We start from the raw sequence: 57,671 nt of genomic DNA on the forward strand, positions 1-57,671 counted from the left end.
TTGCACCGAAGCAATCGTCGTTGGTAAGGAGCGGTTTTCCGAGCGCATCTTTGAAGGGGCCTTCTGGACGTTCAGCTACCGCCACGCCTATTCCGGATCCATTTGTACTGATATACCAATAGTATTTATCGCCTCGTTTTACAACGTGTCCGGCATAAGCATCGCCCGTCTTATCCCATTTAAAATCGGTTATTCGTAAAGGCGTTGGATAGTGCGTCCAATTAACCATATCTTTTGTCGAGAAAACACACCAATCTTTCATACGATATCCGCGTTGGTTTCCCTCGTAGTCGTGCCCTGTATACAGCCATAGCGTACCGCCATCGACCAAGGTCGCTGGATCAGCGGTGTACACATGCGTAAAGAGTGGGTTGCCAGTGGATCGAAATGTGTAGGTATCACCTTTCTCCTCCGGTACGAGTAAGGTATACGGAACGCCAGACCATCGATCATGTAGTGCTCTTGCTTCTGCTTTTGTGATACCGATGACACTGCCATGCCGCGGATGGAATGGCGTTTGGAGGGGTCTCGGTTTTTGGGAAAAAGCATACAGATCATTGCTACGCTGGAATTCGTAGCGACCATCGCTGTATAAATCATACATCAGTGTATACTCCTCTGTATTGTTTAGCTTGAAGACACTCGATCCCTCCACAACGACTGAGGTATCTGCGTATGCATCTATATATTGAAAGTCCTCGACATAAGGACCCCACAATGACTTACTGGTAGCCTGTTGTATGCCGTTCTTAATCTCCCTGCCTTGCTCGTCTTTTGTATTTCCTTTATAAAAAAAATGGTAAATACCGTCTTTAACACAAATATCGCCATCGATACCTCCAAATTTGGGACTGAAAATAAGTTTTGGCACACTTTCGAAACCCGAAAAATCTTCATTGGCATATGCTGCATAGAAGTCCAGATCATTATTGTGATGAAATCTTACCGTAAAATAGACGAGATATTTTCCTACTTGCGCGTCGTAAAGCGTTTGCGGTGCCCAAACCCATTTTACATTAGAGAATTCTTCTGGATACAACTTCGCCAAATCTATAACACAGTGCTTCCAATCCAAAAGATTGGACGAGTGCATCAGAACAATGCCGGGATTGCTTTCCCATCCATTTTTCATGGTATTCATATCGGTGGCTACCAGGTAGTAGTTTCCGGGATGTTCCCCCCGAAGGATATGCGGATCACGTATCCCACCGCTCGATGCGATCTCTTGCGAGGGAATGATAGGTTTATTGCTGTTAAGCGCTGTCCAGTGGATAGCGTCGGCACTGCAAGCAAAGCGCAACTGTTCTTGCGTTTCCTTATCTCCAGCACCCTCAAAGTACGCAAAAAGATAGCCGCACAGATCGTCTGGCTGACGCTGACCAACTGCATGGTAAGGAATAGTATAAAAAAGAATAACAATTAAGTAACTTAATCGGAGCCAATGTATGTTTCTTGTTTTCATCATGAACAATTTTGAGGAATATCGTTTATCATCGGTAAAAGCAAAAGTTCGAGACCTGCCTTCTTCTCAACAAATGTAAAAAATACATTTATTAAAATGATGTTGTCCGGGCAAATTTACTATTGCCATTAGTCGTATTTTTTCGCTGCAGCAAAGCAGATACGATTGGTTAACTTTATCGGATACACACTTTTTAAAACACCGTATATCATGTTTTTATATCAAATTATAGGCGCCATAAGGCGAATCGTAAACCTCAATAGGCAATCTCGCACGAATCGTTTAATTTTCCATTATTGACGGAAACAAAGAGGAGCCAATACGCTATATACAGAAATTCTGCTCGGCCATCTGCATTTGCCGCGCCGAAATAGCTTTGAGGGATATACGATGGTGTTTTTCTTGCGGAGATACCGTATCTTGTCATCGCAAATCGATGGCGATCACGTCCAACTGTTAGCAGTTGCTTGCGTTTGCGTGTTTGACTTTTACCCTTTTATAAATTTTACACTAGAAAATATGGTGAAATACATGTTGTTGGTGGCAATTCCGCTGTTGCATATCCTGCAGATATCTGCACAGGATATGCCCTATATGCCGCACGGTGAAGATTGGAAAAATAAGATTAGCGGGCAGTACGGTCATTTAGAGGGTATTGCCTTATTTGAAGATGGTACATTTTTGCTTTATGGCTATGCCACCTTGGTTTACGGAACATACGTGCGAGAAGCAGCGCATCTTAATTTTACCACCAACAAATCCGATACCCTTTCTGTATTTGCCCACTGCAATCCCGCGTCGCTTGGCAAATCGACCATGGTTTTTAGCGGATTTGAAGAAAGCGATAATTTTGTGCAATTTGATGATGAACAACCAAAGCGGGTGTTTAATGAGAACGCCAATTGCTTCGATAGCCCGTTTGTTTACGTGTCGCCGATAATACCTTCCATGGTGAAAATATTCAGCGTATCGGATCGCGAAGACACCAAAGCCTACACTTGGCTTTTTTCCAATGCTCAGCAGGAGTTCAATGAATTTTTCTTTATGCATAGGCCTCCAAAACCAGAGTATGAAGATTTTTTCGGGCAGTTCTTTAAAGATGAGGATGGAAAACTAAATATCCAACTGTCCAATTACGGTGGTGAAAAGGGTTACAAACGGGCTTTTGATAGTGTCGAAAATGAGGAGTGGAATGAAATCGTAGCCATCAAGCAGCAGGTTTCCCAAGCATATGACTATCAGGGCGATTACTTCGTGAATGCGGCATATGCCACCTTCGCTGAGGTTGATTTGTCACAATATGTCTATCAAGAAAGTAGTAACGCGTACATCAAATCAAATCAGGAAGATTACGGTGCGTATGGCGAGCAAAACCGCTATAACGATGATCGTGTTTTGCGGAAGCTGGAGCGCATATCCCTATCTGCAGGAACTGCGGCTGCTTTATCGGAAGATAACACGCTAGCAGGTAGCCTGTTCTATACGACATGTGAAGAACCCGAAAAATCCTATAAAAGTCCGCAGGCTACGATGGATCGGTACGATCCCGTTTTGCCGGCACCTACCACAATACCTCCGGTGCCAATCACGGATAAAGCTGAACCACGAAAAGCGAGCAGTAGATAGCATGTGGTTCACATGGAGCCGGAACGCTCAGCGAATTTAATATAGATACGATTACATCATTATTTCATTTCTTTTATCACTTGTATCATGATGGCTTTTAAACACGCCTTGTTAATTCTCCTTGCGATACTGGGGTTACCTTATGCTCAAGGACAAGAGGTTCTTCTTCCGGAAGTGTTGGACGTAAAGCAACTATTATTTGACGGTAAATTGCAGCGATTCTTTCTTGTGCAGGAATTTGAGGCTCATTTTCATCAGCCTGATAGTACGGCCTTACTGGTCGATGTGCAGCCATGCAATTATATTTTCGAATATGAAGACGGTAGCAAAGATGCAGACGATGCATATTGGTACAAGGATCGATCTCGTTTTGAGCGAAGTAGGGAGAGGATGGCCGTAGATGAATTTTGGTTTACAAAAGATCATTTCATACTATACAATGGGATCCGACTCGATGCCGCAACAACCTTTTCGGAGCTGGCTGAGCTTTTTCCTAAGGCCGCGAATATGCTGGCTGAGCTCGATGCCTATGGCGGAGAGAAGCTGCAGGTCCTCACTTTTCGAGAAGATGAAAAAAATATTTCTGACGGAAAAATTCGTCTTTTTCTGAAAGATGGAAAGCTTTATTTCATCCAATGGTGGTTTCCCTGTTAGTGGCGTATATCTTTGTTCATCAAAAAGTGAAATTTTAAAAAAATAAGCTACATTAGAAGAAATGTTGATTGGCTTCTGCAGCATAGTGGCTGCAACGAGCGCCATACCTGCAGTCGATAGTATGCAGCCATCCTGGTGCGCATCCATCGGCGAAAGACCGAAAAGCACAGCCTTTACAAAAAAAAATACGACACCTATGGGCTTTGGAAAATTGAAGATTAGCGGATGATAAAAGTATTGATTATAGAGGATGAGCCCGCCGTGCGTGAAGAAATTACGTATTTGGTGCAGCAAGAAGCCGGCCTTGAACTGATCGGCTGGAGCGATAATGTTGGCGATGCATCAACCTTGTTGGAGCAAAATCCGCCCGATATTGTGCTCATGGATATTCAGCTCCGTGATGGTACCGCGTTCGACGTCTTGAATCGACTTAAAAGTATTCCGCAGCATATCATTTTCATTACCGCCTACAATCAATTTGCCATTAAGGCGATCAAATATGGTGCGCTCGATTACCTGTTAAAGCCCATTGACCAGACCGAACTGCAGGAGGCACTCAATCGCTACAGGCGTCGACAAAATGATAACCCGCAATGGATGCAGCAGCTATCCGTTGCGCAGCAGGCCATTGAACAACAGGTACTACCCGAAAGCATTGCCCTAAATTCGATCAACAACATCCGGATTATACCTGTTCAGGATATTTTATACTGCAAAGGGGACGGCCCCTATACCCATTTCCATTTGCGGAACGGAAAAGTTGAGTTGACCTCTAAACCGCTCAAGTATTTTGAGGAATTGCTGCCCTGCCCGTATTTTTTAAGGACCCACCAGTCGTATTTGGTGAATCGAAAGTATATCGCCAGTGTACAGCGATCCGAATGTTTAGTGCTGGAAAACGACATCGAAATCCCGATCTCCCTACGGAGAAAAAACTTTATTATTACACAACTATCCCTAGCGAAGTAATGCATAGATTCCTCTACAGTATTGTCCTATGTGCCTGCTCCATGCAAGCTTGTAACGATTATTCCGTGGTTTCGTCTCAAACTGCCTCATCTTTGAGCGCACGCATTCTGGCCTTGGAAAATACACCTGTAACGTCGTCAAACTATGATTCGCTAAAGAGCGCGTGGGACGCTTATTACCACAACCCATCCTTGCCAAACGACACTGTTTCCTACGCCAAAGTCGCCTATCAATTGGCTAGATTGCACGGCATGCGGGGGGGCGACTCTGCGGCTTTTTTTGTCAAAAAGGCATTAGACTATATCGAACCGACAAAAGGGAATCTAGACGAGAAAGCATTGGTGTACAATGGAATGGGCAATATCTTGAGTTTGCAATCGAAATCGCATCAAGCGGGATATTACTATAATCAAGCCGCCGGAATTGTTCTTTCCGACAGTTTGTTAGGACTTTCTGCCGAAGCTAAATCCGTCATGCTGCTATCTGCCGCGCAAAGCAATAACAGCACCTATCAACTCTCGCTCGCGGAGCGGATGATTCGGCTGGCGATGCCTATTTGCGATTCCCTGCCAGTGGGACACGTCGGCCACCAGCGGGTGCTTGTGCAAATGATCCAGACCCTTCGGGCGCTCAAACAACCAGCAGATAGCATCGCTCCCTATTTGCTTAAACTGGAGGCCCTCCACCGGCGCTATCCGCAGCAATACAATCCGGCATACCTGTACGAGTCGAAGATGTTTTATTTTGAAAAAACCTATCAAACGGATTCGTTATTGCGTTATCAACTTCTCAAGACCAATTTAGATCAGGACATATTCCAAGCGGGCAAAGCGCACCCTACCGATGTCAACAATTTATTTTTGGATTACTGTAATGTAGCTACAACCTATCTCGTATTAAACAACACCGAACTAGCGGGTAAATATCTCGCAAAAGCAGCCGCAATAAAGAAAGAGCATCCCGATAAGCACGTCAGCCAAAACGACGTATACTACCAAAAGGCGGTCGCAACTTTGTGCGAGAAAACAGGACGTTACGATGAGGCCATAGCGCTACTGAATCAAACCATGGATCTAAAGGAAGATATCTATCAAGAGCAAAACACGCAGGCCGTCGCCGAGATGCAAGCGCTGTATCAGCTGCAAGCGAAAGATAAATCCATCCAGACGCTGCATGAAAACATGAAGATCAACGCATTACAACTGCAGCAGAACCGCCTGTGGCTGATTATTTCCGTGTTGACTTTGATCTTGCTGGCCTTGGCAATTTTCCTGCTATACTACAGACAGCAGCAACGCCGAATGCGGTCGGAAAAGGAGAAAGTTGTGTTGCAACAGCAACTGCTGCGCACACAAATGGAACCGCATTTTATCTTTAATACCCTCTCGGCACTCCAAAGTTTTGTACGGTTGGATCAGAAGGAACGTGCCATTAAATACCTCAACCGCTTCAGTAGGTTGCTGCGTACCAGCTTAGAATTGAGTCGGGAGCAGTTTGTGCCATTGGATGAAGAGGTTGAAACGTTGGATAACTACCTAAGCTTGCAACAGATGCGTTTTGACCAAGCATTTACCTATACGATCACGGTGCCAGAAGAGCAGGATTTAACAGCCATTATGGTGCCCCCCATGTTGATACAGCCTTTTGTAGAGAATGCCATTCTCCATGGGATCGATATGGAAACCGGAAGCGCTCATATCGCGATAGCCTTTGTGTTCGATCTGAATGAGGTATTGGAAGTGAAGATTAGCGATAGTGGCAAAAAGGCTGCGATAGGGGTCAGGCCAGATCATCGTTCGTTGTCGAGCACCATAAGCCGCGAGCGATTGAGTTTGCTCGGCAAAAAAGCAAAGCTGAAAACCGTCTCTGCCGCCCATGGGGGAACAGTAGTTTTTTTGAACATTCCGATTAGCGGTCAATCTATCTAAGCAGCACGATGCCGTATTTCTCAAAACTGCTGTGTTTTGTGTTTCTACAACCGTGTCATGCTATGCAGAATACAAGACAAATTTATCGCAAGCCGTTTTCTTCAGATCTTGATCAATGATCCTTATATTTTAATAAGTTGCAGTATTGATAGGTAAAAATGTTTAACTTACGGAAGTTACCGTTTAGTAAGTCGACCGCGGCCAACTGACTATGCCTAGAATATCGATCAGCCCGAGGATCTATTGTTAATCGAAAAAATTAATAGGGAAGAGTACGTGAAAGATTTGTCGTTATTTTTAACTAGCATTCCTGCCACGCTAAGATGGATGCTTTTACCGATATGTTGTCTAATTGGCACAAACGCCTTCACACAGCAAGTGGAAGCGCTACCAAATTGGATATCCGCCAACGACCCTGCTTCCAATAAGACAAGTACTTGGATTGCATTTCGAAGGGATGTCTTTTTCAAGAAAAAACCACGTAATGCATTGACGAGGATCGCTGCCGACACAAAATATTGGCTGTGGATCAACGGTGAACTCGTGGTTTTTGAAGGTGGGCTTAAAAGGGGTCCCAATCCTAACGACAGTTACGGCGACACGATCGACCTCGAACCATACCTGAAGAAGGGCAACAATAAAATTGCCATTTTGTTGTGGCATTTCGGAAAAGATGGGTTTTCCCACGTAAACAGTGGTAAATCTGGGCTGCTTTTTCATTTGCGGACCGATGAGAACGACCTTATCAGCGATCAGCGTTGGCTGTCAAGCGTGCACTCCGCTTATCAACTAGCCGATAATCCTGCTCCAAATTACCGTCTACCTGAATCCAACATCCGGTTCGATGCTCAAAAGGATATAGCCGACTGGTAGATACAATCCATAAACGACTTGCCGGGATTCGAGGCGTCAAGCGTGCTGGGCAGACTGGGTGACGCGCCATGGGGCAAATTAATAGACCGACCCGTGCCGCAATGGAAGAATTTCGGCTTAAAATCCGCTCGATTTACGCGTAAAGTTGGCAACGATATGGATACCGTTGTCGCGAATCTGCCTTATAATATGCAAATGACACCAATAATCGATGTGTTTTGTCGTACTGGGGGTAGTAAAATCTATATCAATACCGACCACAGCGTGGCTGGCGGGACCTCCAATATTAGGGCGGAGTATGTGACCAAAAAAGGCGCCCAGTATTACGAATCATTAGGGTGGATGAATGGTGAAAAACTGATGCTATTTGTGCCCAAAGGTGTAACGGTTCGCGCGATTAAGTACCGTGAAACGGGTTATGATAGCGAGCCGATCGGTTATTTTACGTGCAATGATCCTTTTCTCAATCGCTATTGGAAGAAGGCATCAAGGACGTTATATGTAAATATGCGCGACAATTTTTTTGACTGTCCAGATCGTGAGCGGGCTCAATGGTGGGGGGATGTTGTCTTATTGATGGGAGAGGCTTTCTACACTTATTCCCCTACATTGCATGCGCTTATGCGAAAAGCAATGGACGAGCTTTGTAATTGGCAGCGCGAAAGTGGCGAGCTTCATGCTCCTGTACCCGGAAATTTCAATCAGGAGCTGCCCGACCAGATGCTTGCAAGCATTGGTAACTATGGATTTTGGAATTATTACATGCAAACGGGAGATTCCGCACAGATTAGCAAGGTTTACCCTGCTGTAAAACGATACTTGGAACTATGGCGAACGGATCAAACTGGTCTAACGATACTGCGAGAAGGAGACTGGTTGTGGGGCGACTGGGGCGAGCACAAGGATGTTCGTCTGATCATGGCTGCTTGGCATTACATGGCACTGGATGCCGCGGCTAAGATGGCCAACATGTTAGGGCAAGGAGATGATGCAAAACATTACGGGGAAATGAGGACGCAGATAAAAAGTGGTTTTAACCGCTGCTGGAATGGCGAAGCCTATCGTGATCCATCTATATGCTGGGGCCACTGATGATCGAGCGCAGGCGCTAGCCGTCGTTGCTGACATTGCAGATAGCACCAAATATGAGCCGGTTTTGCGATGTTTGAAATCGCAGCGCCATGCCAGTCCGTACATGGAAAAATATGTAATGGAAGCTCTTTTTAAAATGGGCGAAGGTCAATTCGGGCTTCAAAGGGCAAAGGATCGATTTAAGGAGATGGTTGATGATCCCGATCGTACGACATTGTATGAGGGGTGGGGAGTTGGTGAACGTGGGTTTGGCGGAGGAACGACTAACCATGCATGGAGCGGAGGAGGACAGATCGTTCTTACGGAATACTTATTTGGCCTGAAGCCTTTGGCGCCCGGCTACACTACGTTTCTTCTCCAGCCTCAGCCCGCCGGCCTTAAATCAGGCAAACTGACTATACCAACCGTAAAAGGATTTATAACGGTATCTTTCAACAACGATAAGCAGGGCTTCAAGCTGCGATTACATATTCCCAAAGGTTGTACGGCTATCGTAAAATTGCCTAAAGGCCACTCAATTTATGTGAACAAAAAAATTAGGGCAAATTCCGAAGACGACAGCGAAACTGCTGGGTTTGTAACATTCGAATTGAACGAAGGGAAACATCAGGTATCACGAGATCTCGCTATTTAGTGATGGGTTAGTATGCAGCTAACCGCATCGAAATGATGCGACCATCCTGCAGTCTTTGTCCCGAATACCAATTTCCGAACCCTTAGCAAACCACATATTTTATTATTGTTATGTCAATTCCGAGATACCACAAACATACCATGCAGAAACAACTTTTGCTATGGTTCTTGTCGCTAACGACCTTTTTTCCGACAGTTTCCATCGCTTCCAAGCTGAGCATTGTCAACCTGCGAACCGAGTATACCTCCACACCGCTGGGCTTGGATGTTTCAAATCCGGAATTTTCTTGGCAAATGCAAAGTGAGCGTCGCGGCGCTCGTCAAAGAGCTTTTCGAATCGTAGTCGTTAATGAACAGGGGATCGTGGTGTGGATACAAACAAGGTAACTAATGCAGAATCAATAGGTATCCGTTACCAAGGCTCTTCCTTAAAGCCCAGAACGGCGAAAGATGTCAGTTGTATCAGCCTTGGAAGTAGGAAAATACAAGCTATCCGTACAATTCGGTATAAGGGGCAAGAAAATGGTAAATCTGTATTTATCTTCCCCGCTGGCAAATATAGTGTCAGCATACAGCAGTAGCTTTGCAAATAGTTGATGCCTTTTTAACACCGTAAATAATCTTAATAGAATCGCCTATTTCTTTACAAAATTTTCTGTATCAAACTGGATTGTCGGTTCGATTTCTTTGCTAATTTTTTTAAAATTTACCGGACATACCTTTAATTTCAGTTGAAATTTCAGCAGAATATTTATTTCTTGTTGTTTTAATGAATGTATAGCTAACTTTATTTTTTGTGTCTACATAAATAACTGATAAATACATGATCGTTATTATCTTTTTTATTGAAAATAGGTGCTAATTCGTTTTTACTGTTAAAATACGGTTGATATATATCAATAAGCTACCGATGTTAACGTTATATTTTCTTGAAATTGCATCTGTAATTGTTGATTAACTAACTAAATGACAAAAAAACAGATGAACAAACGAAAAATTGCTTTTTTAGCAGCGAGTTTATTCTTTTCTACGGGTTTGTTTGCGCAAACGCAACTGAAAGGTAGAGTTGTCGATGAAAATGGGACACCAATCCCTGGCGTAACAGTCACGTTGGCTGATGGTACGGCCACGCAAACCGGGGCAAACGGAGACTTTGCAATAACCTATCAGCAGGCAGGCTTGCTTAACGTGACCGCGATAGGTTACAGCAGAAAACAAATTGATTTATCCAACCAAACGAACGTAGAGATTACCTTGAATGCCGATGGAAACAACCTTGATGAAGTCGTTGTAACAGCAATGGGCATTTCGAGAGAGAAAAAATCATTAGGATACACGATTCAGGATGTGAAAGCAGATGAGTTAACGAAAGGTGGTCAGTTAAGTGTGACCGGCTCCCTGTCAGGGAAAGTGGCCGGAGTGCAGATCAACCAATTTGGAGGCACCGTAGGTGCTTCTTCAAGAATTTCCATTCGGGGAAATTCTTCAATCAACGCCGATCAGCAACCGCTTATCGTAGTAGATGGTGTACCTATCGCTAATAATACCCAACGATCGGGAGATAACACCTACAGTGGTGTCGATTATGGATCTGGAATCAATGACATTAACCCCGAAGACATAGAAAATATCACCGTTTTGAAGGGAGGCTCAGCGGCATTGTATGGTATGCGAGCGGGTAATGGCGTGATCTTGATTACCACAAAGTCGGGAAAAAGGGGCGCTAAAGGCGTCAAGTTAGCTTACGATGGAAACCTTACCATCGATCAGGTATCCACGTTGCCCAAATACCAAAATCTATACGGACAAGGTTATAACGGCAGCGAGTTTTTTTTCAATCGCGATGGCAATGGCATGTCCTACCAAGATTACGCGCAGACCAAATCGTTCACCTACGTAGATGGTACCGGTAGCGGTGGTGGCGTATTTGATGGTTACGACGAATCATGGGGACCACGTTTAGATGCCGGACTAAAGCTTGCCCAATTCGATAGTCCGATTGTAAACGGGGTGCGGCAGGCAACGGATTGGATTTCGCATCCCGATAACGTGCGCGATTTCTTTCAGCTGGGCAGGTCCATGAACCACAACCTTTCCCTTACTGCCCTGACAGACAAGTCGAGCACACGGGCCTCACTGTCGTTTCGTGATCAAGTGGGAACCGTGCCAAACACGGATCAAAAACGTTATGGTGTACAATTGAACACCAACATGACGCTTTCGGAAAAGTTCTCCTATGATTTGGTAACGAGTTACACGCGTACAGAGAGTGATAATTTATTGAATCAGGGTTACGATGGAAATAACCCTATGAACGGTTTTATCTGGTTCGGTCGGCAGGTTAACAATGCAAGTCTGCAGAGCAACTGGGCTGAACGTAATATGCAAGGTGATTACACGTACTATAATTGGAACACCAACTACCACGTGAACCCTTATTTTAATGTCTATGAAAATACAAATAGTTATCAGCGCGATCGTTTCTTTGGAAAGAGTTCCCTCTTTTATCAACCAACCAGTTACCTAAAATTTGAAGGTCGTGCTGGTTTGGATTATTATAATGCGAAAGCCTTTCAACGTAACTATTTTAATAGCGCTTTTCCCAACGGCGGCTTCCGGAATGATAAAACAGACAATGCTGAGCTTAACCTAGACTTTATAGCTTCCTTCAACAAGCAATTCGGCGATTTTAATTTGGTGGCTTTGGCTGGAGCTAATTACCGCAATGTCAAATGGGATAATTCGGTATTGGGCGCAGATGCGCTGACCGTAATGGGAGTGTATACCATAGCCAATAAGTCTGGCGATGCTATTGCCACAATGGATCATAGCCATATCCGTTCCAACTCGGTCTACGGATCGACTTCTTTAGGCTGGAGAGATCAACTTTACCTCGATGTAACGGCACGGAATGATTGGAGTTCGACAATAAAGGATGACTTCTTCTACCCATCGGCAAGCCTAAGCTGGTTGCCAACTAGCACATTTGAAAGTTTAAAAGGCGATGCGCTAAGCTTTTGGAAATTGCGAGCTAGTATTGCGGAAATTGGCGCTGCTACCACGGCTTACCGTAACCGAGCATATTTCTATGCACAGCCGCAGTCGTTCAAAGGTGTGGCACAACTCTACAGAACGATGACCTATCCCAACGAAGGTTTGCGTCCAGAAAGTATCCGCACTTGGGAGGTGGGAACAGAAATAGGCTTGTTCAATGATCGCATACATGCCGACATCGTGTACTACTATAAAAACACACAGGATCAAATCATGAACGTAACCACATCAAATGTGGTAGGTTTTAACTCCATGTTGCTCAATGCTGGCGAGATCGAAAATAAAGGCCTCGAGGTTCAATTGCGTGGCGATATCATCAAAAAAGAAAACGGCTTCAATTGGTCAACGATGATCAACTATGCAAAAGATAACAGTAAAATCATAGACCTCTATCCGGAACTGGATTTAGATACTTACCAAATAGGTTGGACTTGGGGTATTGCTAACCAAGCGAAGAAAGGTGAACGTTGGGGCGCCTTAATTGGGCCAGGCTACGACCGCGTGGAAGAGGGCGACTTGAAGGGCGCCATCAAAGTCAATAACAGGGGGCTCGTTGTGAATAAAAACGCACAAAACATCGGTAACGTGACACCGGATTTCTTAGCAAGTTGGCGAAACGATTTCCATTACCGGGATTTTGCCTTCGGCTTTCTATTGGATTTGCGTGTAGGGGGCGATATTTGGTCGCAAACCATGAACCACAGTTATGTGGCCGGTGTGGCAGAAATCACAGCAGCGAATGGTGTTCGTGAACGCGCAATTCTTGCCGGTCGCGATGTGATGCCCGAGGAGCGTTTTGCCATGCAAGATGCCAACGGAAATTGGGTAGAAAACACGATCGAGACTGATGCGCAAACTTGGTATGAAAGCGGCGGTGTTGCCGAAATGTATGTATTCGATGGTTCGTTCCTGAAGTTACGCGAAGCGTATCTGACATATAACGTGCCGACGAGGTATTTGCAACGTGTCAAAGGGATCAGTCGCGTTAACCTTTCGTTGATTGGTTCAAACCTCGCGTTGTTATGGACGCATAAATCCAATACGATGCGTTTGGACCCGGAAACCGGAGGAGTGTCGAGCGATAGCCGAGGCGTTGGGTTTGAACAGGCTTCTGTGCCTACGTCAAGAAGTTTTGGTTTAAAGTTAGGCGTTACATTTTAGAAATGAAAAGTTTACAAATCATGAAAATTACACTAAATAAAGTTACTATAATAAGCTGTTTAGCGGGTAGTTTGCTGTTCGCAAATTGTACCAAGTCTTTTGAGAAAGTTAATACCGATCCCGATGCACTACCGGAAGCACCCGTGGCTAACTTACTAGCAAACGTTTTGAGAAATACGGGCGAATCTTTTGGGGGCGATATCGACGGTTACGGCACTTTTTCAGGATATATTGTCAAGATCCAGTATCTGGATTATATGTCGGGACTTATACCGACCAACAATACCTTTGGTAATCGCTGGGCCGCATGCTACTACAACAATACGCAGTTAAAGGTGCTTCTGGCACAAACGGAAGACATCGCCGAGGGCCATAAAAATATTCGTTTTGTGGCTCAAATCTGGCAAAATTACATGTGGTCTTATTTGACCGATGGTTGGCGGAACGTACCTTTTAGCGAGGCTTTAAAGGGCAGTGAGGATGAAGGAAGCATATTAAAAGCGAAATACGATAGGCAGGAGGATATCTATCCAGCGATTTTGCAGGATTTAAAACGGATTGCCGACGAAATGGCTGCAGGTGTCGGAAACGATGATTTTAGCGTTGGCGATTTTATCTACGGAGGCGATATCCATAAGTGGCGGAAATTCTGTAATGCATTACGTTTACGCATTGCTATGCGTATTTCCGGTGTAGCACCCGATTTGGCTAAAACAACGATTGAAGAAATCTGTGCAGATCCGTCGCGCTATCCGGTGTTACAAACCAATGCCGAAAATTGCTATTTGACTTATCCGGGGGCTGCTCCATATTTTGAACCGTGGTATAATACGGGGTATGTGGACAAACGGGTCGATAACTTTGGGATGGCGGACATCTTTGTCGACCATTTAAAGGAAATGGAAGACCCTCGGTTGGCTAAAGTAGCAAACGTCGCTGCGGACGGTGAGTATAGAGGTTTCCAAAATGGTGCGGCCTCTACACCGCCTAACTTGGCAAACATCTCGTTCATTGGTGATAAATATATGAACGATGCGATTGGCTTCACACCATTTTACAAGTCCTGTGAAACCTTTTATATCCTTGCAGAAGCTGCACTTTTAGGATACAACGTGGGTATGACAGCGGAAGAGGCTTATGAGCAGGCAGTGCGTCTTTCCATGGAAGATAACCAGATTACCGGAAGTGCAGTAGATGCTTATCTAGCTGGAGCAGGACGATGGGACGGAACAAAAGAGCGTGTCTGGTGGGATATGTGGGTGGCCTTGTTCAAAGAAAATTTTGAAGCATGGAACCTGTATCGCCGAACAGGCATTCCGTCCACAAACTACCCCTCATTAAATTCGGTCTATGGTGATGCGCACAACGATCAACCATTTCGTTTGCCGTATCCCAACAATGAATTTTTGTACAATACGCAACATGTCAACAGCGCTGCTGCAAACGTAACTGATTACGTTTGGGGAGAGCAAATGTGGTGGGACCAACGTACCGGCGTTTACTAGGTCGTCATTCTACAGCAGATGTGTATGGCCGTCACTCATTCCAAGCACAATTCCGGCATGTGAGAAATTTGGGGAAAATACACCCATCGGACGCCCCGCCGAACCCGCAGAAATGGCCCCGATATAGGTGTTTTTAGCATCCGATGCAGCGTCATACGTAGCGGGCGCTACAATTCCAGCTACAGGCGGACGGGCTACAATTTAATAGAATCCTGAACTTTTGAAATAGGGTTAATTGCGATTAACCCTATTTTGCTTACTATCCATATCAGATCAACATGTTATTTAGGGTATATTGAAAACGTTTTCGTGAATAAATAAACGATTTTTTTAAGATGCCGCTTTTTTATTTCATAATTTGGATCCAAAGCGATGTCGCAGTCCTGTAATAATGAATCGATTGCTTGCTATTTTAGCCAAAGAGATCAACCTTACTAGGCGGCACACTTATCATTTATTGCAAGGGATATCATTTCTCTTTGCCGCCAAAGCGGTATTCTTGCTTGTCTGAGCCTACGCAGTTAATTGAGTTGGCTCCCATGCGGAAAAGAGGGTTGATAAACAAGCCTACAGACGGTTTTGAGCGATCATGATGCTGTGATCCGCACTTTTTCCGATTTTTGATAACAAACAACTACTAATGATGCGGAACCCACTCTATCTTTTTATTGCCTTATTCCAGATCCTAATGACCTCCGTTCACGGACAGCCGACGGAAAAAATAATGTTGTCCGGTCAAAGCAGAGCGGATGCCAAGATGTGGGATTTCTACTGCACGGCTGGGCGGCAAAGTGGTTATTGGACCAAAATACCCGTTCCATCGTGTTGGGAACAAGAAGGCTTTGGTACATACAACTATGGACACGATAAGGGCAAGGCTTCGGAGGAGGGGCGGTACAAGACCTCTTTTGAATTGCCCGCTAGTTGGAAAGATAAACGGATCTATATCGTTTTTGATGGCGCGATGACAGACACCAAAATTGAAGTCAACGGCAAGCAGGCCGGTGATATCCACCAAGGCGCCTTTTATAGATTCAAGCGAGAAATAACCGACTTGGTTAGTTTCAAAAAGAGTAATCAGTTGGCTGTAGACGTCAGCAAAATGTCCGCCAATTCAAGTGTAAATAGTGCGGAGCGTGACGCTGACTTTTGGATTTTTGGCGGTATTTACAGACCTGTATATATAGAAGCGTTACCTAAATCACATATCGTATACAGCGGTATAGATGCCAAGGCAGACGGTAAAATAAGCGTCGAGGTCATATTGGAACAGGAATTGGATAAGGCCAATGTACAGGTTGACATTGTTGATATACGGACTGGGGAAAAAATGAAGACTTTTATGTCCGCGGTAGCATCCCCGACGAAACGGCTGCTCGCTGATGCGTCGATAGAAACCATACAACCTTGGTCCAGTGAGGCGCCCAATTTGTATAAGGCTGTCATCACCTTGATGCAAAACGGAAAGCCGCTGCATCAAATTACCGAGCGGTTTGGGTTCCGTACAATAGAGGTGCGGGAGCGGGATGGCGTCTATATCAACGGTAAAAGGATGCGCTTCAAGGGCGTGAATCGTCACTGCTTCTGGCCGACAACCGGACGTACCGTAAGTCGTGAACAGAGCTTACAGGATGTTCGCCTGATCAAGGAGATGAACATGAATGCAGTGCGCATGTCGCACTACCCTCCTGATAAACATTTTTTGGAACTGTGCGACTCCTTGGGTTTGTATGTCATTAATGAGCTATGCGCCTGGCAGAAGCCGCCTTACGATACCAAAGTCGGGACTGCACTGGTCAAAGAGATGGTGACACGTGACATCAACCATCCATCCATTATTTTTTGGGCTAACGGCAATGAGGGAGGCTTTAATCTTGAGCTAGATCCAATTTTTGGTGCGCTGGATATCCAAAAACGAACCGTAATACACCCATTTGGCTTGTTTGGGGGAATCAATACGGTTCATTATATATCCTACCATAGTGGTATAAAAAATATGTTCAATGGCCGCGATATCTTTATGCCTACTGAACTGATCCATGGCTTGTACGATGGCGGGCACGGAGCCGGGCTAGACGATTTTTGGAACCTCATGCGATCGAACCCCCTATCAGCGGGCATGTTTTTGTGGGACTTTGCCGATCAAGGTATCGTGCGAACAGATAGAAACAACAGCATAGATACCGACCGGGATCACGGGGCGGATGGGATTGTTGGTCCATTCAGGGAAAAGGAAGGAAGTTTCTATACCATCAAAGAAATTTGGTCGCCGATCCACATCGAAAAAAAATATATCACCGCGAGCTGGGATGGCTCATTTTTGATCGAAAACAGATACGACTTTACCAATACGGACGCTTGTCAGTTCGCCTACACATTTAAGAAATTCTCAGGCCTGAACGAAGAGCCGAAATCCGTGGATGGTGCAATAGCATCGCCCGACATACAACCCGGATCAAATGGTTTGTTGCAGCTGCAACGACCTGAAAACTGGAAGGACTATGATATGCTTTATGTGACCGCCAAGGATCCATTCGGAGAAGAGCTTTTTACTTGGAGTTACGAGATAAGTTCGCCGGCCGCTTTCGTCCGCCAGATCCTGAACCAAGACTCGCCCAATGTCGATCAAGTCCATCTGACAGAACTCGACTCTTTATTCCATATAAAGACGGAGAAGGCGACGGTATCTATCAATAAGTCGACGGGGTTGCTGGAAGCGATCCAAACCAAAATGGGGGCAGTACCGTTGTCCAACGGTCCTTTGCTCATAACGGATGAATCCATCGAATGTCAGAGCGTCACCTCTTTTGTAACGGATACCATGGTGCGTATCGAGGCCCGTTATGGGTATCAACGCGGCGGAACTGCGTATCGTTTTTCCTGGACAATGAAAGGAGATGGTATCCTACAGCTGGACTACGACTATCGACCGCGCGACCGTATGGAAATGGCTGGTGTCACTTTTAGCTTTCCGGAAAAACCTGTAGAAGGTGCGACTTTGTTGGCGAACGGGCCATACCGCGTTTACAATAACCGAATGAAAGGCGGACGCATTGATGTATGGCATAAGCTTTATAATGACGCCATTACGGGAGAGGACTGGAACTATCCTGAGTTCAAAGGATACTATTCCCTTTTTTATGGTATGAGGTTGCATACCGATGTTCCGTTTGAGGTCTACAGCACCTCGGAAGACCTTAACCTCCATCTGTTTACACCCACCGCACAAAAATTTTATGATAGCCAACGTAACTATACGTTCCCGAAATATCCAAAAGGTGATATCTCTTTTATGGACGCAATACCATCGGTTGGTACGAAATTTTCCGACGCAAAGGAAATGGGGCCACAATCACAAGTACACACCTTTAAGACATTCAGTGGAACACCGAATATGGTCAATCGTCTGTACTTTAAATTTCTATAGATTAGTTTAAATCAATGTATGAAGCTCATAAAAATACGTTCGAAAGACGGCTTATAACTCCATATGAACAAATCGACTTAACGTTCTCGCCCGGATGTAGCAGATGTTACAGCGGTGGGAGGGTACGCCATAACCTTACATCAAACTCCTACAAGAAACGCACTATCTTTTTAAAAAGCCTTTAAAAAGATGGTGCGTTTGGACAAACTTGATTTCTTGATGTATGCCTTCTTGCTCATCAAACATATCACTTTTTAGATGATGTTTTTACGCAGTTTGGGACTGTTTTTCCATCTTTCTTTTTGGTTCCTTCTTTTTTATATCCCGACCAACAAGGATCTTTTTCTTTTTTTTCTGCCATAACTTTGTGTTTTTATAAATATAGGAGGCAATTTCTACTACTTAGTTTTGTCGATAATAAAGCAAATTTTTCATTATACACTTCCTCCTCTTTAAACAATCATTAGATACGTTTGGTTCTTTAACCTGCTACAAATGTGACGTGAATGAGATCGCTGAACAGGCTACTCTTTCAAGGTGGAAGCTATTTCTTCAGGTGTTGGCTGCCGTAGCAGCTCAATCTCGGCAGCTGTCCACGCTATGTAGCCGCGCTCTTCAAAAGCCTTTAACCACCCTTCCATAGGCCATTTACCCCACTTATTGTAAAAATAATCGGCGTTGTGTAAAATGTCGACGATATGATTCAATGGCGGAGCATAACTGGGATGGTACTGATGAAATGCAGTAGCATTTATTGTTAGGATATCAATACCCTGTTCGCGTGCCGCGAAAGCAAAGTCGGTATCTTCCGCGCCATAGCCGGAAAACCGCTCGTCAAATCCGCCAATTTTGGTAAATGTTTGCTTTGTACACCCAAAATTTAAGGTCCAAAAAAGCTCATGGGTAAATTGATCGAAACGGGAGCGAACGGGATCTGGCTGGCTATTTTCGATGAGGTTGCCAGAGAGGTCTAGGGATGAGGTCTGCTCGCGAGACAGGTAGCGTACTCGTCCGCTCACTAAATAATCCTCGCCAGCGAAAGCGACCATATATTCTTCAAACAGCGTAGCTGACGGGATACAATCTACATCCAAGAAAATGTTTCTTTCCGTGTGCGAATGCCTCATCGCATAGTTTCTTGCAGCGGCAAGATTTAAGCCAAGATCGCTTTGCTGGCATAGCTGTCGCACCGTGTATGGCAGATTAGGAAGTTCCTTTATCGGTTCGTTCATATGCACGATGATAACTTCTGTCGGAAGTACGGTGTTCATCGCGACCGCAAGCAGCTGATTACGCAATGCCTGTTCGCGTCCATGCACGATGGTAAGCAAGGTAAAAGGTTCACGCATAGGTATATGTGATGGTGTTCGTTGTTGTTGGCGGCGTTGTAAAAAACGATGCATAAACTTGCCGTAGCCGATTTGCAATTTTAGACAGCGCGCGGTTATCCATGATGGACGACCAACGGCCGGTATCCAGCCCGCGGGCTTGATGGATGATATCGTTCCAATCTGTCCGGAAGAGCTGCTCTTCGCGAATGACTAATGCGAGCTGTAGACGCTCCAAATGTTCGGCCTTCACGTTTTGTTCGTTAAAAGGGCGGGAGGCTGGAATGCAAACCATACGCTTGCGTAACGACGCCATTTCCATAACAGTATTGTGCCCCGCATTGCAAAAAATAATGGCAGATTGCTGAATAATCGCTAGTGGATCAGCTACATGGCCATGCACAACGAGGTTATCATAACTGTCGGCAATGTCAAGGTTTCCCAAGATATGGAGTGTGAAATGGTCTGGAAGCTGCCTGCGCAATTCGTTCACCCATTTTGCATCGAAGCTGGTGCCTCCTTTTCCGATTAACAATGCCAACTGATTTTCGTTTTCCACGGTGGGAGCAGCAACATCGCAGAATCGGGAAAAACCACCACTGTATAAGGTCTTTTCATCATACCGACCTTCTTCCAGCGCAGCACTCATGGATTTTGCATAGGGGGCAATGATACAAGCCGCGCTCTCATAGGTCAATTGATGTGGAAGATCTTCTCGTTGACCATGCTGCCGTATAACAACAGTGGGGATGCCGCATAGGCGCGCTAACTGCGCCACTTCGCAAGATACATCAACGATGCATAGCGTATGCGGTTCCCGTTGAAAGTGGTCCACGATCATATGGTTTCTATTTAGTAAGCCTGCCACATTTAGCGGTGAATAATGCAGGTGGCTAAGCGACTCCGTTCGCTGATAGCGATCGCTTTCTGTCGGTAAGTCGGCGGGTAGTTCGATCAGGTTTACCGATTCAGGTATCTCATCTGCATAGGCAGATAAACCTGTTCCTAAAAAGGTGATGGTACAATCGTCATGTGCTAACAATTCTTTGGCAATAGCAATTGCGCGCGTAATGTGGCCGGCACCGTGATGATGCACATAGTAGCTGAAACTATATGGCATATCGAAAGAAGTTTTTATGTATTACTTCCGAAAAAAGGTGTTCATATTGTTCGACCATGGCGATCCTACAGAGGTGGGCCGTTGCATGTGTTCTACAGTTTTCCCGATCTAGTTTGCTCGCCAACTGAATGCATCGCGCAATCTCTTCCGGATCGCAAGATTTGGTTAGCACACCCGTTTGTTGGTTGAGAATGCTTGGTAACGCACCACGCGCAATACCGGCAACCGGTGTGCCGCAGGCAAGACTTTCTGCAACAACCAAACCAAACGGCTCATCCCAGCAAGGCGTGATGATGCTGACCTCCGCATGCCCAATCAACGTGTTTAACTCTGCATGTGTGCAGTGCGAAACCCATTCCGCATGATCATCCAGCAAAGGTTCGACAAACGTTTCAAAATAGTGCCTGTCGGCAACGGAACCAGCCAGTTTGATCTTCTTTCCAGCTATCTTTGCCGCTTGGATAGCAAGATGGGTCCCTTTATCCGGATGGATTCGACCGAACCAGAGCACATATTCTTTCGCATTGCTAGGCTGAAACGTCCACTCATCTAAATCTATGCCGTTGTTAATCACCGAGCAATCGTTGACGTAGGGTTTCCAAGCATCTGCATTGGGCTTTGAAACCGAAACATAGGTAACATTTCCTACTTTTTGCTCTTTGGCGGTAGCACGTTTCATCTCGAAAATAGGAGGGGTGTGCAGTACGGTGACCATCGGTGTCTTGCATATGGACGACATTGTTATCGGAACGTAGTTCAAACTATTGTTGAACAAGATATCGAACCCCATCATGTCGATATCCTGCATGAGTTCCAAATAAGCGTGATGTGTAGAAATAAAATCCTCGCTCATCTCGTGCGATCGAAATCTACTGAGGGTTTCGCGATCGTAGTCCATATCACTCATGATCGGATACACATTTAATGCGGGATCAGACAACTCGCTGGCAAACAGGGTAACTTCATGACCACGCGCTATCAAAAGCTTGGTGATATCATGTGTGAAAGCCTCCAGACCACCCATAAACGGTTTGCGAATGGGGTGTTTTAAATGTGCTATAATGCCTATTTTCATATTTCCTTTATTTCAGAACGTTACTATAACTGCCCTACACCCGTATAGTTCTATTGTGCGTACCAGCTATTTTTGCATGAATCAACCTTTGCGTACAAATAGCAGCTCATTGTATTTAAACCGATTGACCCACGATCGCTAATAATAAACTGTCTCTGAACGAATTCCTGCATATGGATTACCGTTACAACATTTCGTGTAATTGAATTCGCCGCTAACAAATTTTCGGTAGCGTAACACAATCAGGTATTAGATGCAACGATAGAAAATAAATACGTGCCTGAATAATTCTTTGCCTAAACCCCAAACTGGTTATGTTTGTGTGGGGCGTAAAGATTAACCCGTTTTTTGGCAAAAACAAAAAAAACCTGTTCGTAAAACCTTATGCCCATTACCGCTGTTTGCACACATGAATAAATATGTTAAAGTGACGGGCTATAGTCCGATCATTAAAAACGTAAAATTGATCATTTATAACGCTCGAATCAGCTATGAACAAAAAAAAATATGCACTACTGAATGGTATTGGTTTCGTACTAATGGTCATCGTGAATTACCTCTCAAATACAGGTATATTTGGGGGAAACACGATGAAGACGGTTTCTGACACTTACTTCACCCATTTTACACCCGCGGGGTATGCATTTTCCATTTGGGGCATCATCTATTTGGGTCTGTTGGCCTTTGTGCTATACACAGGATTACCTCTGCTAAGCAACAGGATAGCAAAGCCTGTAATAGGAAAAATTGGTTGGCTCTTCTGCATATCCTGCCTGGCGAATATGCTATGGATCGTGTCTTGGCTAAGTCATTACACGTTACTAAGTGTGGGACTGATGGTTGTTTTGTTACTCACGCTATTGGTTCTTGTCAAGAGACTAGAGCTAAATATCGTTGCGCGGAAATGGAAGGACTATCTTTTCATCGCACTTCCATTCTCGCTTTATACGGGCTGGATATCGGTAGCCATCATTGCCAACGTTGCGTCACTTCTCGTTAAGAATGGTTGGGAAGGTTTCGGGCTTTCCGCAATGCAGTGGACGGTGATGATGATAGGCGTTGCCGGCATCGTAAACCTCTATATGGTTCTGAGAAGGAACATGCGTGCGTTTGGCGTTGTCGGCATATGGGCCTTGTTGGCGATTGCTGCCAACCAAAACAGCAATGGCTCCACCATCATTTACGCTTGTTATGCCATGTCTGGGATTCTATCCATAGCCATACTGTTTAATTTTTTTAAGTCTTATAAACAGAAGATATCCTGATGAAGATAAAGAGGTGATATGCGCGTACATAATGAAATCGATCTAAACAAATCTCACAAACTTACGTTACATAAATAAAGGATATAACATGGCAGGAACAACATTCAACACCATCAATCCGTATACGGAACAAGTGTTGCAGTCTTACGAAATAAACGCTACCGAAGAAATCAAAGAGCGGATAGATGCAGCAGATAAAGTTTTTCACGAGTCGTGGAAACTGCTATCGGTCGCAGATAGGGTTCCATACCTGTCGCGTGCCGCCGACCTGATGGAAGAACAAAAGACATCATTAGCGGAGCTTGCCGCAAGGGAGATGGGCAAACCGGTAACACTAGGTGAGGGGGAGGTGGATTACTGTATCGCTATTCTCCGCTATTACGCGCGCTACGCTACCAAATACCTTAGCGATAGGCCGATTGAGGAAGTGGAACATGGTACGGCATTGGTAAGCTATGAGCCAACAGGGGTTATCCTGTCTATCCAGCCTTGGAATTTTCCATTCTCGCAGCTTGTTCGATTAGCAGCACCCAATTTGGTGGCAGGAAACGCCATTATCGTTAAACCTGCTAAATCCACTTTCGGATGCGGCATGGCTATTCAAAAGATCTTTGACGAAGCGGGCTTTCCTCAACATCTATACAGCACTTTCTCCTTCGACAACGAAAACATCGAGGAATTGATCGCTGATAAACGGATAAAAGGCGTCGCGCTGACCGGCAGCGACGCAGCGGGAGCAAAGGTCGCGGCGATTGCCGGTAAATATGTTAAGAAAACAGTGATGGAACTTGGAGGTTCCGATCCGTTTTTGGTGCTCGAAAACGCAGATATCGACAAAGCAGTGAAGGGTGCAATATTGGGGCGCTTTGCGAATGCGGGCCAAGTCTGCACATCCTCAAAACGACTTATCGTAGTGGATGCTGTGCATGACGAATTCGTCGCTAAATTAAAGGCAGCCATAACAGATATCAAAGTAGGTGACCCTTTGGATAGCAATGTGGATATGGGGCCAATGAGTTCGGAAAAGCAGCTTGAAACCGTTCTAGAACAGGTAAATAATAGTGTGGACAACGGAGCGACCTTGGAAATAGGCGGCCGCCGAATGGATAGAAAGGGCTACTTTATCGAGCCGACCTTATTGACAAACGTGCAGAAAGGCCAAGCGGCTTATGACGACGAAATATTCGGTCCCGTCGCTGCCGTAATTCGTGCAAAGGATCAAGATGAGGCCATAGCGATAGCAAACGATTCGCCCTACGGTCTTGGTGGAACAATCTTCTCTGAAGATGTAGAAGAAGCGAAGGCGGTAGCAAAGAGGATAGAAACAGGTATGGTATTTATCAATAGACCGACGACATCATCACCTGCGCTACCTTTTGGAGGAGTCAAAAACTCGGGCTATGGAAAAGAGCTCTCATGGATTGCGTTAACGGAGTTCGTCAATCGAAAACTTATCCGCATAACGGAAATCGATGCACCTTATTAAGAGGAGCCTATTTATCCAACAGGAGATAAAGCAGGATGATAAGCCTGCCCAGTAGGTAGATGCCTGCAGGAACAAGCAAGAACCAGATCAGGTTATGTTTTTGTCTCTTGTTCATTTTTCAATACGGGTTGAGTCTACCAAGAACGTTGTTTCGCACGAATCGTTTTCTGCACGTTACCTGCAGCAACACGTTAAAACATCCGATCTGCGAACATGTTAAGAAAGCCGTTCGGATATTTATTTTTGAACTTTTTTTTGTTGTTACCGTTCGTTGGAAGATATAATGGATAATAACAGTGTCTAATTTTTATAGAAGTTATGGGAACGAAAGTAGAAAATGAAACCAACGGTATTCGCGAAACGGAAAAGAAACGCGAAGGAAAGACCTACAGAGAGTTAGGATCAGTGGTAGAAAAGACGGAAAAGACAAAGGATGGAGATGCTGAAGCAGGAGTGGATCCGCAGGCCGAACAATTGAACACGATGCCAAACGATCCGACCGACAGGCCAAAGGAAAAAAAAACCAAGAAGTAGACAAATGAAAGACAGGGTGCCATCATGAAAAAGGATGTCACCCTGCTTTTTTATTGTTAAATCGTACGTCCACGAAACTATCTCGCTCGTGTGGCGTTCTTTGCAAAATCTCAAACGAAGGATTACAACATGAAGAAGAAAACATCGACACCCCAAGGAGCAAAAGAACAAGATCTAGCTAAATGCACAACGGATGGATCCGATAACGTCATGACCACAGATCAAGGCGTGAAAATCAATAATGATGCAGATTCCCTGAAGGCTGGCGAGCGTGGTGCCAGCCTGTTGGAAGACTTTATTCTGCGTGAGAAGATTACGCATTTTGACCATGAGCGTATCCCCGAACGTATTGTACATGCTCGCGGGAGCGCTGCACATGGGTATTTCGAGCTTTACGAAGACCTCAGTAATCTTTCGCGCGCAGGAATATTTACGAAAGTAGGCGTCCGAACACCCGTATTTGTTCGATTTTCGACCGTCGCGGGAAGCAAGGGCTCCGCAGATTTAGCACGCGATATTCGGGGATTTGCAGTAAAATTCTATACCGAGGAAGGTATCTTTGATCTCGTAGGAAATAACACGCCTGTCTTCTTCATTCAGGATGCGATGAAGTTTCCGGATCTGATCCATTCGGTGAAACCCGAACCCGATAATGAAATTCCACAGGCAGCATCTGCACACGATACGTTTTATGATTTTGTTTCGCTCGCTACAGAGACGTTGCACAACCACATGTGGGCCATGAGCGATCGCGCTATACCGCGCAGCCTTCGTATGATGGAAGGTTTTGGAATACATACATTTAGGTTGATTAATGACGCCGGTAAATCCCATTTCGTTCGGTTCCATTGGAAACCTGCGTTGGGTGTGCATTCGGTAACTTGGGATGAGGCGCTGAAGATTAATGGTGCTGATCCGGATTTCCATCGCCGCGATTTATGGGACGCTATAGAACAGGGGATTTTCCCGTCATGGGAATTAGGGTTGCAAATCATAGCGGAAGAAGACGAGCATAAGTTCGAGTTTGATCTATTGGATGCAACAAAGCTGATTCCTGAGGAGCTGGTTCCCGTTCGTCTTGTTGGAAAAATGACATTGGATCGCAACCCGGACAATTTCTTTGCCGAAACAGAACAGGTCGCCTTTCATCCTGGTCATATTGTGCCGGGAATCGACTTCACAAACGATCCGTTGCTTCAAGGTCGCTTATTCTCGTATACCGACACCCAGTTGTCTCGATTGGGAAGTCCTAATTTCCATGAAATACCCATCAATCGATCCGTTTCACCGGTGCATAATAATCAACGCGATGCCCAGATGCGAACCACGATAAACAAGGGAAAAGTGGCCTATCACCCAAATACAATGGGGGGAGGCTGTCCTTTTCTTGCTAAGGCCGCCGAAGGTGGATTTACCAGTTATGAGGAAAGGATCGACGGCAAGAAGATTCGTGGTCGTTCGGAAAGCTTTAGTGATCACTTTTCACAACCGGCTCTATTGTATCGCAGCCTAGCAAAATGGGAGCAGGAGCATGTCATTAGTGCCTATTCTTTTGAGTTGGGAAAATGCTTGATCAACGCAATCAAATCACGCATGCTGTACCTTTTGGATCAAATTGACCACAGCCTAGCTTCGCGTGTTGCCGAAAATATTGGTCTGCCTATTCCAAAAGAGGTTGAGGGGCCGATCAATCGCAATATCGGCGCAGATGCAGACCCAAATTCGCAGCAACCGGGAAAAGCAAAACATTACCTAGAATCTTCGGCAGCGTTAAGTCAAGATATCAAGAAACCCACACCGATCGAGGGTCGGCAAGTGGCGGCTTTGGTAGACAACGGATTTGATATGGATACCTTTTCGGCTATCGAGGCTGCCTTGAAAGCCGAAGGAGCCCTCGTTAAGATTGTCTCTCCAAGCGGTGGCAACATTACATGCAATAAAGGCATGAAACATAAGGTGGATGCGCCATTGTCGACAACAGAAAGTGTTTTTTATGACGCTGTATTTGTGCCATGCGGGCAGTCGAGTGTAGATAGCTTACAGGAGAACGGCAAAGCCTTAAAATTTATTAACGAAGCTGTAAAGCACTGCAAAGCCATTGCATTCGCTGGGAAAGCACTGGCGCTGCGTGACCGTACCGCAGCCAAAGATTTCCCGTCGGATAAAGCTATTTTTTCGGACGCTGATCCGAAGAAATTCGTCGATGCCATTGCGCTGCATCGAAATTGGGAAAGAGAGCCGCAGACGTCCCATATCGCCGTATAGGCTGCAACGAACTTATCGCAAGGTGAGGCTTCAACTTTTAGAGGCCCACCTTGTGGTATTTTTTCTTATAGCGAAACCGTATTTATCGCTATAACGAGAATTTATCCCGAAAATTTCCTTATTAACCCATCTTCCAGCAGATCAGCACTTACAGATAAAACATTTCGTACCTCATTCGATCGCGTAGGAAAACCATTATTTTATTACGGCGTTCTTCTAACGAGCATACCTTAAACGCAGATACAAACTGAAAAAGCAAAATTATTCACCCATAAACATAAAAAAAGATGAAAGCAGCAGTATTTCATAAACCCGGCCACATCAGTGTAGACAACGTAGAAGATCCTAAACTTTTAGATGCGCGTGATGTTATTCTAAAAGTTACGTCTACCGCCATTTGCGGCTCAGATTTACACATTTTGAACGGTGCTGTACCGCAGAAGAATGAGCTTATCATGGGGCATGAGTTCATGGGAATTGTGGAAGAAGTGGGCGCGGAAATTACGAATTTAAAAAAGGGTGATCGCGTTGTTGTCCCCTTTCCTATATCCTGTGGAACCTGTTTTTTCTGTACGCATGAAGCCTCTCCTGCGTGCGAAAATTCAAATTATAAGCATTACGGTCCAAACGGAGATATGTTAGACGAAAAGGGTGCGGCACTATTCGGTTACACCGATCTATATGGCGGTTATTCCGGCGGGCAAGCAGAGTATGTCCGCGTCCCTTATGCAGATATCAGTCCGCGTATTGTCCCTGAACACCTCACGGACGAGCAGGCTCTATTTCTGACGGATATATTTCCGACGGGTTGGTCGGCGATCGATTGGGCGCAGCTGAAAGGCGGCGAGGTCGTCGCAATTTTCGGTTCGGGTCCCGTTGGCCTTATGGCACAGAAAGCAGCTTGGCTCAACGGAGCCGGTCGCGTCATCGCCATTGACCCATTGGATTATCGCCTTGAGAAAGCAAAAGCCGTTAATAACGTGGACATATTGAATCCCAACAAAGTCGATGTCATCGAAGCTATCCGGGAAATGACAAGAGGGCGGGGAGCAGACGTGTGCGTCGATGCAGTTGGGTTTGAGCCCGAACGTGGATTTTTCGACAAAGTGAAAGCATCCGTAAATTTCGAAGTGGGATCGATGAAGGTATTGGACATGTGTTTCAAAGCGGTTCGTAGAATGGGAACGGTTTCGATTGTCGGCGTTTATGGGTCAACTTACGATAATTTTCCGTTGCATCGCATCTTTGACAAAGGAATCACCATTAAACAAGGACAAGCGCCCGTCCTCAACTACATCGATAAATTGATCGAGCTCGTGAATGCAAACAAAGTAGTATTGGATGATATTATCACGCACAGTCTCCCGCTAAGCGAAGCGGAACATGGCTACGCGATTTTCGATAAAAAAGAAGATGATTGCGTGAAAGTCGTATTGAAGCCGTAGTAGGTCATCTATCGGCTGACGAACAGGGTCCAATGTGCCGATGGGAGGCAGCAGGTGGTTTAACTGATCGGTATAGATCAATATATTATATAGGAGACACACATGATGAATATAGGACAAGTGCTGAAAATTTCTGTAATGGGATTGATCGGAGCAGCCATGGTGCAAGCGACACGCAGGCGACTAAATCGGATGAACCTGAATGGTAAGATCGTTTTGATTACCGGTGGTTCTCGAGGTTTGGGCTTGGCGTTAGCCAAGGAATTTGCTAGGCGCGGTGCATTGTTGGCGCTTTGTGGAAGAAGTGATAAACATTTACAGAAAGTAGAAGAAGCGCTTCGAAGGACGGGTGCCGAGGTATTCACCCACTCCGCCGATGTGACCAATATTGCGCAGGTAGAACATCTGATGCAACAGGTGCACGCACGATATGGCCGTATAGATATCTTGATCAATAATGCTGGCGCCATGTTGGTAGGGCCAAAGGATGTTATGGAGGTGGCCGATTATAAGAAAATTATGGAGACGAATTGTTGGTCGAGTCTCTACTGTACGCAAGCAATCGCGCCATACTTCAAAGTAGCAGGTGTCGGGCACATCGTAAATATCACGTCGATTGGCGGAAAAATTGCTGTACCGCATATGTTACCATATAGCGTGAGCAAATTTGCAATGATGGGATTAAGTCAGGGCCTTACTGCGGAGTTAGCAGCGGAGCGGATCAAGGTGACCACCGTGGTTCCCAATTTAATGCGAACCGGCAGTCCCAGAAACATCACGGTGAAGGGACATCATCGCAAAGAGTATGCGTGGTTTAAAATTGCTGATTCACTCCCATTTTTATCGCAAAGTGCGGCGAATGCTGCGCAACAAATTGTCGATGGCATAGCCGCCGAAAAAGTTGAAATAACCTTGACTTTAACGGCAAAAATAGCAATAGCACTGCAGGCATTATGTCCATCCATCATCGCCCAAACATCGGGATTGGCGAATCGGCTGATGCCAAAAAGCCATAATGCTGTGGAAAAAAAAGGATATGAAAGCGAATCGATGCTGAGTCGCAACGCGCTGACACGAACAACGGACATGGCTGCTCAGATTTACAACCAACACGAGTAAATAAGGATTGTTGAACAAAATAATAGCGTAATACAATGAAACAAGAAACAAGCAATATGAATAGAAGAAATGCACTGAAAGGACTTGGCACAACGGTAGCCACCCTGGTGGTTGCGCCAACGATAGCTGGGGGCACCAAGGTGGAGGGGGATAGCCAACCTGCCGTACTGGAAAATCCCGTTAACAAATATCCCCAGCCACCATATCCAAAACAAAAACAGCCCCACCCGGGTTTAGCTTCCAAGATGGATCCACTACCGGATCATGGCGAAAAATCCTATAAAGGAAGTGGTCGTTTACAGGGGCGAAAAGCACTTATTACGGGCGGCGATTCGGGGATAGGGAGAGCTGCGGCAATCGCTTACGCAAGGGAAGGCGCTGATGTCGCCATAAACTACCTCCCGGCCGAGGAAGAAGACGCGCAACAGGTCATAAAGCTGATCGAGCAAGCGGGCAGAAAAGCAGTCGCCATTCCCGGCGATATCACGGATAAAGAATTTTGTCAGAAACTGGTGGAGAAAACCGTTGCGCAATTGGGTGGATTGGATATCTTGGTGAACAATGCAGGCTATCAGAAAAGCAATCTCTCCATCATGGATATTAGCGACGAAAGTTTCGATGCCACCATGAAGACCAATATATATGCTTTGTTTTGGATTACGAAAGCAGCATTGCTACACCTCCCTGAAGGTGCATCAATAATTGCCACCACCTCCGTCCAAGCATACGATCCATCCGAGAATCTCTTTGATTATGCGCAAACAAAAGCTGCTAATGTTGCCTATGTGAAATCGCTATCCAAGCAGCTTGGACCAAAGGGTATTCGGGTAAATGGCGTATCGCCTGGGCCAGTATGGACGCCACTACAGGTTTGCGGCGGTCAGGAACAAGATAAATTGGAGAACTTTGGTGGAGATACGCCGTTGCAACGCGCCGGACAACCAGCCGAGTTGGCTTCAATTTTTGTGCAGCTTGCCGATAACGGTGGCAGTTACGCCACCGGACAGATCTATGGCGCTGCCGGAGGGGGTGGCCATCCATAAAAAATAGCCATCAGAGATAGAGGCGAAAAGCGGTGCATAGCTTTTCGCCTCTTTAATTTTTGTCCTTTCGGAAGGCTTATGTTAGTCCTTCCGCGATGAATTGTCTAAGCCCCTACCAGTGAGATGCTGTAATTCATCGATTCGCTTTGCTGCCTCGGCTTTTGTTAGATCTGTTGCAAAAGGGACACCTGCTTCATCGGATAATGTTTTCAAATAGGAAGACTGTGCACCGGTCATCGGTTCGTCTCCTGTTGTCCACTCATCGGGATTTTTTTGAAGGTTGGAGTTTACCTGCCCATCGCGCTCGGTTACTTCCTTCTTTCCATTATTTTCTTCCATGATATCTTGTTTATCTTACGAACCGCTAAGACCTATAAATAGTTTTGAGCTAAAGATGCTGGCAAGGAATAGGATCAGACAACATTGCGCTGCGCGGCAGAAAATATGTAGATCAGCTCAAACCGATTTGCGTTATCAATGGTTTATACTACAAATCACCGTAATTTTCATGAGGAAAAGCAGTACATTCATCCAGTTGGCCATCGTTGGTGGTGGTCCGATGGGATTGTTGTTGATCCAGCGCTTATTGGATCATTTTGAGGGCAACTTATCGATCGACGTGTTCGAAAGGGAAGCTACAGTCGGTGCAGGCATGCCATACAGCCAACTTGGTGCCGCAGACGAACATATCGCCAATGTTTCTGCAAATGAACTGCCAGCAGTCCTTCGCTCGATAGAAACGTGGGTGAATAAGCAGGAAAAAACCATGCTGGACCGCTTTTCAGTAAGTGCAGAGGAATTTAACGCGTATAAAGCATTGCCAAGATTGTTTTTAGGGTCCTATCTATCCGACGAATTTGCTAGACTTGCTCATCGCTGCGCGGCAAAGGGGTTTGATATAAAGATCCACTATCAGTGTGAAGTGATTGATATCATTGATCTACCTGCCAGCTCGAGCGTGACGATTGTCCATACAAATGGCCGCACCATTGTTGACAAGGCGATTATATGTTCAGGACATTTCTGGCCTAAGCACAATGAAGGTCGTGTCGAAGGTTATTTCGATTCTCCCTATCCACCAGCAAAATTAAACGGTAAAAATAACTATGCCATAGCGATACGTGGTGCATCGTTGACAGCTATCGATGCTGTCCGTACCTTGGCAAGAAACAACGGTTACTTTTATGAAACAACTGCCGGTTCGATTGCCTATAGACGTAACCCCGATAGTGAGGAGTTTAGATTGGTGATGCATGCTCGAAATGGCTTGCTGCCCGCCGTTCGGTTTCATCTAGAAGATGCCCAACTGGGCAGAGGCGAATTGTTGTCCATGGAGGAGATCGAGCAAATCAAATCCGAAAATGAAGGTTTCATACCCCTGGATTATCTCTATGAGCATGTCTTCTTGGACCGCATAAACAAGTACGGCTCAGCTATGAAAGACACGGTCAACGCGCTGACCATGGAAGAATTTGTAGAAAAGATGATGGAATATAGGGAAGATATCGATCCATTTGAGTTGCTGGAGCAAGAATATCGCGAAGCGGCGCGCTCCATCCGCAATAGAACATCCATATATTGGAAAGAGATGTTGGCCGTGCTGAGCTATACGATGAACTACCCTGCGAAATACTTCTCTGCAGAAGATATGTTAAGGCTTCAGAAAACACTCAAGCCTCTGATCAGTATCGTCATTGCCTTTGTGCCACAGCAATCTGTGGAAGAACTATTGGCGCTTCACCAGGCAGGCGTACTATCGCTACAGGAGGTAGGCGAAGAGAGCAAAGTGGAGCCTCTTGAAACCGGAGGGGTGCGCTATCACTATACGGATCAATCTGGTCAGCAGGTGTCCGATAGGTATACGATGTTCGTCGACTGTGTGGGACAACCTATGTTGTCAATGTCTGATCTGCCATTTGAAAGTTTGAAGAAATCCGAGACGGTTGCGCCCGCCATGGTCAAATTCCGTTCTCAGCTGAATGGAGCGGAAGCGTATGCGAATGGTATAAAAGGTGTGGGAAAAGGTCAAGATGGCAATTTCTACATGCAGTTGCCCGGGCTGGCCATTAACGACTATTTTCAGCTTACTGACGTATACGGACGAGTTAATGAAAGACTTTACATGCTTGCTGTACCGTTCATTGGAGGATTTAATCCGGATTATTCCGGTTTAGACTTTACGGAGGAAGCTAGTATGCGCGTTGTAGAGGCGCTTGGCATGCAAATATAATAAACTATGGAAAGCGCGATAAATAGGCCGCATGATAACTGATAATCTGTAGGATCAACGTCTTTGCGGGGCAATCTGCATTTGAAGAAATCTTTTTTATCCTATCTCCGTTATTAATAAAACAAAAGGATATGTGGATCTTATGGGCGGTCATGGCCGCTATTTCGGCTGCGCTGGTTATCGTATTGACCAAAGCCGGCCTAAAGAATGTAGACTCAAGCCTGGCATTCGCGATACAAGCCGTGCTGATCTTAATGATTACTTGGTCTGTGGTACTCATTCAAGGAAATTTTTATGCATGGAAAACCATCGATAGGAACGCCTGGATCTTTCTTCTAGCAGCTGGTGTATGCACCACCCTGTCAACCCTATTTTCGTATAAAGCACTGTCGATGGGGCCTGCCTCTTACGTCGCAACCATAGAGCGGACGTCGTTGGTTATAGCCATTATACTGGCTATCATTTTTTTGAAGGAGAGAGTGACTTGGCAAATTGTGGTAGGAGGAACGGTGATGATAGCGGGCGCCGTTTTAATAGCGCTTTCTGAAAAAAACGCATAGGTGCCGATTTCTAACAAAATTTATAGGAATATAGAGTTTATCACAGTGTAAAGATTTACCTAATCAATGTTAAAAAAAATAACTTATTTAAAGTCCGTATATTAAATATATTTTACATACATTTGTATACGATCAGGCTCTGCCGATGCTTTCTGAAACTGTTTAGTTTTATACTTTCTCTCTCAGCGTTCGCTTTTTCAGCTCCTTATTTTTCGTGATGGTTTGGATACCGGTTTGCTCTTTGGGTGAAGCGGGATTAAAATACAAATTGCTTAATAAATGTTGTGCATCAACATCCGGCATATGTCCAAAGCGAATACAAACAAAATTCAATACAATACATAATTAATATAATACAAAATGCAAGAAGGAACAGTAAAATTCTTTAACGTAACCAAGGGTTTCGGTTTTATTACACCACAGAATGGCGGCGATGATGTTTTCGTACATATATCAGGTTTGATCAATGATGTAAGAGAAAATGACAATGTCACATTCGATATAGAGAATGGCAAAAAAGGTGTTAACGCCATTAATGTCCGCGTAGCTTAAGATTGTGGAAATTTGATTTCCCATGTGTGATAACAATCATGCGGCAATTGGTGTAATCCTTTGCCGCATTTTTATTTTTAATAAATGGGAAATATGCGAAGTTAATCCACCATCGATTTCTTGCGAATATTGTTTATTATTTCCTTTGCTAAAAATAAAGAAGTCTGGTCAACCTGTCCCTCGGCTGTCGTTTCCGTCGGTTTTTGCTTTAAATACCGGTGTATCACCCGACCTGTCAAGCTCATTACCCAATCAGAAAATGTCTGTTTCGTATCTTGAAAATTGCTTAGATTTTCCCATATTTCAGCGATCACCATTTTGAAGACTTCATCGGTATGGTGCTCAACGAGCATACATTTTTGTATGAAATGGAATATGGTCGGCCCATATCGATCATACAAAAGATCGAAACTCTTCCTGTCCCGACGAGCTAGTGCTGCCAAAAACTCTTTTTCTCCCGTATAATTTACTGATCCCATATGACAATAGTGGTGTTCTTTTATTTCAAAAAGGTTTATACATATCTTTTATAGAACCGAGATCCGAACAATTAGTTTTAACTATTTTTTATTGTGCAATATGGCGCTGCCTACAGAACGCTATAGGGTGAGTTGACGTTGAGTTTCCCTCATATCCTCAAAATATTCCAAGGCCATTACTTTTTTGAAAGTTTAACGGTTAAAAAGGCCTATCGTTGACCAATATTGCTAATTTGATAGCAAATGCTGATATTTGAGCCATCTAAATCTTATTAACTATTCTATGTTTCGAATAATACTTGCCGTATTGGCATCTGTGTGGATGTCGGCCGCTGTGGCTCAAGATTGTAATTGTCGCTCAAATTTAGACTGGATGAGGGAAACTTTCGAGAAAAATGATGCAGGCTTTCAACACATTTTGGATCGCAAAGGTAGCATGGCCTACGCAGCTCACAACGAAACATTGTCGCGACGGGCAGCTAAGATTACCGATTATGATGAATGCCAACAGCTTTTGGAAGATTGGCTCAAGTTTTTTCGGACGGATCATTTCCGTTTGACTAAAACCAAGGCTACACAAGCGAAGCAGGTTAGATCGAATATTTGGGAACCGCGCTTCATGACACAACCTATTGACACCGTAGAGTTTAAGGCCAACCTGGCAGGGGTAGGCAGTGACCTGAAAAACATCGAAGGAATATGGCAAAACAACGATATTACTGTTTTGGTAAAGCATATGCATACCGGTTACGAGGCTAGTATTTTAAAAGATATGGACGAATGGCGAGCGGGACAACTCTTGTTCCAGCTCGATGAAAAGTTGCAATCGGGTACCCGTTTTATGTCTACCTTTCGTCCTGTTCCTATTCAACGGATAAGGCTACTAGACAATAAGCTGCTACTAGTCGATCAACTAACCCTAAAACGCATCTACCCACATGCCCCTTTGGATACCAGTAGTGAAGAATTTTACCGACTGAAGAACTCCGACGCAACTTTCGCCTACAAGCGGGACGAACAAACAGTATACCTCCGCATTCCTTCTTTTTCGTTTAATAAAAGAGCTATCGATAGTGTGCTAAACGAGTTTGACCAAGTTATCCGTACATGTCCAAATCTAATCATTGACCTTCGCGACTGCCAAGGTGGACAAGATAACAACTTTGCTAAGCTGCTGCCATACCTGTCCACAGGCAGCACCCGAACCGTCATGGCAGAGGTGCGTTCCACCCAGCGGAATAATGAAATATGGGACAGTCTCATAAATGACCCAGAAACCGATGAAGAAGAAAAAGAATCGTATCGCGCGATACAAAACACGTTGAACGCCCACTTGGGCGAATTTGTCAATATATTCGGAAGAGATGTGGCCGTAACGAAAAAAGGAGAGGTATTGCCCAATCCAAAAAACGTCGGTATCATTATTCATGAAAACAATTTTAGTACAACGGAACAGTTTATTTTAGTAGCGAAACAAAGTCGTAAAGTGAAATTTTTCGGGAGAAAGACCGGCGGTGCGCTGGACGTTTCCAACATGGTAGAGGCTCGATCGCCCAGTGGAGATTTCATATTTGAATATTGCATCTCGCGCTCTTTGCGTATTCCTGAAATGGCTGTTGATGATTTAGGTATACATCCTGATTTTTATTTGGACAAAACTGTTGGTGAAAACAGATGGGTCGATTTCGTAAGCGACCGATTCCGGGAGTGGAGCGAAATGTAGGTTTTTTTTGCCATATTTCCTTTATTATTTGACCTTATTGTTTTTTTATGCTACCTTTGCAATCACAAAAAAACTAAAAGGGCACGAAAGGAGGTATATAAAGCACATGATTATCGTAAATGTAAAAGAAGGAGAATCTCTAGACAGAGCGTTGAAACGTTTCAAAAAGAAATTTGAAAAAACTGGTGTATTGCGCGAGCTACGTTCACGTCAAGCATACGAGAAAAGATCAGTTACTCGTCGTACCCAAGTTAAAAAAGCAATCTACAAACAGGGATTAAACCAAGACAACGGTTAATTTCGGTTTATATGATATAAGGAGAGGACTAGCAATAGTCCTCTTTTTTTGTATATGACCGGCAGGTTCTAGCATGTCGACCTGCTTTTTCTCGTTGGAAACCAATTTTTGCTGTATATTTAATCCCGTTAAATATATGGAACATTCACACGAAGTATCGACGACATCTAGGCTTCGAGCCATTGTTAGCGGCTCCATTGGCAATTTAGTGGAATGGTACGACTGGTATGCCTATTCTGCATTCTCGATTTATTTTGCACCGATTTTCTTTCCGGACAGCAGCCCCACGGCGCAGCTCTTAAACACGGCGGGTATATTTGCCGTCGGATTTCTGATGCGGCCTATAGGTGGTTGGCTATTTGGCAGCTTAGCCGACAAAGCCGGACGGAAATTCTCTATGACGATTTCTGTCTTGTTGATGTCCTTTGGTTCGCTGCTGATTGCGCTTACACCTTCCTACCAGTCTATAGGATTATTTGCACCCGCTCTTTTGTTGATCGCTCGCTTGTTGCAGGGATTGAGCGTTGGCGGCGAGTACGGTACCTCCGCAACCTATCTCAGTGAAATGGCCACTGCAAACAGGCGCGGCTTTTTCTCCAGTTTTCAATATGTCACGTTAATTGGTGGGCAGCTCATTGCATTGGGTATTCAACTCCTTCTGCAAAAGATGCTGCTCGATGAAGGGCAAATGAACGCATGGGGATGGCGTGTACCGTTCTTTATCGGAGCGGCACTATCGTTGGTTGCGCTATACTTGCGTAGCCATATGGCCGAAACCGAAGCGTTTAAGCAAAGTTCGTCGAACATGGCCAACAAGCCATCGAAAAAACATAGCGGCTCGGTGGCAGAGCTGCTGAAGCATCCGAAAGCCTTGATCACGGTCTTCGGCCTGACCTTGGGAGGAACAGTTGCCTTTTATACGTATTCTACCTATATGCAGAAGTACCTGATCAACACGGTCGGCTTTTCCAAAGAAGATTCTACGTTGATCACCTTTACCTCTTTACTGATCTTTGCCCTGCTGCAGCCACTATTTGGCTTGCTGTCCGATAGGATTGGCAGAAAGCCCCTGCTCATCGGCTTCGGTGTTTTGGGTAGCCTATGCACGGTGCCTATGCTCAGCAAGCTGGGTCAACTCGATAGCGCTACGGGTCTATGGACGGCCTTTCTGATTATTATGCTGGCATTGATCATTGTGAGCGGCTACACGGCGATTAATGCGGTCGTGAAGGCGGAGCTTTTTCCAACCAATATACGTGCGCTGGGAGTTGGATTACCCTACTCCCTTACCGTGGCTATATTTGGAGGTACGTGCGAATATGTAGCCTTATGGTTCAAGCATATAGGGCAGGAGCAGTATTTCTTCTATTACGTTACAGGCTGTATATTTATCTCCCTGTTGGTGTATTCCTTTATGAAGGACACCAAAAAAACATCATCTTTTCATTGATATATACCAAGAACATCGCTTATGAAATCGATTATTAAAGCTGCAGAACTTCAGGCGCTATATGGACAGGAAAACTTCGTGATTATTGATGCCACTTCCGGTGCGGAAGCAAGAAAGACGTACGAGTCTAGCCATTTATTGAACGGACTGTTTGTGGATCTCGATCGGGATTTATCTGCTGTGAACGATCCGCGGCTCGGGGGTAGGCATCCCTTACCTTCCGTCCCCGCATTTTCGGAAACACTTTCAACATTAGGGATAGACGCGGAGAGCCATATCGTGGTATATGATAGGCTAAATGCCGCTAATGCGGCGGCACGTTTTTGGTGGATGGCGCGGGCGGCAGGCGTTGACAAGGTACAGGTGTTGGATGGTGGCTTTCGAGCCGCTAGGGAAGCTGGTTTTCCGCTAAGTGAGGGCGAAGAACTTGTGCCAGAACCAACTAGATATAGGTTTGAACAGTGGCAATTACCGACGAAAGCATTAGAGGAGATAGACGCATGGACAATCCAAGACAGCAAGCTGATTATCGATGTGCGTGAAGCGGCACGCTACGAAGGCCTAACCGAACCGATTGACCTTATTGCCGGTCACATCCCTACGGCCATCAATGTTCCCTTTATGGGCAACCTAAATAGCGATGGGTTCTTCAAAGATCCGGAAATGCTTCGTCTGTTGTATGAGCCCATTCTTGGAAGGAGGGATGCCAAGGATATCGCGATACACTGTGGTTCGGGCGTTACCGCTTGCCACAGCATCTTAGCACTAGCGCATGCCGGATACGACATCCCGAACTTGTATGTAGGTTCGTGGAGCGAATGGTCAAGGAATGATTTACCAAGACAACCTAAAGACTAAGGCAACAATGCGTTATATATACTAGCTAATAAATCCCTTCACATATTGCTGGGTGATTTCGTTTTGTGGGTTCAGCAGTACATCTTCCGTTTTTCCGAACTCGACCACCTCACCATTGTAGACGAACAGGATATAGTCGGATACGCGCCGTGCTTGTCTTAAAATATGCGTGACAAGCACAATGGTATAATCTTTCTTCAGTTCGATCAACAGGTTTTCGATAGTCTGCGTGGATATGGGATCTAAGGCCGAGGTAGACTCATCACCTAAGATGATTTCCGGTTGCACGGCCAACCCCCGCGCTAAGCACAGCCGTTGCTGCTGCCCAATAGATAATCGCGTTGCCGAAGCATCGAGGCGTTCTTTCACCTCTTCCCACAAGCCCACATTACGCAGTTGGGTTTCGACGATCTGTTTGAGCAATTTCTTGTTGCGCTCGCCATGTATACGCGGTCCATAGGCCACATTCTCGAAGATCGACATAGGCAGTGGAAATGGCTTTTGTGATAGTAAACCCATTTTTTTGCGAATATGGGTTACCTCGGCATCCTTCGCATAAATATCTTCACCGTTCACCAACACCGATCCGGAAATTTCAACCCCCTTGGTGTCATCTACCAAGCGATTCAGTGTTTTCAATAAGGTAGTCTTCCCGCAACCGGAGGGCCCGATAATCGACGTAACCGAATTATTCGGAATCGAAAGATTGATATTTTTTAGTATTCGCTTTCCTTCAATGGTAACATTCAGATCTTTAATCTGTATATGTGGCGTGGCCAAAGCGACTAAATCTTGTGTTTCTGCTGTTTGGATGCTAGTAGATGCGTGCATATAACGATGATTAAAATAATAAATGTTAAAACGAGAGCAGAAGCGTAGGCCCGTCCCTGCACTTCAGGAATAGGACTGCTTAGCTGAAAGAAAATGGCTAGGGGAAGCGTGGCCGAAGGTTCGTCGATATACTTGGGCAGGTTATCGCTAAAGCCAGTGGTCAATAATACACCGGCAACATCACCTATCGCTCGGCCAAATGCCAGCAATATAGCGGTGAAAATACCTGGACGAATATAGCGTAAGAACATCTTCGCAGTCTCCCAACGTGTGCTGCCCAAGGAAAAAGTCACATGTTGTAAATCAATTGGAATAGTCTTCAATAGCTCATCGATCGTGCGCACGACGATGGGAATGGTCAGCAAGGTGATGGTGATGATACCACCCAGTAGGGAAGCCCGTATCCCGATCCAAACCATGATGCTGAATGCAATCGCGCCATATACAATGGAGGGAATACCAAAAAGCACGTCGAAAAGCAGTTTGCAGGCCCGCTCTAGGAAAGAACCGCTCTTCACATACATATTGAGGTAGATCGAAATAGGAATACCAATGAGGGTTGCTAAGGCGGTAGAAACCGTGGCAAGGTACAAGGAGCCTAATATAGCGTTAAAGATACCACCTTCCTTGCCAATGTAGAAGCCACCTTGTGGACTTTGCGACACCATTTCCCAAGAAAGGTAGGGTAGACCTTTGTATAGGATGGTGCCCACGATAAAAAACAAGGAGCCGGTGATCGCCATGCCCGACAGTTGCATCGCTATTTTAGCGATCTTCTCCTTGCGTAATCTACTTTTCACATTACTCATTGTGCTTTTTCCTCCAATCTGTTTAATATGATGCGTGATAACAAGTTGAATCCGAATATAAGTACGAACAGGAGCAACGCCGCAAACATCAGGGCAGAGTCGTATAGCGGAATGGACATCATCTCGCCAAAGTTATTGGCAATAAGGGCTGGCAGTGGATACCCTGCATCAAACAGGGAGCTTGGTAGCTGTGGAATATTTCCACAAACCATCAGTACCGCCACCGTTTCACCAAAAGCCCGCGATACCCCAAGCACGATAGCCGCAAGGATGCCCGGCTTTGCCTTCACCAGTATGACTTTGGTAATGGTTTCCCATTTGGTGGCTCCCAGCGACAGCGAAGCAGCTTTCAACTCCTGCGGAATGGTTTGCAACACCTCCACCATGATGCTGATCATGATGGGAAAGATCATCACCGCCAAAACAATACCCCCAGCAAACACCGTGTATCCTGTGGTATTTACGCCAAGCAGCGGCGCAATGTAGTCGCTCAATATCGGCACCACGAATAGCACGCCCCATACCCCATAAAGTACTGGCGGGATAGCCGCCAACACATTCATTAAGGGAAGTACCATTTTGCGCAAGGCCTCGCTGGCATATTCCACCAAATACACGGAGGCGAGTACACATAGCGGCACGGCAATAATCAAAGAAATCATGGTCACCCAAATGGTTCCCATGATAAAGGGCAGGAATCCAAAATTCCCTTTCAATGGTGACCACACACTGTCTGTCAACACCGTTAATAAACTCTCGGCCCGAAGTAGGGGCACTGATTTCATAGTCAGGCCGATCAAGATCAAAAAGATCACGACGACAGATGATAGTAGTAGAAGAGCAAAACTTCGTTCGGCTAACTTGTCCTTAATCAATCTCCAGTTCACGTGCTTACAATTTTTTTAGTTCCTTTTCCTTCAACTCTTCGTTCAACGGGACGTAACCATTTTCCAAAAGGTAGCCCTGCTGCTGTTTATCCAATACAAAGCGGATGAACTCGCTGAGTAACTTTGTTCTTTTATCGCTACGGATCACAAATGTCAAATCCCGCGCAGGCGGAGATGGATATCGATTCGTGGCCACGGCCGACGTTAAGGAATCGAGGTTGTCGTAAAAATTTTCTTCGGCAGCAATCCTTCCGTCCGCGTTGATATCTATTGGTACCACCGCAATACCCTGTGCCGTAGATTTGCTCTTCAGATCGAACACATAGTTGATATTATTAAATCCTATCGCCAAGGGCTTATCCTTAATGGCCTGTGCCAAACCCGGATCTCCAAAAATCCCGACGCCTTTTAATCCTTCCTGACGCTCACCCAAAAACTTGGCCCAAGTTTCTGCCGCTCCGGCTGCATCCGACCGCACGTATACCTCAATAGGTTCTTTAACGAAACGCGCATCAATATCACTCCATAAGCGGTACTTTTTTTCGACAAAGACACCAATCAACTCTTCCTGCGTAAGCCCGCGCTGCAGCAGCAGATCATGGTTGGGATGCACTTTGTTGAAAGTGCCTACGACAGCATCCTTGGCAACATGCACCGGAAATGCACCCCGAGCAAGCTCCTGCTCGTGCAGGTCACGTGATACCAGGCCGATATCGACCATATTAGACAGTACGTCGGAAATACCTTTACCGGCTCCGCCTGCTGAAATATTGAAACGTACGTTGGGATGTATCTTTTTAAAATCCTCGCTCCATAAAACGACAATGGGATACAAAGCAAACGCGCCCGAAATCGATATCGTTCCGATAAAACCTGTTTTTTCATCGTACCCTTCCTTCACCTTTGGGGCACAGGATACGGCGATAAACAACAATAATAGATTGTAACTTAAATATTTACGTATGTGCACTTATCTCTTCTTTTGTTTGAGCAATTGATTATTTTTACAAATATATACTAAATTGATAGATAATCTGTGGTAAGTAGATAATTATTTTATAACTTTGTCTTCAAGTTATTGAAAAGAACTCAGTAATATCTACTGATGATTGCCAAAATCTTAAAAGAGAAGAGAAGACAGTATGCAGAGTTTCCGCACAGAATTAGAAAATCCAGTTGTAGAACACGAGATAATAGAGCTGGAGAAAAAAATAAGGGCCTTTCAGGGCGGAGAGATCCCTGAAGAGAAATTCCGTTCGTTACGGCTTGCCCGTGGTGTATATGGGCAGCGGCAAAGTGGTGTACAAATGGTGCGCATCAAACTGCCTTTTGGCCGTATTACCTTCAAGCAAATGTTGAAAATTGCCGACATATCTGATCAGTATGCTAGCAAGAACCTGCATTTGACCACGCGACAGGATATTCAAATTCACTATGTGAGCCTCGACAAAACACCAGAAGTATGGGCCAAGTTGGCCGAAGACGACATGACGCTTCGCGAAGCTTGTGGCAACACGGTGCGCAATGTCACGGCTTCACCCGCTTCGGGCATTGATCCGAACGAACCCTTCGATGTGTCGCCTTACGCGCAAAGCACCTTTGCCTATTTCCTGCGCAACCCCTTTTGTGCAGAGATGGGCCGCAAAATCAAGATGTCGTTCTCATCCAGCGACAAAGACACCGCCTTTTCTTATATACACGATTTTGGCTTTATTCCTAAGGTCAAGATGGTTGATGGCGAAGAGAAGCGGGGTTTTAAAGTGATGATGGCCGGCGGACTGGGTTCGCAGCCTTTTCTTGCCAGTCCTATATTTGACTTTTTGCCGGAGGACGATGTCCTGCCTTATATAGAATCTGCCTTGCGGGTATTTGACCGCTATGGCGAACGCAACAACCGGAACAAGGCACGCTTTAAGTATTTGGTACAAAAGCTTGGCCTAGAGGAAGTCTTGCGCCTGATCGATGAGGAGCGTACTGCAAACAAGATAAAAACATACCGTGTAGACCGCGACCTCATTCCGCAACCGGAAGCGCCAACAGCGGTGGTAACACCGGCAGAGCCAGTGGATCAGCTCGCTTTCGAACTATGGAAGGCTACCAATACCTTCGAGCAAAAGCAAAAAGGATATTATGGGGTGTATGTGAAGATACTAACCGGCGATATCCCTACCGATAAAGCGCGCATGCTGGTAAGTGGTGTTCAGGGACATATTGCCGATGACATCCGCATCACGCAAGATCAAAATTTGCTATTCAAATATGTACGTCCGGAATCCTTGCCTCATATCTTTAATGTATTGACGGAACTAGGCTATGCCAAACCCGGATATAACAGTACATCAGACGTGACGACATGCCCCGGAACGGATACCTGTAACCTCGGTATTTCAAACTCTACAGAGATGGCGCGCGTCCTGGAGAAGTACATCCATGAATTTCACCAGGATTTTATCTACGAGCAACACCTAAAGATCAAGATCTCCGGCTGTATGAATTCCTGCGGCCAGCATGGATTGGCGCATATCGGTTTTCACGGCAGCTCGGTGAAAGCAGCCGGCAAAGTGGTGCCAGCAGCGCAGGTGATGCTAGGCGGCGGAACCGTTGGCAATGGCGTAGGCCGTGTGGCCGAGCGCGTGATCAAGGTGCCCACCAAGCGTGTACTCAACGTAGTGGACCTTGTGCTGACCGACTACAAAGCAAACCGCCAGCAGGATGAGAATTTCCACGCATACTATGACCGGCAAACCAAGGATTATTTCTACCGTATGCTGAAGCCTTTATCGGACCTGACGACACTTTCTGATGATGAATTTATCGACTGGGGACATGAGGAAAGCTTTGCTACGGCAATTGGTGTAGGTGAATGTGCCGGTGTAGTCATTGACTTGGTGGCCACACTTTTGTTGGAAGCCGAAGAGAAGGTGGACCTGGCCAATAAAGCCTTTGAGGAAGAGCAGTATGCCGATGCCATTTATCATGCTTACAGCTCCTTTGTGTGGACAGCAAAAGCATTGCTGTTGGACAAAGGGATCAACGCTAGCAGCCAGGCGGCAGTGATTCAGGAATTTGATAAACATTACGTGGAAAGTGGTATATTCGAGTTCCCGACTTCATTCGGCGAGCGTGTGCTGCAGATCAATAAAATCGAACCTTCGCATCAGTTTGCTGAGCTGTTTATTAAACAGGCGGCAGCTTTTCACTATGAAGGTGCGAGCAGACGAGAAGACCTACGGGTAACTACTTAAAAGAGAGAGGAGAGATCAATGCAAGTTAAACCATTTATAACGCTTGTGGGAGCAGGGCCGGGGGATCCGGATTTGATTACCCTGAAGGCGGTAAAAGCTATACAAGTGGCCGACGTCATCCTTTACGATGCCTTGGTCAATGAAGAACTATTGGACTACGCAAAACCCAGTTGCACCAAAATATATGTAGGCAAACGCGCCGAACGTATATCCACCTCGCAGGATTACATCAATAAACTATTGGTGGACTATGCCTTGACACACGGCCATGTGGTACGTTTAAAAGGGGGAGATCCCTTTGTTTTTGGTCGCGGTGGCGAGGAGCTCGATTACGCACGCCAGTTTGATATCCCGACAGCGGTGGTGCCGGGCATATCCTCGTCGGTGGGATTAACCGGTTTGCAGCAGATTCCGCTAACCTATCGCGGCATCAGTGAGAGCTTTTGGGTGATCACGGGCGCTACGTCCGACGGACAGCTGTCTGCCGATCTGCAAACAGCCGCACAGACCAGCGCCACCGTGGTGGTGTTGATGGGCTACGCAAAATTAGCGCAAATCGTCGCCCTGTACAAGCAGCAAGGTAAAGGAAATCTACCCATTGCCTTGATCCAAAACGGCTCGCTGCCTACCGAGCGTATCGCTTTGGGTCGCATCAATACCATATTGGACGAGGCCAAACGAAAGGAAGTGGGTGTACCAGCTATCATCGTCTTAGGAGAGGTGGTTACCAAACACCATGCTTTTGAACGCCTGAAAGAAGAACTTAAAACCATCGCGCAATAGGTATGAACGAGCTGTTCCCCATATATGTGAAGCTTCACCAACTGCAGACGCTGCTGGTTGGTGGCGGTCCTGTAGGCTTGGAAAAGCTGCAAGCGCTGCTGGGCAACTCGCCAGCCGCAAAAGTACATCTTGTGGCCGAACAGGTAGATAAGGAGGTGATTGAACTCGTCGCCGCCTATCCGGATGTGCAGGTTTCACAGCGATCTTTTGTGGATAGCGATTTGGATCGCGTGGATTTGGTGGTACTGGCGACCAACAATCCGGTGTTAAATGAATCCATCCGCAAGAAAACCAGCGAGCGGAATATCTTGCTCAACGTAGCAGATAAGCCTAGCTTATGCGACTTTTACTTAGGCTCGGTAGTGCGAAAGGGCAACCTCAAGATTGGCATATCCACCAATGGCAAGTCGCCAACCATCGCCAAGCGCCTGAAGGAGTTTTTGGACGAGCTGCTGCCTGAGGAAATCGATGAAACGCTTACCTTAATGGGCGAGCTGCGCAACGGTCTGAAAGGCGACTTTCACGAAAAGGTTCGTTTGCTAAATGCACATACCAAGAATATGTTGAGAAAGGAGCCGCATGATAGCACAAATTAAACAAGATATTGAAGGGCTAGAAGCGATCGACATCATCCGCTATGTTGAGCAAAAATATGGTAGCGACGCGGTCTTTTCTACCTCTTTTGGTATAGAAGACCAGGTGATTACGCACCTACTGGCGCAAGCTAAAAGCACAGCCAGCATTTTTACATTGGAAACAGGGCGTCTCTTTCCGGAAACCTACTACGTATGGAACCGTACCCTAGAGCGCTACAAATTGCCTATCAAGGCCTACTATCCGAATACCCAAGCGGTTGAAGAGCTGCTTTCCACAAAGGGGCCTTCCAGTTTTTACGAGTCCGTCGAGAACCGTAAGGAATGCTGCTTTATTCGAAAGATTGAACCCCTGCAGCGGGCCATCAAAGGCTTTGAGATCTGGATCACGGGGATTCGTGCCGATCAATCGGCCAACCGGGAGGATATGTCGGCCGTAGAATGGGATGAAGCCAATCATATCATCAAGATACATCCCTTGTTTTACTGGACGCTCGCTGATGTGGAGCAGTTTTTAAAGGCAAATGGCGTTCCCTACAATCCGCTGCACGACAAGGGCTTTCCAAGCATCGGCTGCCAGCCCTGCACACGTGCGATACAGCCGGGCGAAGATTTTCGTGCCGGTCGCTGGTGGTGGGAAGACAAGAGTAAAAAAGAATGTGGTTTACATGTTACAACGAAATAAAGAGAGAATGGATTATTTAGATCATTTAGAAGCTGAAGCCATATATATCCTCCGTGAGGTTGCCGCACAGTTCGAACATCCGGCACTGTTGTTCTCGGGAGGAAAGGACTCCATTACCTTGGTGCACTTGGCCAAGAAGGCTTTCCGCCCAGGCAAGTTTCCTTTTCCTTTGGTGCATATCGATACGGGGCACAACTTCCCCGAAACGATCGCCTACCGAGACTGGCTGATCGAGCAAACGGGTGAAAAGCTTATCGTGGGCTTGGTGCAGGATAGCATCGACCAAGGAAAGGTAGTGGAGCAGAAAGGTAAAAATGCTAGCCGAAATGCGCTGCAAACGGTGACGCTCTTGGAGACCATCGAAAAAAATGGTTTTGATGCCTGTATCGGTGGTGCAAGACGCGACGAGGAAAAAGCGCGTGCCAAAGAACGTATCTTTTCCGTGCGCGATGAGTTCGGGCAGTGGGATCCCAAGCGTCAACGCCCCGAGCTATGGAACATCTTCAATGGCAAGATTCACAAGGGGGAGAATGTACGCGTATTTCCAATCTCCAACTGGACGGAACTGGATGTGTGGAACTATATCAAGCGCGAAAAGATTGCCCTTCCTTCCATCTATTTTAGTCACGAGCGTGATGTGGTATTCCGCAACGGACAATGGATGGCAGCCGCACCTTTCCTGCAGATTGATGAGGAAGATATCGTTGAACATAAATCTGTTAGATTCAGAACAGTAGGTGATATGACCTGTACCGCCGCCGTAGATTCTATTGCCGTCGAATTGGACGATATCATCGCAGAAATCAAAGCATCTACCGTAAGCGAACGTGGCGCCAGAATGGACGATAAGGTCTCGGAAGCAGCCATGGAGGAACGTAAAAAACAGGGATATTTTTAATTGGTAATGCGTAGTGCGTATCGTGTATAGAGATTGTATACGCAATACGCATTACGCAATACCCACTACCAGTAACAAAATGAATATACTAAAGTTTATAACAGCAGGTTCGGTGGACGATGGCAAAAGCACATTGATCGGTCGCCTGCTATACGATACCAATTCCATTCTCGACGACCAGCTGGAGGCTATAAAAAAAGCGAATAGAAAGAACAACGACGGCACCGTCGATTTAGCGATCTTAACAGATGGGCTGAAGGCCGAACGGGAGCAGGGTATCACCATTGATGTAGCCTACAAATATTTTCAGACAGAGCGCCGCAAGTTTATTATCGCTGATGCACCGGGACATATCCAATATACCCGCAATATGGTGACGGGCGCATCAAACTCGGATTTGATCATTATCCTGATCGATGCCCGTAAAGGTGTGATTGAACAAACCAAGCGCCATTCTTTTTTAGCGAAGCTGCTCGCGCTTAAGAAGGTATTGGTATGTGTGAACAAGATGGATATGGTCGACTTTGACCAGTCGGTTTATGAAAATATCAAGATCGACTACCTCGCGCTGGCTAGCAGACTGGGCTTGGAACATGTAGACTTCCTGCCGGTGTCAGCGCTAAAAGGTGATAATATTGTCCATGCTTCACAAAGAATGTCTTGGTATCCGGGTGTATCCTTATTGGATTACCTAGAGACGGTAGAGCTGGAAGATAACAAAGAGCAGCCATGGCGCTTTCCGGTACAGTGGGTGGTGCGTCCGCAAACCGACGAGCTGCATGACTACCGGGGCTATGCCGGGCGCGTGCTGGGAGAGGGGCTCAAGGTGGGCGAGGAGGTCATCGTTTTGCCGAGCGGTGCACGCAGCACCGTGAAAGCTATTGAGCTGGCAGAAAATCAATTGGAGGAAGCGCACGACGGCCAATCAATTATCGTCCACCTGAACGATGATGTGGATATTTCCAGAGGCGATTTTATCGTACCCAGCAATCGGCCGGCGCTTGCCGAACGTGCTTTTGATGCCAATATTTGTTGGTTCGACAGCAAATCGCTGGATGACAGCCAAGTATATCTATTGCAGAACCACAGCACGCTCACGAAGGTTAAAATTACCGATGTATTTTACAAATTTGATGTCAATAGCCAAGAGAAACTATTCGGAGAAGAAATCAAGCTAAACGACATCGGTAAAGTAAGCCTGAAAGCAGCTACTGATGTGGTCTTTGATAAACATGATGATTTCCCTGAAAACTCACGTGCTATTTTAATTGACCCACGTAGCAACTTAACGGTGGCCGCGCTGATGATTGAGAATATTGCTTAAGTAACTCGACGTTTTAATTAACGACTCAATAATATTAAGAAGCTATTTGGAAACAGATAGCTTTTTGTGTTATAGATTGCTAAAATATTTACAAAGCATATTGACCGCAATTATTCCCTCAGTCTATTTTTCAAATCCATTCTTGCGTGCAGCACCCTTACAATCTCAACTTCCTTTACTGCCAGCGTTCTGTAAAATACAATGTGCCTACCAACTTTAAAACCTAATATCTTTTTCGATATCTTTTCATAGCTTTTGCCTAAATCAGGGTTTTCTGCTATTTCCACAAAGGTCGAAATTATCAGCTCATAATACTTGTCGGCTTGGTTTTCCGACCACATTTCATAAGTATAATCCCAAATCCTGCTGAGATCTTCAACCGCCTTATTAGTCAATACATATTTAGCCATCTTTTTTCTTTGCGGATTTTAAGTTGGCTAAATGTTTTCTTGCATCAAAATTTTTAGCTACGCCGCTATTAATGCCTTCTTCAATGGCATTTTTAAGCCTTTGCACCTTGTTTTCTTCCTCTTCAAGCAGTCGTAGCCCTGCCCGAATTACTTCGCTTGCATTTTTGTATCTGCCGTCGGCAATGCTATGCTCAACAAAATCTTCGAAGTAATCGCCCAATGATACAGAGGTATTGCGTCCCATAACTTTTTCCTTTTTTTTTATTAAAGTTACCAAATTTTGGTATTTTTTTCAAATACTAATTATTTTGGGTTCAGTGGACAGCGCGCCATCGCTTGGAAGATAGTGATAAAAAATGCCTTAGTGTTATACAGCAACAGCACACTGCATGTTGACAACGTAATTTTGTTGCTGCGCAACGCATTGTCGTTGTTATACAGTAAGTTGTCGTTTAAATGCAAAATGGCAAATTCAGGCAATTATATAGCTGAAACCACCCCAAATACACGACCAGCATAATATATTATAATTTATATTATGTTAAATAAAGGATTGTGGAAATCCCCTCTTGCCACGTGGACACCACTCAATTGTGCGACTGTACGTCATTTAATTTTATGAAACATCAGTGAACATTATTCAAGGATCTTGATTTGGTAAAATGTATATTTGTTGCCTTCCTTTTCATTATATTCTTTTAGCAAACCAAAATACAGCGTTTGATCATCTGTCCAGAATTCTCGCTTGATCACGCAGAGCCATTTGTTCATGTTCGCTTCAAAATATTCATTTAATTCGAACGCTTTTTTAAGTAAATTTGAGGTACGGCAATCATGGTTTGTGTGTCTGTTGCTTGTTAAGATTTGCTACCATGCATGTGAACCAAATTCATGCCAGTTCAAAACAGGATCGATATACGGTATTGGCAATAAGAGCGCTCTTCGGAATAGCGCGCTATGGATAGCTCGAAAAGCCAAGTGTAAGCATTGTCGGGTGGGAATGGTTCACAAAGTGCTGACTGTGGTCGCTCCATTCGATGTTATTGCGTATATTGTAGCATATTTAAACAACATCAACAACATTTCGATATGCATACATTTTCAGTTAAGGCATTTGGAGCAACGGCTGCAGATGCGGATTTAAAATTGATGGAAATCCCACGTAGATGCGTTGCGGCAAAAGATGTCGAGATCGACATTCTTTACTGTGGCGTATGCCACTCTGATCTACACACGGCTCGCGACGAGTGGCATAACACGGTCTATCCAAATGTTCCCGGTCACGAAATCGTAGGCCGAGTAATTCAAGTTGGCCATGAAGCCACAAAATTTAAAGTGGGTGACTTGGCGGCTGTTGGCTGTATGGTGGATAGCTGTCGGGAATGTGAAAGTTGCAAAGACGGCCTAGAGCAATATTGTGAAAAGGGAAATATCAATACATACAACTCCCCTGACAGACATCTAAACCAACAGACTTTCGGTGGCTATGCGCAACGCATTGTCGTGGACGAAGATTTTGTCTTGCATGTTCCTGAAAACCTAGATCCCGCAGCTGCGGCGCCGTTGTTATGCGCAGGGATTACGACCTATTCCCCGCTACGCCATTGGAATGTCGGCCCCGGCAAAAGAGTGGGCATTGTGGGTATTGGTGGCTTGGGACATATGGGTGTTAAGTTAGCGAAGGCAATGGGCGCACATGTTGTCGTTATTACAACATCCTCAGGGAAAGTGGAAGATGCAAAACGCTTGGGCGCGGATGAGGTTATCCTATCGACAGATAACGTCCAGATGCGTGAGCATGCGGGTACGCTCCATTTTATTTTGGATTGCGTTTCTGCATCACATGATATCAATGCATATCTTCGTTTATTGAAGCGGGATGGCTCGCTTACCTTAGTAGGCGCTCCGGAACATCCGCTCCCTGTGGCCGCTTTTAGCCTTATTCCAGGGCGGAAAACTTTCGGAGGATCAATGATTGGCGGTATTCAAGAAACGCAAGAAATGCTGGATTTTTGCGGTAAGCACGATATTACTTCCGACATCGAACTGATCGATATGCAGGACATAAACAGCGCATATGATCGTTTACTGCAAAGTGATGTGAAGTATAGGTTTGTGATTGATATGTCTTCGCTCAAAGATCAGAGCTAATTGGTGGGGAATACCCTCCCCCTCCGACAGACTACAACTTCCGTTGTTTTTTTCTGTCTGACGGAGCAGCATAGTAAAGATTTATAATAACAATATCCATATACTAATTTATGCGTATCATAGCCGAGTTACCCCACCCCGATTGCAAGATCTCCATATTCTCCATGAATCAAAAGTTTATTATCAAATTTGAGCAAGGAAGTTTAGAACAGTCATACAAAATCGCTGAAACAGACGTCGTAGGGGGAGTCAACGGTGTTTTCGAATTGCTTGACGAGCCATTCATCGTATCCGTACTGGCCCAATTTACAGCCATGAGGTCGTCATTTTTTGATGCCTTTTCGCGGTATGATTAAGTAAACTAAAAAGTTTGTTAGATTCAATAAGCTATTGACAAACATTATGTTATAAACTTAATCAAAATGTATACCGAATTTTATTCGGCATACATTTTGATTATAACGATCTTCTAATGTGCTTCACCTAAAATAAAACATCATGCATTTATAAATAATATTTTCATTATCAACAACTTAAAAGTCTAATCAGAATATTATTCGGTAAGCATTTCCCGCAGCATATGGATACCTTCGCCAGCGTTGTATGGTATCTTATGAACTGCGCTGTCCACCGGTAAGGAAGCAGCCGCTGGGTCTATCAAATAGACCTCACACCCAGGCTTTGTTTCATCGATTAAGCTGGCAGCTGGGTACACTTGCAAAGAAGTTCCAATGACCACGAAAATGTCGGCGGCGCGTGTTAACTGAATCGCACGTTCCAAATTAGGCACCGGTTCTCCGAACCATACCACGTGCGGCCTTAATTGAGATCCCAACTCGCACGTATCACCAAGCGCTAAGCATGGTTCATTCATTGTGTAAATAAACCTAGGGTTTAGGGTTGACTGTGCTTTCCGGATTTCGCCGTGTAAATGTAAAACGTTGGAACTTCCTGCTCGTTCATGCAGATCGTCTATGTTTTGCGTGATGATCTGGACATCTAGTTGCTTTTCCAAATCGTATAGCGCTTTGTGGGCTGCATTAGGTTCTGCAGCAATACATTGTTTACGACGAAGGTTATAGAATTCCAGTACCTGTTTTGGATTGCGTTTCCAACCTTCCGGTGTGGCAACATCGGATATATCGTATCCCTCCCAAAGCCCGTCCGAACCTCTAAATGTCTTTAATCCGCTTTCCGCAGAGATGCCTGCACCTGTAAAAACAACAAGTTTCTTCATATATTCCTTATATGGATTTTATAGTACGGTAAAGATAAGGTATTTTGGCCTGAGGTGATAGCGGCCTTGGAACGAGCGACGGCCTGATAAAACGCGTAAAGTCCGTCGGGGACGAACCGACGGACTTTACAGCATGCGACCCGGTTTTTCTTGGTTGCTAACTACTTTACAATATGGCGGTGTTCGATAACCGTGACATTTTTCTCGATATCTTCCACACCCTGGTTTATCGCACCTTTAATTGGGCAGCTGCCTGTAATGCCACGCGTTAACAAGGCGCTTCCAAGCGTCAGCCCGGAAATAGCGGTTAGCGGACTTCTGAAAACACGCTTCACACTGAAGGCTAAGATAAAACCACCTGCCACAACGGATAATACACGTTCTGAATCCGATATCTCACCATGAGCACAGGTTTCGTCAATTTTCTCTTTTACTTTATTGAAAGCTAGATCTACAATTCCCATAACATTTGTTTTTTACATAGAACATCAAGTTGTTTCAAAATGTTTTCCAGTATTTGCAATACCTCGATTTTTTTCGTAAATAGAGCGATAAATTTTTTCATTATGAACGTAGAGGACATCCGCGTAACAAAGTATTCAGGTGAGGTAGTACCCTTTAATTCCGATAGCTTACGGCAATCGTTGATACGTTCCGGTGCCGCGAAAGAAGAGGTTGAGCGAGTTTACCGCGATATTCAAGGGCATTTGTACGATGGAATCACTACCCGCGAGCTCTATGAGTTGGCCTTCGATTGTTTGAAAGTCCAGCAAAGGGCCTACGCTGCGCGATATAGTTTAAAAAAGGCGCTTCGCGAGCTAGGCCCTGAAGGCTTTTATTTCGAACGCTGGATCGCCAAGCTATTTGCTTCAGACGGTTATGCCACGACAACGAGCCAAATCGTACAAGGACATGCGGTTACGCACGAGATCGATGTGGTAGCAAGCAAAGAAAACGAACTATTGGCTATCGAGTGTAAATTCCGAAATGACGTAGAAACCAAAATATCAGTTACAACGCCGATGTATGTGTTGTCTCGAGTGAACGATATCCGTCATATTCCGTTCTCGTTCTTTGGACGAACACTCAAATTCTCCGAAGGTTGGTTAGTGACAAACGCATATTTGACAGCTGATGCCAAATCTTTCGGAACATATTATAAGCTGAACCTCCTTTCTTGGGACTATCCTGCTGAAGGAAGTATCAAAACGCGCGTCGATGACAACGGGTTGTATCCGATCACCTGCCTAACGACCTTGAAAGCCGAGGAAAAAGCGATATTATTAAAGCATGCATGCATTTTGGTAAGAGAATTGATAGCTATCCCTAAGTTTTTGGAGGATTTGAACGTAGATGATGTCAGGGCAAGTCAGATTATGCAAGAGGCGGAAGATCTCGTGCGCAGTCCGGTCCGTGTCGAATAATCTTTCTACCTGTCGTTTCGCGGAAAGGTCATATACATTTAACAACTTTTTACCAAAATTTATTAAATAGGCGCGAAATTTGCGACACTGTATTTGGAATGCTCAAGAAATGTAGTTACATTATCTGAATTATAAATTTTTAAACAATCAAGTTATGAGAAAAGTGGGGTTTTTAATTCTATTTAGTTATTTAACAATTGCTGCGCAAGCTCAGACCGATGATATGGCAGCACCGTCGCATGAAACCTCGCCCACTGCAGCTATTATCGTTGGAGTTATACTTGTCCTGCTCATTATAATTGTCCTCTATCGTAGACAAAAGCGAAAATTCAATGATTAAAAGAAATGGCCGGAAAACTTCCGGCCATTTCTTTTAATCTGCGCGTTTCAATCCAAACTTTTCTATTTTATGGTATAAATGGCTACGCTGTATACCAATCTCATCAGCCGTCTTGGAAACATTCCAAGCGTTTTTGTCCAGCTTAAAATTAATGTATTCCTTTTCCGCGTGATCCTTAAAGTCCTGAAAAGACTCAAAACGGTCAAAATTAAAGACGTTTCCGTTTTTTATTTCCTGTTGTGGCATGCTAACATGACTACCGGATGGATTTGCATAGAGGTTGACATCGCGATCGGTGATTTTTTTATCACTGAGGATAACCAATCTTTCAATCATATTGCGTAACTCCCGAATATTTCCTGTCCACGGCAACGCCTGAAGCGCTTGCATGGCAGATCCCGTAATTTCCTTTGTCGGAATATTGTAGTCTCCGCATATTTCTTCGCAAAAGCTTGTTGCAATAATGGGGATGTCGTCCGAGCGTTCATTTAACGAGGGAACATGAATCAAGATGACGCTAAGGCGGTGGTAAAGGTCCATCCGGAAATTTCCCGCATCAATCTCTTTCAACAGATCTTTATTTGTTGCAGCTATGACACGGACATTCACATCGATTTCCTTTTCGCCCCCCACCCGTGTGATCTTGCTTTCCTGTAACGCACGTAAAACCTTTGCCTGGGCTGACAAACTCATGTCCCCGATTTCATCCAAAAATAGGGTGCCATTATTCGCTTGTTCAAATTTACCGATACGTTGTTTTACCGCGGAGGTAAAGGAGCCTTTCTCGTGACCGAAGAGCTCGGACTCGATAAGCTCTGAAGGAATCGCTGCGCAGTTTACTTCCACCAGCGGCGAACTTGAACGGTTTGATTTCTCGTGCAGCCAACGTGCAACAAGTTCCTTTCCCGAACCATTCTCACCCGTTACCAACACGCGAGCTTCTGTCGGCGCTACGCGCTCTATCGTTTCCTTTATCAGGCTGATGCCCGAAGACGCACCCAAAATTTCCTTGGTCTTGGAAACTTTCTTCTTTAAAACTTTCGTCTCCTTAACCAAAGTCCCCTTCTCCAAAGCGTTCCGTACCGTGATCAACAAGCGGTTTAGATCCAGCGGTTTTTCCAAGAAATCATACGCCCCTCTACGGGCAGCTTCCACGGCGGTCTCAATCGTCCCATGTCCGGAAATCATAATGAACGGCGTGTCTGTGATCTCCTGTGACGCGGTTAGCACTTCCATGCCATCCATCTTGTTCATTTTGATATCGCAAAGCACAAGATCGATTTTTTCCTTCTTCAGCACCTCTAGCCCTTCCTGTCCGTTATCTACATCCAGGACTTTGTAGTCTTCATATTCTAATATATCACGCAGCGAACTTCGTATTGGGCGCTCATCGTCGATAATCAGGATTGTTGTCATATATTTTTCTCTTGGTAACAGTCAAACAAAATAGTGAATAAAGGGACAATTTACAAAAAAGAAGCAAACCTTGTAAGCCGGGTTCTGTATCCTTCGCAGGATTTCTATCATTTATCTAGGCCTGTATTTGCACACAGGCTCCATCAACCTACCCATTGCGAACAGCACCGAAGCGCCAGAAGACGAGCAGCCTTCGATTTCCGCAACCTATTTGGTTTTTCAACACACGAGGTTTACCGCAATGCATGTCGCCATACAAGACCGTGAGCTCTTACCTCACGTTTTCACCCTTACTCCTCTTTACAAAGAGCGGTATATTTTCTGTGGCACTTTCTGTCTCCCGAAGTTCGGGAGCCTTCCGGTTAGGAAGCGTGTCGCTCTACGTTGCCCGGACTTTCCTCTCTCCTAATAATTAGGACAGCGATAGAACCAGTTTGCTTCTGCTGCAAAGGTAATATTTTTCAGCTTAAAGCCTACATTAGCTCAAAGATTTATAGCGTTGTGTCCAGTCGCCTAAAGCAAAGAACAAATCGGCCTTTTAATTAAAGATCCTTTGCGATCAAATAACCGGAAGCCCAAGCCCATTGAAAGTTATACCCACCGAGCCATCCCGTCACATCGACAGCTTCACCACCAAAATAAAGCCCTTTATATTTCTTGCTTTCTAGATTTTTTGCATGCAATTCATCGGTTGATACGCCGCCACGCATGACTTCCGCCTTGTCATATCCTTTATCACCGGCGGGCTTTACCGGAAAGTGATGTACCGTATCGGCAACAAGTTTGGCATCTGCTTTACTCAGTGAGGCAATTTTGAGGTCAATGGGAAGAAATTTGCCCAATGCCTCCACCATCTTCCGCGTGAAATAGGGTTGCAGCAATTGGCTGATCGTCCGTTTCCCTCCAGCGTTGCGCTCTTTTTTGATGAGCTGTTCTATATCTGCCGTCGGCAGCAGATTTATCAAGAAAGATTCGCCAGCACGCCAATAAGAGGAAATTTGCAGGATCGCTGGCCCGCTAAGTCCCCAATGTGTGAAGAGAATATTTTCTTCAAAAGCGATCTTGTCGTTGTAGACACGCGAAAAAACAGCATTCCCAGCCAAAGAGGCGTACCAAGGCGCGTCCTTTCCGGTTATCGTAACAGGAACAAGCGCTGGTGCGGTAGCCACAATCTGCAGTCCTAATTTCTTTGCCATTCGAATGGCAAAATCAGAAGCTCCTAGTTTGGCAACAGGTAGACCGCCAGATGCAAAAACCACTTTCTTGGCATGCACCATCTTTTGTTTTCCTGCCTTTACAACCGCTACAGCATAGCCATCATCGACGGGCGAAACGGACACAACCTCTGTATTCAACCATACATCCTGTCCGGTTTCATACATCAGTTTGGTAAAAACAGCAACGATATCTTTCGCCTTGTTGGA

The 57,671-nt window shown here is 45.2% G+C and carries 50 protein-coding genes and 1 other RNA gene (2 of these 51 cut by a window edge); 34 read left to right on the forward strand and 17 right to left on the reverse strand.

Going from position 1 to position 57,671, the window contains the following annotated elements:
• On the reverse strand, positions 1–1,465 hold the 5' portion of the coding sequence (locus tag IE165_RS09710; RefSeq protein WP_229826489.1) for a family 43 glycosylhydrolase. The gene continues 497 nt to the left of window position 1, outside the view; the window shows 1,465 of its 1,962 coding nt (coding positions 1–1,465); its start codon is at positions 1,463–1,465; its stop codon lies off the left edge, out of view.
• A gap of 516 nt (positions 1,466–1,981) precedes the next feature.
• Between IE165_RS09710 and IE165_RS09715 the strand changes: the two genes are divergently transcribed.
• The 11 genes from IE165_RS09715 to IE165_RS09765 all read left to right on the forward strand — a co-directional run bounded on the left by IE165_RS09715 (position 1,982) and on the right by IE165_RS09765 (position 18,384).
• Positions 1,982–3,088, forward strand: coding sequence for a hypothetical protein (locus tag IE165_RS09715; protein WP_189626414.1), 1,107 nt, complete (start codon positions 1,982–1,984; stop codon positions 3,086–3,088).
• Between the two features lie 87 nt (positions 3,089–3,175).
• Positions 3,176–3,742, forward strand: coding sequence for a hypothetical protein (locus tag IE165_RS09720; protein WP_189626415.1), 567 nt, complete (start codon positions 3,176–3,178; stop codon positions 3,740–3,742).
• Between the two features lie 225 nt (positions 3,743–3,967).
• On the forward strand, positions 3,968–4,711 hold the full coding sequence (locus tag IE165_RS09725) for a LytR/AlgR family response regulator transcription factor (RefSeq protein ID WP_189626416.1): 744 nt from the start codon (positions 3,968–3,970) through the stop codon (positions 4,709–4,711).
• Positions 4,712–4,803: 92 nt separating this feature from the next.
• Complete coding sequence (locus IE165_RS09730) at positions 4,804–6,639, forward strand: histidine kinase (protein ID WP_229826490.1); 1,836 nt, start codon at positions 4,804–4,806, stop codon at positions 6,637–6,639.
• Positions 6,640–6,966: 327 nt separating this feature from the next.
• Positions 6,967–7,512, forward strand: coding sequence for a hypothetical protein (locus IE165_RS09735; RefSeq protein WP_189626418.1), 546 nt, complete (start codon positions 6,967–6,969; stop codon positions 7,510–7,512).
• 18 nt (positions 7,513–7,530) lie between these two features.
• Positions 7,531–8,604, forward strand: coding sequence for an alpha-L-rhamnosidase-related protein (locus IE165_RS09740; RefSeq protein ID WP_189626419.1), 1,074 nt, complete (start codon positions 7,531–7,533; stop codon positions 8,602–8,604).
• Complete coding sequence (locus IE165_RS09745) at positions 8,561–9,238, forward strand: alpha-L-rhamnosidase C-terminal domain-containing protein (protein ID WP_189626420.1); 678 nt, start codon at positions 8,561–8,563, stop codon at positions 9,236–9,238. Before IE165_RS09740 ends, IE165_RS09745 begins: the two co-directional genes overlap by 44 nt.
• Positions 9,239–9,378: 140 nt before the next feature.
• Positions 9,379–9,624: a glycoside hydrolase family 78 protein gene (locus IE165_RS09750; RefSeq protein WP_189626421.1), complete on the forward strand. Its 246-nt coding sequence runs from the start codon at positions 9,379–9,381 to the stop codon at positions 9,622–9,624.
• A gap of 594 nt (positions 9,625–10,218) precedes the next feature.
• On the forward strand, positions 10,219–13,452 hold the full coding sequence (locus IE165_RS09755; protein ID WP_189626422.1) for a SusC/RagA family TonB-linked outer membrane protein: 3,234 nt from the start codon (positions 10,219–10,221) through the stop codon (positions 13,450–13,452).
• 20 nt (positions 13,453–13,472) lie between these two features.
• Positions 13,473–14,957, forward strand: coding sequence for a SusD/RagB family nutrient-binding outer membrane lipoprotein (locus tag IE165_RS09760; protein ID WP_189626423.1), 1,485 nt, complete (start codon positions 13,473–13,475; stop codon positions 14,955–14,957).
• 640 nt (positions 14,958–15,597) lie between these two features.
• Positions 15,598–18,384 carry a glycoside hydrolase family 2 protein gene (locus IE165_RS09765; RefSeq protein WP_229826491.1) on the forward strand — a complete coding sequence of 929 codons (2,787 nt, stop codon included), beginning with the start codon at positions 15,598–15,600 and terminating at the stop codon, positions 18,382–18,384.
• A gap of 524 nt (positions 18,385–18,908) precedes the next feature.
• Here the strand turns inward: IE165_RS09765 and IE165_RS09770 are convergent.
• The 3 genes from IE165_RS09770 to IE165_RS09780 are packed head-to-tail and all read right to left on the reverse strand — an operon-like array spanning position 18,909 to position 21,907.
• Positions 18,909–19,733, reverse strand: a complete 825-nt coding sequence (locus IE165_RS09770; protein WP_189626424.1) for a galactosyltransferase-related protein — start codon at positions 19,731–19,733, stop codon at positions 18,909–18,911.
• Positions 19,726–20,832, reverse strand: coding sequence for a glycosyltransferase (locus tag IE165_RS09775; protein ID WP_189626425.1), 1,107 nt, complete (start codon positions 20,830–20,832; stop codon positions 19,726–19,728). The genes IE165_RS09770 and IE165_RS09775 overlap by 8 nt, the downstream gene beginning before the upstream one ends.
• Positions 20,822–21,907, reverse strand: a complete 1,086-nt coding sequence (locus IE165_RS09780; protein ID WP_189626426.1) for a glycosyltransferase family 4 protein — start codon at positions 21,905–21,907, stop codon at positions 20,822–20,824. Before IE165_RS09780 ends, IE165_RS09775 begins: the two co-directional genes overlap by 11 nt.
• Before the next feature lie 491 nt (positions 21,908–22,398).
• On the opposite strand from IE165_RS09780, the gene IE165_RS09785 reads away from it, so the two are divergent.
• From IE165_RS09785 to IE165_RS09815, 7 genes are all read left to right on the forward strand, one after another.
• A complete protein-coding gene (locus IE165_RS09785) occupies positions 22,399–23,172 on the forward strand; it encodes a TspO-related membrane protein (protein WP_189626427.1) in 774 nt (257 codons plus the stop codon).
• Between the two features lie 88 nt (positions 23,173–23,260).
• Positions 23,261–24,658: an NAD-dependent succinate-semialdehyde dehydrogenase gene (locus tag IE165_RS09790; RefSeq protein WP_189626428.1), complete on the forward strand. Its 1,398-nt coding sequence runs from the start codon at positions 23,261–23,263 to the stop codon at positions 24,656–24,658.
• 318 nt (positions 24,659–24,976) lie between these two features.
• Entirely contained in the window at positions 24,977–25,192 is a 216-nt protein-coding gene (locus IE165_RS09795) for a hypothetical protein (RefSeq protein WP_189626429.1), read from the forward strand.
• Positions 25,193–25,321: 129 nt separating this feature from the next.
• On the forward strand, positions 25,322–27,457 hold the full coding sequence (locus IE165_RS09800) for a catalase (protein ID WP_189626430.1): 2,136 nt from the start codon (positions 25,322–25,324) through the stop codon (positions 27,455–27,457).
• A gap of 287 nt (positions 27,458–27,744) precedes the next feature.
• Positions 27,745–28,902 carry a zinc-dependent alcohol dehydrogenase gene (locus IE165_RS09805; protein WP_189626431.1) on the forward strand — a complete coding sequence of 386 codons (1,158 nt, stop codon included), beginning with the start codon at positions 27,745–27,747 and terminating at the stop codon, positions 28,900–28,902.
• A 102-nt stretch (positions 28,903–29,004) separates the two neighbouring features.
• A complete protein-coding gene (locus IE165_RS09810) occupies positions 29,005–30,021 on the forward strand; it encodes an SDR family NAD(P)-dependent oxidoreductase (protein WP_189626432.1) in 1,017 nt (338 codons plus the stop codon).
• A gap of 56 nt (positions 30,022–30,077) precedes the next feature.
• Positions 30,078–31,064 (forward strand): SDR family oxidoreductase, encoded by a 987-nt coding sequence (locus IE165_RS09815; protein ID WP_229826492.1) that lies wholly within the window; start codon positions 30,078–30,080, stop codon positions 31,062–31,064.
• Positions 31,065–31,145: 81 nt separating this feature from the next.
• Here IE165_RS09815 and IE165_RS09820 read toward each other — a convergent pair whose 3' ends face one another.
• Positions 31,146–31,403, reverse strand: a complete 258-nt coding sequence (locus IE165_RS09820) for a DUF3072 domain-containing protein (protein ID WP_189626434.1) — start codon at positions 31,401–31,403, stop codon at positions 31,146–31,148.
• A 169-nt stretch (positions 31,404–31,572) separates the two neighbouring features.
• Between IE165_RS09820 and IE165_RS09825 the strand changes: the two genes are divergently transcribed.
• The 3 genes from IE165_RS09825 to IE165_RS09835 all read left to right on the forward strand — a co-directional run bounded on the left by IE165_RS09825 (position 31,573) and on the right by IE165_RS09835 (position 34,406).
• Positions 31,573–33,294: an FAD/NAD(P)-binding protein gene (locus IE165_RS09825; RefSeq protein ID WP_189626435.1), complete on the forward strand. Its 1,722-nt coding sequence runs from the start codon at positions 31,573–31,575 to the stop codon at positions 33,292–33,294.
• A 131-nt stretch (positions 33,295–33,425) separates the two neighbouring features.
• A complete protein-coding gene (locus IE165_RS09830; protein ID WP_189626436.1) occupies positions 33,426–33,854 on the forward strand; it encodes an EamA family transporter in 429 nt (142 codons plus the stop codon).
• Positions 33,855–34,214: 360 nt separating this feature from the next.
• Positions 34,215–34,406: a cold-shock protein gene (locus IE165_RS09835; RefSeq protein ID WP_189626437.1), complete on the forward strand. Its 192-nt coding sequence runs from the start codon at positions 34,215–34,217 to the stop codon at positions 34,404–34,406.
• Positions 34,407–34,507: 101 nt separating this feature from the next.
• On the opposite strand, the gene IE165_RS09840 is transcribed toward IE165_RS09835, so the two are convergent.
• A complete protein-coding gene (locus IE165_RS09840; protein WP_189626438.1) occupies positions 34,508–34,885 on the reverse strand; it encodes an RNA polymerase sigma factor in 378 nt (125 codons plus the stop codon).
• 373 nt (positions 34,886–35,258) lie between these two features.
• On the opposite strand from IE165_RS09840, the gene IE165_RS09845 reads away from it, so the two are divergent.
• The 4 genes from IE165_RS09845 (at position 35,259) to IE165_RS09860 (ending at position 39,214) form a co-directional block, all read left to right on the forward strand.
• A complete protein-coding gene (locus IE165_RS09845) occupies positions 35,259–36,608 on the forward strand; it encodes a S41 family peptidase (protein ID WP_189626439.1) in 1,350 nt (449 codons plus the stop codon).
• Positions 36,609–36,714: 106 nt separating this feature from the next.
• The gene (rpsU, locus tag IE165_RS09850; protein WP_189626440.1) at positions 36,715–36,906 is read left to right on the forward strand and encodes a 30S ribosomal protein S21; all 192 of its coding nucleotides are present in this window, start codon (positions 36,715–36,717) and stop codon (positions 36,904–36,906) included.
• Between the two features lie 136 nt (positions 36,907–37,042).
• Positions 37,043–38,356 (forward strand): MFS transporter, encoded by a 1,314-nt coding sequence (locus IE165_RS09855; RefSeq protein ID WP_189626441.1) that lies wholly within the window; start codon positions 37,043–37,045, stop codon positions 38,354–38,356.
• 21 nt (positions 38,357–38,377) lie between these two features.
• Positions 38,378–39,214 carry a sulfurtransferase gene (locus IE165_RS09860; RefSeq protein ID WP_189626442.1) on the forward strand — a complete coding sequence of 279 codons (837 nt, stop codon included), beginning with the start codon at positions 38,378–38,380 and terminating at the stop codon, positions 39,212–39,214.
• 21 nt (positions 39,215–39,235) lie between these two features.
• On the opposite strand, the gene IE165_RS09865 is transcribed toward IE165_RS09860, so the two are convergent.
• Genes IE165_RS09865 through IE165_RS09880 form a run of 4 tightly spaced genes read right to left on the reverse strand, consistent with a single transcriptional unit; the run spans position 39,236 to position 42,711 of the window.
• A complete protein-coding gene (locus tag IE165_RS09865; protein ID WP_189626443.1) occupies positions 39,236–40,045 on the reverse strand; it encodes a phosphate ABC transporter ATP-binding protein in 810 nt (269 codons plus the stop codon).
• On the reverse strand, positions 40,000–40,854 hold the full coding sequence (locus IE165_RS09870; RefSeq protein ID WP_189626444.1) for a PstA family ABC transporter permease: 855 nt from the start codon (positions 40,852–40,854) through the stop codon (positions 40,000–40,002). Before IE165_RS09870 ends, IE165_RS09865 begins: the two co-directional genes overlap by 46 nt.
• Entirely contained in the window at positions 40,851–41,741 is an 891-nt protein-coding gene (gene pstC, locus IE165_RS09875) for a phosphate ABC transporter permease subunit PstC (protein ID WP_189626445.1), read from the reverse strand. Before pstC ends, IE165_RS09870 begins: the two co-directional genes overlap by 4 nt.
• Positions 41,742–41,745: 4 nt before the next feature.
• The gene (locus IE165_RS09880; RefSeq protein WP_229826493.1) at positions 41,746–42,711 is read right to left on the reverse strand and encodes a PstS family phosphate ABC transporter substrate-binding protein; all 966 of its coding nucleotides are present in this window, start codon (positions 42,709–42,711) and stop codon (positions 41,746–41,748) included.
• 172 nt (positions 42,712–42,883) lie between these two features.
• Between IE165_RS09880 and IE165_RS09885 the strand changes: the two genes are divergently transcribed.
• From IE165_RS09885 to IE165_RS09910, 6 genes are all read left to right on the forward strand, one after another.
• The gene (locus tag IE165_RS09885; protein ID WP_189626446.1) at positions 42,884–44,986 is read left to right on the forward strand and encodes a ferredoxin-like domain-containing protein; all 2,103 of its coding nucleotides are present in this window, start codon (positions 42,884–42,886) and stop codon (positions 44,984–44,986) included.
• Between the two features lie 18 nt (positions 44,987–45,004).
• On the forward strand, positions 45,005–45,769 hold the full coding sequence (gene cobA, locus IE165_RS09890) for a uroporphyrinogen-III C-methyltransferase (RefSeq protein ID WP_189626447.1): 765 nt from the start codon (positions 45,005–45,007) through the stop codon (positions 45,767–45,769).
• Positions 45,770–45,771: 2 nt separating this feature from the next.
• A complete protein-coding gene (locus IE165_RS09895; RefSeq protein ID WP_189626448.1) occupies positions 45,772–46,365 on the forward strand; it encodes a precorrin-2 dehydrogenase/sirohydrochlorin ferrochelatase family protein in 594 nt (197 codons plus the stop codon).
• Positions 46,349–47,047: a phosphoadenylyl-sulfate reductase gene (locus tag IE165_RS09900; protein ID WP_189626449.1), complete on the forward strand. Its 699-nt coding sequence runs from the start codon at positions 46,349–46,351 to the stop codon at positions 47,045–47,047. The genes IE165_RS09895 and IE165_RS09900 overlap by 17 nt, the downstream gene beginning before the upstream one ends.
• A 7-nt stretch (positions 47,048–47,054) precedes the next feature.
• Positions 47,055–47,945 (forward strand): sulfate adenylyltransferase subunit CysD, encoded by an 891-nt coding sequence (cysD, locus tag IE165_RS09905; RefSeq protein ID WP_229826498.1) that lies wholly within the window; start codon positions 47,055–47,057, stop codon positions 47,943–47,945.
• A 79-nt stretch (positions 47,946–48,024) separates the two neighbouring features.
• Positions 48,025–49,269 carry a sulfate adenylyltransferase subunit 1 gene (locus IE165_RS09910; protein WP_189626451.1) on the forward strand — a complete coding sequence of 415 codons (1,245 nt, stop codon included), beginning with the start codon at positions 48,025–48,027 and terminating at the stop codon, positions 49,267–49,269.
• Between the two features lie 110 nt (positions 49,270–49,379).
• Here IE165_RS09910 and IE165_RS09915 read toward each other — a convergent pair whose 3' ends face one another.
• The gene (locus IE165_RS09915) at positions 49,380–49,679 is read right to left on the reverse strand and encodes a type II toxin-antitoxin system RelE/ParE family toxin (protein WP_189626452.1); all 300 of its coding nucleotides are present in this window, start codon (positions 49,677–49,679) and stop codon (positions 49,380–49,382) included.
• The gene (locus IE165_RS09920) at positions 49,672–49,956 is read right to left on the reverse strand and encodes a type II toxin-antitoxin system ParD family antitoxin (RefSeq protein ID WP_229826494.1); all 285 of its coding nucleotides are present in this window, start codon (positions 49,954–49,956) and stop codon (positions 49,672–49,674) included. Before IE165_RS09920 ends, IE165_RS09915 begins: the two co-directional genes overlap by 8 nt.
• Before the next feature lie 812 nt (positions 49,957–50,768).
• Between IE165_RS09920 and IE165_RS09925 the strand changes: the two genes are divergently transcribed.
• Both IE165_RS09925 and IE165_RS09930 read left to right on the forward strand, forming a co-directional pair.
• Positions 50,769–51,830: an NAD(P)-dependent alcohol dehydrogenase gene (locus IE165_RS09925; protein WP_189626453.1), complete on the forward strand. Its 1,062-nt coding sequence runs from the start codon at positions 50,769–50,771 to the stop codon at positions 51,828–51,830.
• Between the two features lie 110 nt (positions 51,831–51,940).
• The gene (locus IE165_RS09930) at positions 51,941–52,186 is read left to right on the forward strand and encodes a hypothetical protein (RefSeq protein ID WP_189626454.1); all 246 of its coding nucleotides are present in this window, start codon (positions 51,941–51,943) and stop codon (positions 52,184–52,186) included.
• Between the two features lie 197 nt (positions 52,187–52,383).
• Here IE165_RS09930 and IE165_RS09935 read toward each other — a convergent pair whose 3' ends face one another.
• Together IE165_RS09935 and IE165_RS09940 are read right to left on the reverse strand one after the other, a co-directional pair.
• Entirely contained in the window at positions 52,384–53,067 is a 684-nt protein-coding gene (locus tag IE165_RS09935) for an SIR2 family NAD-dependent protein deacylase (protein ID WP_189626455.1), read from the reverse strand.
• 161 nt (positions 53,068–53,228) lie between these two features.
• Positions 53,229–53,531 (reverse strand): YgaP family membrane protein, encoded by a 303-nt coding sequence (locus IE165_RS09940; protein WP_189626456.1) that lies wholly within the window; start codon positions 53,529–53,531, stop codon positions 53,229–53,231.
• A 102-nt stretch (positions 53,532–53,633) separates the two neighbouring features.
• Between IE165_RS09940 and IE165_RS09945 the strand changes: the two genes are divergently transcribed.
• Entirely contained in the window at positions 53,634–54,491 is an 858-nt protein-coding gene (locus IE165_RS09945; RefSeq protein WP_229826495.1) for an ATP cone domain-containing protein, read from the forward strand.
• A gap of 373 nt (positions 54,492–54,864) precedes the next feature.
• On the opposite strand, the gene IE165_RS09950 is transcribed toward IE165_RS09945, so the two are convergent.
• From IE165_RS09950 to IE165_RS09960, 3 genes are all read right to left on the reverse strand, one after another.
• Positions 54,865–56,247, reverse strand: coding sequence for a sigma-54-dependent transcriptional regulator (locus IE165_RS09950; RefSeq protein WP_189626457.1), 1,383 nt, complete (start codon positions 56,245–56,247; stop codon positions 54,865–54,867).
• Between the two features lie 57 nt (positions 56,248–56,304).
• An RNA gene (gene rnpB, locus IE165_RS09955) (RNase P RNA component class A) lies at positions 56,305–56,687 on the reverse strand.
• 102 nt (positions 56,688–56,789) lie between these two features.
• Positions 56,790–57,671, reverse strand: the 3' portion of a protein-coding gene (locus IE165_RS09960; protein WP_189626458.1) for a BaiN/RdsA family NAD(P)/FAD-dependent oxidoreductase. It continues 312 nt past the right edge of the window; the window shows 882 of its 1,194 coding nt (coding positions 313–1,194); its start codon lies beyond the right edge, outside the window; it ends in the stop codon at positions 56,790–56,792.

Origin of the sequence: Sphingobacterium griseoflavum (assembly GCF_014653155.1) — a bacterium.
Classification (GTDB): domain Bacteria; phylum Bacteroidota; class Bacteroidia; order Sphingobacteriales; family Sphingobacteriaceae; genus Sphingobacterium; species Sphingobacterium griseoflavum.

Bases quoted from the DNA above. Each gene is read 5' to 3' on its own strand.
- IE165_RS09715 (WP_189626414.1), top strand. From the start codon at position 1,982: ATGGTGAAATACATGTTGTTGGTGGCAATTCCGCTGTTGCATATCCTG.
- IE165_RS09720 (WP_189626415.1), top strand. From the start codon at position 3,176: ATGATGGCTTTTAAACACGCCTTGTTAATTCTCCTTGCGATACTGGGG.
- IE165_RS09725 (WP_189626416.1), top strand. From the start codon at position 3,968: ATGATAAAAGTATTGATTATAGAGGATGAGCCCGCCGTGCGTGAAGAA.
- IE165_RS09735 (WP_189626418.1), top strand. From the start codon at position 6,967: ATGCTTTTACCGATATGTTGTCTAATTGGCACAAACGCCTTCACACAG.
- IE165_RS09745 (WP_189626420.1), top strand. From the start codon at position 8,561: ATGGCGAAGCCTATCGTGATCCATCTATATGCTGGGGCCACTGATGAT.
- IE165_RS09750 (WP_189626421.1), top strand. From the start codon at position 9,379: ATGCAGAAACAACTTTTGCTATGGTTCTTGTCGCTAACGACCTTTTTT.
- IE165_RS09755 (WP_189626422.1), top strand. From the start codon at position 10,219: ATGAACAAACGAAAAATTGCTTTTTTAGCAGCGAGTTTATTCTTTTCT.
- IE165_RS09760 (WP_189626423.1), top strand. From the start codon at position 13,473: ATGAAAATTACACTAAATAAAGTTACTATAATAAGCTGTTTAGCGGGT.
- IE165_RS09765 (WP_229826491.1), top strand. From the start codon at position 15,598: ATGATGCGGAACCCACTCTATCTTTTTATTGCCTTATTCCAGATCCTA.
- IE165_RS09770 (WP_189626424.1), bottom strand. From the start codon at position 19,733: ATGCGTGAACCTTTTACCTTGCTTACCATCGTGCATGGACGCGAACAG.
- IE165_RS09775 (WP_189626425.1), bottom strand. From the start codon at position 20,832: ATGCCATATAGTTTCAGCTACTATGTGCATCATCACGGTGCCGGCCAC.
- IE165_RS09780 (WP_189626426.1), bottom strand. From the start codon at position 21,907: ATGAAAATAGGCATTATAGCACATTTAAAACACCCCATTCGCAAACCG.
- IE165_RS09785 (WP_189626427.1), top strand. From the start codon at position 22,399: ATGAACAAAAAAAAATATGCACTACTGAATGGTATTGGTTTCGTACTA.
- IE165_RS09790 (WP_189626428.1), top strand. From the start codon at position 23,261: ATGGCAGGAACAACATTCAACACCATCAATCCGTATACGGAACAAGTG.
- IE165_RS09795 (WP_189626429.1), top strand. From the start codon at position 24,977: ATGGGAACGAAAGTAGAAAATGAAACCAACGGTATTCGCGAAACGGAA.
- IE165_RS09800 (WP_189626430.1), top strand. From the start codon at position 25,322: ATGAAGAAGAAAACATCGACACCCCAAGGAGCAAAAGAACAAGATCTA.
- IE165_RS09805 (WP_189626431.1), top strand. From the start codon at position 27,745: ATGAAAGCAGCAGTATTTCATAAACCCGGCCACATCAGTGTAGACAAC.
- IE165_RS09810 (WP_189626432.1), top strand. From the start codon at position 29,005: ATGATGAATATAGGACAAGTGCTGAAAATTTCTGTAATGGGATTGATC.
- IE165_RS09815 (WP_229826492.1), top strand. From the start codon at position 30,078: ATGAATAGAAGAAATGCACTGAAAGGACTTGGCACAACGGTAGCCACC.
- IE165_RS09820 (WP_189626434.1), bottom strand. From the start codon at position 31,403: ATGGAAGAAAATAATGGAAAGAAGGAAGTAACCGAGCGCGATGGGCAG.
- IE165_RS09825 (WP_189626435.1), top strand. From the start codon at position 31,573: ATGAGGAAAAGCAGTACATTCATCCAGTTGGCCATCGTTGGTGGTGGT.
- IE165_RS09830 (WP_189626436.1), top strand. From the start codon at position 33,426: ATGTGGATCTTATGGGCGGTCATGGCCGCTATTTCGGCTGCGCTGGTT.
- IE165_RS09835 (WP_189626437.1), top strand. From the start codon at position 34,215: ATGCAAGAAGGAACAGTAAAATTCTTTAACGTAACCAAGGGTTTCGGT.
- IE165_RS09840 (WP_189626438.1), bottom strand. From the start codon at position 34,885: ATGGGATCAGTAAATTATACGGGAGAAAAAGAGTTTTTGGCAGCACTA.
- IE165_RS09845 (WP_189626439.1), top strand. From the start codon at position 35,259: ATGAGGGAAACTTTCGAGAAAAATGATGCAGGCTTTCAACACATTTTG.
- rpsU (WP_189626440.1), top strand. From the start codon at position 36,715: ATGATTATCGTAAATGTAAAAGAAGGAGAATCTCTAGACAGAGCGTTG.
- IE165_RS09855 (WP_189626441.1), top strand. From the start codon at position 37,043: ATGGAACATTCACACGAAGTATCGACGACATCTAGGCTTCGAGCCATT.
- IE165_RS09860 (WP_189626442.1), top strand. From the start codon at position 38,378: ATGAAATCGATTATTAAAGCTGCAGAACTTCAGGCGCTATATGGACAG.
- IE165_RS09865 (WP_189626443.1), bottom strand. From the start codon at position 40,045: ATGCACGCATCTACTAGCATCCAAACAGCAGAAACACAAGATTTAGTC.
- IE165_RS09870 (WP_189626444.1), bottom strand. From the start codon at position 40,854: ATGAGTAATGTGAAAAGTAGATTACGCAAGGAGAAGATCGCTAAAATA.
- IE165_RS09885 (WP_189626446.1), top strand. From the start codon at position 42,884: ATGCAGAGTTTCCGCACAGAATTAGAAAATCCAGTTGTAGAACACGAG.
- cobA (WP_189626447.1), top strand. From the start codon at position 45,005: ATGCAAGTTAAACCATTTATAACGCTTGTGGGAGCAGGGCCGGGGGAT.
- IE165_RS09895 (WP_189626448.1), top strand. From the start codon at position 45,772: ATGAACGAGCTGTTCCCCATATATGTGAAGCTTCACCAACTGCAGACG.
- IE165_RS09900 (WP_189626449.1), top strand. From the start codon at position 46,349: ATGATAGCACAAATTAAACAAGATATTGAAGGGCTAGAAGCGATCGAC.
- cysD (WP_229826498.1), top strand. From the start codon at position 47,055: ATGGATTATTTAGATCATTTAGAAGCTGAAGCCATATATATCCTCCGT.
- IE165_RS09910 (WP_189626451.1), top strand. From the start codon at position 48,025: ATGAATATACTAAAGTTTATAACAGCAGGTTCGGTGGACGATGGCAAA.
- IE165_RS09915 (WP_189626452.1), bottom strand. From the start codon at position 49,679: ATGGCTAAATATGTATTGACTAATAAGGCGGTTGAAGATCTCAGCAGG.
- IE165_RS09925 (WP_189626453.1), top strand. From the start codon at position 50,769: ATGCATACATTTTCAGTTAAGGCATTTGGAGCAACGGCTGCAGATGCG.
- IE165_RS09930 (WP_189626454.1), top strand. From the start codon at position 51,941: ATGCGTATCATAGCCGAGTTACCCCACCCCGATTGCAAGATCTCCATA.
- IE165_RS09935 (WP_189626455.1), bottom strand. From the start codon at position 53,067: ATGAAGAAACTTGTTGTTTTTACAGGTGCAGGCATCTCTGCGGAAAGC.
- IE165_RS09940 (WP_189626456.1), bottom strand. From the start codon at position 53,531: ATGGGAATTGTAGATCTAGCTTTCAATAAAGTAAAAGAGAAAATTGAC.
- IE165_RS09945 (WP_229826495.1), top strand. From the start codon at position 53,634: ATGAACGTAGAGGACATCCGCGTAACAAAGTATTCAGGTGAGGTAGTA.
- IE165_RS09950 (WP_189626457.1), bottom strand. From the start codon at position 56,247: ATGACAACAATCCTGATTATCGACGATGAGCGCCCAATACGAAGTTCG.